34 protein-coding genes and 1 pseudogene (2 of these 35 cut by a window edge) are annotated in these 57671 nt (G+C 35.7%); 9 read left to right on the top strand and 26 right to left on the bottom strand.

What is annotated here, in order from left to right; genetic code table 11:
- From ICJ83_RS10585 to ICJ83_RS10540, 10 genes are all read right to left on the bottom strand, one after another.
- Nucleotides 1-446 carry the start of a TlpA family protein disulfide reductase gene (locus tag ICJ83_RS10585; RefSeq protein WP_188230368.1) on the bottom strand. Its footprint begins 934 nt before the window's first position, so the window shows 446 of its 1380 coding nt (coding positions 1-446); its start codon is at nucleotides 444-446; its stop codon lies off the left edge, out of view.
- A 38-nt stretch (nucleotides 447-484) separates the two neighbouring features.
- Nucleotides 485-1888 carry a TlpA family protein disulfide reductase gene (locus tag ICJ83_RS10580; RefSeq protein ID WP_188230367.1) on the bottom strand — a complete coding sequence of 468 codons (1404 nt, stop codon included), beginning with the start codon at nucleotides 1886-1888 and terminating at the stop codon, nucleotides 485-487.
- Nucleotides 1889-1896: 8 nt separating this feature from the next.
- A complete protein-coding gene (locus ICJ83_RS10575; protein WP_188230366.1) occupies nucleotides 1897-3288 on the bottom strand; it encodes a TlpA disulfide reductase family protein in 1392 nt (463 codons plus the stop codon).
- 10 nt (nucleotides 3289-3298) lie between these two features.
- A complete protein-coding gene (locus ICJ83_RS10570; protein ID WP_188230365.1) occupies nucleotides 3299-4522 on the bottom strand; it encodes a TlpA family protein disulfide reductase in 1224 nt (407 codons plus the stop codon).
- A gap of 64 nt (nucleotides 4523-4586) precedes the next feature.
- Nucleotides 4587-5549 carry a hypothetical protein gene (locus ICJ83_RS10565; protein WP_188230364.1) on the bottom strand — a complete coding sequence of 321 codons (963 nt, stop codon included), beginning with the start codon at nucleotides 5547-5549 and terminating at the stop codon, nucleotides 4587-4589.
- 59 nt (nucleotides 5550-5608) lie between these two features.
- Entirely contained in the window at nucleotides 5609-7015 is a 1407-nt protein-coding gene (locus tag ICJ83_RS10560) for a RagB/SusD family nutrient uptake outer membrane protein (RefSeq protein ID WP_188230363.1), read from the bottom strand.
- Nucleotides 7016-7023: 8 nt separating this feature from the next.
- Nucleotides 7024-10557, bottom strand: coding sequence for a SusC/RagA family TonB-linked outer membrane protein (locus ICJ83_RS10555; RefSeq protein ID WP_188230362.1), 3534 nt, complete (start codon nucleotides 10555-10557; stop codon nucleotides 7024-7026).
- A 158-nt stretch (nucleotides 10558-10715) separates the two neighbouring features.
- On the bottom strand, nucleotides 10716-11882 hold the full coding sequence (locus ICJ83_RS10550; protein WP_188230361.1) for a FecR family protein: 1167 nt from the start codon (nucleotides 11880-11882) through the stop codon (nucleotides 10716-10718).
- Between the two features lie 183 nt (nucleotides 11883-12065).
- A complete protein-coding gene (locus tag ICJ83_RS10545; RefSeq protein ID WP_188230360.1) occupies nucleotides 12066-12632 on the bottom strand; it encodes an RNA polymerase sigma factor in 567 nt (188 codons plus the stop codon).
- Nucleotides 12633-12727: 95 nt separating this feature from the next.
- Nucleotides 12728-13321 carry an RNA polymerase sigma factor gene (locus tag ICJ83_RS10540; protein ID WP_188230359.1) on the bottom strand — a complete coding sequence of 198 codons (594 nt, stop codon included), beginning with the start codon at nucleotides 13319-13321 and terminating at the stop codon, nucleotides 12728-12730.
- A gap of 147 nt (nucleotides 13322-13468) precedes the next feature.
- Here ICJ83_RS10540 and ICJ83_RS10535 point away from each other — a divergent pair, with 147 nt between their 5' ends.
- The 7 genes from ICJ83_RS10535 to ICJ83_RS10505 all read left to right on the top strand — a co-directional run bounded on the left by ICJ83_RS10535 (nucleotide 13469) and on the right by ICJ83_RS10505 (nucleotide 27378).
- Nucleotides 13469-14623: a FecR family protein gene (locus ICJ83_RS10535; RefSeq protein ID WP_188230358.1), complete on the top strand. Its 1155-nt coding sequence runs from the start codon at nucleotides 13469-13471 to the stop codon at nucleotides 14621-14623.
- A 119-nt stretch (nucleotides 14624-14742) separates the two neighbouring features.
- On the top strand, nucleotides 14743-18306 hold the full coding sequence (locus ICJ83_RS10530) for a TonB-dependent receptor (protein WP_188230357.1): 3564 nt from the start codon (nucleotides 14743-14745) through the stop codon (nucleotides 18304-18306).
- A gap of 11 nt (nucleotides 18307-18317) precedes the next feature.
- Entirely contained in the window at nucleotides 18318-19736 is a 1419-nt protein-coding gene (locus tag ICJ83_RS10525; RefSeq protein ID WP_188230356.1) for a RagB/SusD family nutrient uptake outer membrane protein, read from the top strand.
- Between the two features lie 81 nt (nucleotides 19737-19817).
- Nucleotides 19818-21188 carry a TlpA family protein disulfide reductase gene (locus ICJ83_RS10520; RefSeq protein WP_188230355.1) on the top strand — a complete coding sequence of 457 codons (1371 nt, stop codon included), beginning with the start codon at nucleotides 19818-19820 and terminating at the stop codon, nucleotides 21186-21188.
- Nucleotides 21189-21207: 19 nt separating this feature from the next.
- On the top strand, nucleotides 21208-22011 hold the full coding sequence (locus ICJ83_RS10515; protein ID WP_188230354.1) for a hypothetical protein: 804 nt from the start codon (nucleotides 21208-21210) through the stop codon (nucleotides 22009-22011).
- Nucleotides 22012-22491: 480 nt separating this feature from the next.
- On the top strand, nucleotides 22492-24174 hold the full coding sequence (locus ICJ83_RS10510) for a M1 family metallopeptidase (RefSeq protein WP_188230353.1): 1683 nt from the start codon (nucleotides 22492-22494) through the stop codon (nucleotides 24172-24174).
- Between the two features lie 3 nt (nucleotides 24175-24177).
- Nucleotides 24178-27378 carry a glycoside hydrolase family 2 TIM barrel-domain containing protein gene (locus ICJ83_RS10505; RefSeq protein WP_188230352.1) on the top strand — a complete coding sequence of 1067 codons (3201 nt, stop codon included), beginning with the start codon at nucleotides 24178-24180 and terminating at the stop codon, nucleotides 27376-27378.
- A 420-nt stretch (nucleotides 27379-27798) separates the two neighbouring features.
- Here the strand turns inward: ICJ83_RS10505 and ICJ83_RS17055 are convergent, their stop codons facing one another.
- The 9 genes from ICJ83_RS17055 to ICJ83_RS10465 form a co-directional block, all read right to left on the bottom strand.
- On the bottom strand, nucleotides 27799-27924 hold the full coding sequence (locus ICJ83_RS17055; protein WP_262891559.1) for a hypothetical protein: 126 nt from the start codon (nucleotides 27922-27924) through the stop codon (nucleotides 27799-27801).
- 199 nt (nucleotides 27925-28123) lie between these two features.
- Entirely contained in the window at nucleotides 28124-30814 is a 2691-nt protein-coding gene (locus ICJ83_RS10500) for a DUF5695 domain-containing protein (protein WP_188230351.1), read from the bottom strand.
- A gap of 19 nt (nucleotides 30815-30833) precedes the next feature.
- On the bottom strand, nucleotides 30834-32528 hold the full coding sequence (locus ICJ83_RS10495; protein WP_188230350.1) for a DUF885 family protein: 1695 nt from the start codon (nucleotides 32526-32528) through the stop codon (nucleotides 30834-30836).
- A 31-nt stretch (nucleotides 32529-32559) separates the two neighbouring features.
- On the bottom strand, nucleotides 32560-35607 hold the full coding sequence (locus ICJ83_RS10490) for a beta-L-arabinofuranosidase domain-containing protein (protein WP_188230349.1): 3048 nt from the start codon (nucleotides 35605-35607) through the stop codon (nucleotides 32560-32562).
- A 29-nt stretch (nucleotides 35608-35636) separates the two neighbouring features.
- The gene (locus ICJ83_RS10485) at nucleotides 35637-37877 is read right to left on the bottom strand and encodes a S9 family peptidase (RefSeq protein ID WP_188230348.1); all 2241 of its coding nucleotides are present in this window, start codon (nucleotides 37875-37877) and stop codon (nucleotides 35637-35639) included.
- A 233-nt stretch (nucleotides 37878-38110) separates the two neighbouring features.
- Nucleotides 38111-39328 carry a M24 family metallopeptidase gene (locus tag ICJ83_RS10480; RefSeq protein ID WP_188230347.1) on the bottom strand — a complete coding sequence of 406 codons (1218 nt, stop codon included), beginning with the start codon at nucleotides 39326-39328 and terminating at the stop codon, nucleotides 38111-38113.
- 23 nt (nucleotides 39329-39351) lie between these two features.
- The gene (locus ICJ83_RS10475) at nucleotides 39352-40596 is read right to left on the bottom strand and encodes an NAD(P)/FAD-dependent oxidoreductase (RefSeq protein WP_188230346.1); all 1245 of its coding nucleotides are present in this window, start codon (nucleotides 40594-40596) and stop codon (nucleotides 39352-39354) included.
- A gap of 91 nt (nucleotides 40597-40687) precedes the next feature.
- Nucleotides 40688-41695: a 4-hydroxyproline epimerase gene (locus tag ICJ83_RS10470; protein ID WP_188230345.1), complete on the bottom strand. Its 1008-nt coding sequence runs from the start codon at nucleotides 41693-41695 to the stop codon at nucleotides 40688-40690.
- Between the two features lie 30 nt (nucleotides 41696-41725).
- Complete coding sequence (locus ICJ83_RS10465) at nucleotides 41726-43258, bottom strand: aldehyde dehydrogenase (NADP(+)) (RefSeq protein ID WP_188230344.1); 1533 nt, start codon at nucleotides 43256-43258, stop codon at nucleotides 41726-41728.
- A 402-nt stretch (nucleotides 43259-43660) separates the two neighbouring features.
- Here ICJ83_RS10465 and ICJ83_RS10460 point away from each other — a divergent pair, with 402 nt between their 5' ends.
- Both ICJ83_RS10460 and ICJ83_RS10455 read left to right on the top strand, forming a co-directional pair.
- On the top strand, nucleotides 43661-44506 hold the full coding sequence (locus ICJ83_RS10460) for an AraC family transcriptional regulator (RefSeq protein WP_188230343.1): 846 nt from the start codon (nucleotides 43661-43663) through the stop codon (nucleotides 44504-44506).
- Between the two features lie 341 nt (nucleotides 44507-44847).
- Entirely contained in the window at nucleotides 44848-45816 is a 969-nt protein-coding gene (locus ICJ83_RS10455; protein ID WP_188230342.1) for a dihydrodipicolinate synthase family protein, read from the top strand.
- A gap of 98 nt (nucleotides 45817-45914) precedes the next feature.
- Here the strand turns inward: ICJ83_RS10455 and ICJ83_RS10450 are convergent, their stop codons facing one another.
- The 7 genes and pseudogenes from ICJ83_RS10450 to ICJ83_RS10420 all read right to left on the bottom strand — a co-directional run.
- Entirely contained in the window at nucleotides 45915-47960 is a 2046-nt protein-coding gene (locus ICJ83_RS10450) for a glycoside hydrolase family 53 protein (protein WP_188230341.1), read from the bottom strand.
- Nucleotides 47961-47968: 8 nt separating this feature from the next.
- Nucleotides 47969-50403 (bottom strand): annotated as a pseudogene (locus tag ICJ83_RS10445) (glycoside hydrolase family 2 TIM barrel-domain containing protein).
- Between the two features lie 27 nt (nucleotides 50404-50430).
- Complete coding sequence (locus tag ICJ83_RS10440) at nucleotides 50431-52230, bottom strand: CocE/NonD family hydrolase (RefSeq protein WP_188230340.1); 1800 nt, start codon at nucleotides 52228-52230, stop codon at nucleotides 50431-50433.
- Between the two features lie 2 nt (nucleotides 52231-52232).
- Nucleotides 52233-53252 (bottom strand): family 43 glycosylhydrolase, encoded by a 1020-nt coding sequence (locus ICJ83_RS10435; RefSeq protein WP_223154728.1) that lies wholly within the window; start codon nucleotides 53250-53252, stop codon nucleotides 52233-52235.
- 63 nt (nucleotides 53253-53315) lie between these two features.
- Entirely contained in the window at nucleotides 53316-55724 is a 2409-nt protein-coding gene (locus tag ICJ83_RS10430; protein WP_188230339.1) for a sugar-binding domain-containing protein, read from the bottom strand.
- A complete protein-coding gene (locus ICJ83_RS10425) occupies nucleotides 55725-56606 on the bottom strand; it encodes an alpha/beta hydrolase (RefSeq protein ID WP_188230338.1) in 882 nt (293 codons plus the stop codon).
- A 16-nt stretch (nucleotides 56607-56622) separates the two neighbouring features.
- A protein-coding gene (locus ICJ83_RS10420) for a carboxylesterase/lipase family protein (RefSeq protein ID WP_188230337.1) crosses the window boundary here: on the bottom strand, nucleotides 56623-57671 show its 3' portion. It continues 499 nt past the right edge of the window; the window shows 1049 of its 1548 coding nt (coding positions 500-1548); its start codon lies off the right edge, out of view; its stop codon occupies nucleotides 56623-56625.

Genomic DNA, 57671 nt, shown 5'->3' with positions numbered 1-57671 from the left:
TCTTTTTGTATTTGCTTATACTCTGTTTCATTTAACAAAAATGAGTTTTTAACGCCACTTAAAACCTCTTTGGTTTTTTTATTTTTTGATATTAGATAATTATTATGAGCAGCGCCTTTACCTTCAAAATGAACAGTATTATAATAGTCTTTCGTATCAAAGGTTAAATGAACGTCATCACCAGCTTCCAAATACATATAAGTTAGACTACCAGGATGGAATAACATCATATTATCGGCATCTACTCTTAAGGTATCAACAAAAGTACCATCTTCGTTGATTGCAATGTATTTGCTATCTGAATATACTAAACTTGTTAACTTTAAATCATCTGAAGTTTTGTTTAGAACCTTTCCTCTCAGAATGATGTAATCATTTTTATTTTCAACTTTACAGGAAAACAAACTAATCATAATGACTAGTGATATTAAAACTCTTTCTATCATATCAAAATAATTTTCATGAAATTAATCTTTGTATTTATTTATATTTTTATCTGTTCAAGCAAATCAAAAAATGCTCTTGTAGATGGTCTAGGCGCATCTGCATCTACGATTTTACCGTCTGGCCCTATTAAAATAAACCTTGGAATACTGTTAATGTGATATGCATTCATAAAATCATTCTCTTTCCACTCCCCATTGGCAAAAAGCTGAATTCCCTTTAAATTCAATTCGCTTACCGTCCTTTTTAACTTTTCGTAATCTTTTGCTTGGTCGACCGATATACTCACAAATTGAATATTCTTATCATGAAACAGCTCCTCAGCTTTCTTTAAAAAAGGTATTTGGTCTTTGCAAGGTGCACACCAAGTCGCCCAAACATCTATATATATGTAACTTCCCGCTAAATCCTCAAGTGAAGTTGTCCCGCCTCCTAAATTTTCAAAATTGACAAATTTGGTTGAAGGCATGCCCTTTTTCAATTGCGGGTCAATTGTCACATCTTCATTCTCCAAATATTTAAACCTTTTTGAATATGCATTTACCAAAGCATGGTATAAAGGAGTTAGTTCATCTGTAAATTCAGTATCAACAGGAACACCTACCCTATAAAACAACGGATACTTAATCTTATCATCTGAAATAGTATTTAATGCTAATAAAAGCGCTAAGTCTTTATCTAGTTCTGGTTTGCTTATCAAATAATCTAAACTTACTTCTTTATAATGTTCAAAGACTAAACCCTGATAAGCCCTTGAAAAAATAAAATCCTGAACATTATCGTACTTTAAACCCTCAAATTCTTTATAAAACGCTTCTGAAACCTTAAAATCCTTATTTTTTGTATAATATGCATGAGAAGCTTCGAATCTGGATAAATTTGCTAGATATTCATAATGTAAATTCCTTATTTCTTTAGACTTAAAGTCTTCTGAAACGCCTGTAAAATTTTGAATAAAATTTATCAAGTCGTTCTTTACCTTTAGTTGCAAATCAATAAAATCGTGTTCATTTAGCTCATACATTTTCTTATAAAACACCTTACTCTTCTTAAAATCCTTTTGAAGGCGATAGTTACTTTGTTCTGATCCTTCTCCGGTAATTTTTAAAGTACTTTTAAAATCCTGAATATTATAAGACACCGAAAGATTACTACCGTTAATTATATCAAGAGTTATAAAATTATTGCCATCTCCAACAAAATACACACCATTTTCCAGATTTAATGTATCAACTATTGGTTCATTATTATTTGCTTTATAAATTTTTCTAAATGGTTTCTCTATAGATAAATCAGCTGATGAAGAAGAAAAATATAAATCGTTATTGGTTTCTTCAAAACCAGTTATATTAAACTTTATAACAGTGTATTCATTAGTTTTATCAACGGGCTTTATACATGCCATGAACAATAATGATAAAATGGCAAAATGAAATTTATTCATAATTCTCTTTATATATCTAAATCGTTCAATAATTCAATTAATCTTGGAGAAGAAGGGCGTGGTGCACTTCGGTTAACAATATTACCATTTGGATCTATTAAAATAAATTGAGGTATACCCTTAACTTTATAAGAATCAATAAAATCTGATTTAAAACTATTATCAGCTATTAATTGATAACCACTCATTTCCTTGTCCTTTACCATAGCTTTCCATTTCTCATGATCCTTTTCTTTATCAACAGAAATACTTACAAAGGCTATCTTGTCATTATCGTGATATGTTTTTTCAACATCCTGTAAATATGGGATTTCAGCTTTGCAAGGCCCACACCATGTTGCCCATACATCTATATACACATATTTTCCTTTAAAATCATCAAGGGATGATAAACCACCGTTATAGTTTTCATAATTCACAAACTTAGGAGATAGATTACCTTTTTCTAATGATTTTACTTCGTTAAACTGCTTTAAAACTTTAGCTTTATGGTCTGGGTTTGTGGATAATTGCATGTAAGCATCAAAGCTTGATGTAAATTCATTATCGAAAGCCAGACTACCCATAATGGTTTGTAATAACAGATCATTTTTAATATAGTCGGACTGAAAACCAGCTGAAGCCTTAAGTCTGGCCAGAGTTTTATTAGATACTCCTGATTTTTCGATAGAATCGGCTCTTTTTATTTGTTCGCTCATAACCAACCTATAGTAATATTCACTAGCCTTATAATCTACTTCCCTATAAAAATCTAATGCTCTTGCTCCATCTAAAAAATCACTCGATATAGTAAACTCTGGATTCTTAGTATAATACCTGTGATACACTTGGTAATAGGTTAAACCATAAAATTTCCAATAATCTATATGGCGCTTCATGAAATCTACAAATAACGGATTTAACTCCTGTTTTCCATATAGCAAAGCTGTTAACTCCTTTTGTCTTTCTGATAGTAAATTTTTATAATCGCCTTCACCTAAACTGTATGCTTCAGATTTTTTCTGCTCCCAGTCGATTATTTTTTTATTTATGGTCTGCAACAATATATTTTCATTAGATCCCTGTCCTTCAAATTTCAAGGAATCCTTAAAATAATTCGCATCCATTATTATGGTTAAATCATCTCCTTTTGAAAAAACAATTTGCGTAGATTTTCTGGATTCGATAGACATAGAATACATCCCCGGTTCTATGGTAAGAGTATCTCGAAAACTACCATCTTCTAACAAATTGATTTCATACTTAAAATCGCGGTCATTATTAGTTAAGTATATTTTTTCAATGTCTTCGCCATTAGTAATATTACCTTTAATTATAGCATATTCTTCCTTAGGATTTGATTTACAAGACGTAAGAATAAGTAAAATAAGGATTATAGATATTTTATGCATTTTATTCATGTGAATTGTATTATCCTTTTTTGAAAATTGCATCTAACATAGCATACATATCTGTTTTTGTAGCATTGTTAGAACTGTATATTATCTTTCCAGCAGGATCAATTAAGATTTTGGTTGGAAAAGAAGTCACATTAAATGGCACTAACAAATTGTTTTCGCTAGTAGTCTGTATATGTTCCCAGTTATAACCGTTGTCTTCAACGGTTTTTTTCCATTTCGGAACTGCATCTCCAGAATTTACTCCTACAACAACAAAGTTTTTATCGGAATATTTTTGGTAGTACTCTTTTATTTTAGGAATCTCCGCCATACAAGGTCCACACCAAGTTCCCCAATAATCCAGTAACACATAATTCCCTTTAAAATTTGATAATTTAAATTCAGAACCATCTAAAGTGTTATTAGTTACAACCTCAGGAGCTTGCATACCTAATTTTGTATTCTCTACAGCTGCTATTCTTTGGTTTACTTCATCATAGAAAGGTGTACCATCTAAGGTTTCAGTATCAAAACCTTCAAGAACCGCTTTGGCTTCATCGTGCGTAAAATACTTTCTGTAATATCCATCCATAAATACGTAAGACGCTGCGATAGATTTAGGATTAGATTTAGCAAATTCTTTCTTTAAGTCTATAGCTTGTTTAAATAATGCATTTGCTGAATCTGACAACTTTTTGCTTTCTTCTTCAGTTAAATCTTCTGTGTAGGTTATAAATCTTAAGGCATGCGCTCTATCGATTAAAGGAAATGTTTTTTCTTGTATTCTGGTAAAATCTTGATTGACACCTCTGCCATCAGAAAGTGATGCATCTACCATATACTCTTCAACTTTCCCTGAACATTTTATTTCAGCGCCAGGGTATGCAATAAACCATAATCTATTCACATCGGCTTTTGTTGAAGATGTATATTTTCTGCCATTGTACTCTGTTTCCCAACTTCTTGTATTTAACACATTGAGGAAGTATAATTTATAATCATTAACCGAATCGGTAAATGTAAACTTGCCGTCTTTAACCCAAATTGTATCTCTTCTTACACCATCGGGATAGGCATTGTTTTTTTCAAAATAAACTAAAAATGCTTTGTCCAAGCCTTTCAAATCAGCTGTTAGGGTAAACGTTTTGTCGTTCACTGTTTTGCTAATTTCCTTAGCTGAATGACATTGAAACACGAAAAAAGACAACATCAACATTAAGCATAGCAAAGCCACCCTTTTTATATTTTTATTCATAATAAAAGTATTGAAATACAGGGTAATCAGAATGAATTACCCTGTTTTATTAAAATATTAATGGTTAATTATTATTGATAATTTCAGTAATATCTGGCCAAGTTAAACCATCACTTCTACGCAATTCAATAACGCCATTTTCGTTATACCACTGGTTGTAATAATTATCCCATCTAACAGTCAAAACCTCAGGAGTTACACTCACTAAAATCCATTTATTTTTATAATTGGTGAAATCATAAACATATAATGTATTAGTAGTGTTATCGAAAGTAATGTACCCTGGCTTAGGTCCACCGTAAGCACCCCCAAACGCCATATCGTCAACAGCGTATTGGCCTTCTTCGTCGCCTGGGGTAAATGTTACGGTTCTTTTTGCACCAACAACAACATCAGAATACGAATAGGTTACCGTTCCAGGTCCCACTTCTGTCCATGTCGCTTCAAATTCACCTAACCAGGTATCCACATATTTTATAGAAGTTTTGATTCCATATGTGCAGTTAAACCCATTACAATCTACTCTAGTATCTAATACAGATCCATCTTCAGCAGTTATAACCCATTTTAGTTCTACTAAATCCTCAGGTAACAACTCGCCTGAATGTTCAGCTGATAATTCGCCGCTGTACAACTGATAAACCTTATCAGAACTTACTGTTAAAGTAAAATTATTTTCCGGATTTGTAATTGTTTCTAAAAGTTTACCTATCTCTCCCCCTTTATAGGAAAAAGTTTCTCCATTATTTTCTTCTACAAACGCATAAAATTCAATTTTAGAAATTTCAATATCTGCACTAAAATTCATCTTTACATCATACTCTGCTTCTGTATCTCCCCAAAAAGATTGACCAGAATTGGAATTAATGTTATAGGTAAATCCAGGATCTCCAATTGGAGAAAACACTAAATTAGTATCGTCGAACCAATTTACTTGATAGGCTGGAGGCATTACTATATCTTCTTCTTTTTCACAAGAAGTTAAAACAGATAAGATGCCAAATAATATTAAATATATTTTTTTCATTATTTTCTATTTTTTTAGTTGGATAAAATCGTGAAATGACCTTTCCTACGCATTAAAAATTACTGTTTTAAATTTGGATTTAGCTCTTGCACTTGTAAAGGTATCTGAACGTAATAATCATCGCTTCCTGGTTCAAGTGTAGCAGTAGCTCCTGTTTCTGGGTTCGTTCTTGTAAAAGTTGGTACCGTCTCACCATACACATGATAACGGGCTAAATCGAACAAATTCAAACCAGAACCATGCAATTCCTTTCGTCTTTCATCTTTAATAATCTGAAGCGTTAAAGCGTTATCAGTGTGTGTTAAAGGCGTAAATGCATAAAGTCTTTTTGCCAGTAATTTATTTAGTGAAGCCATGGCGCCTGCACCATCTCCTGTTCTTACTTTTGCTTCTGCATTTGTTAATAATAATCGTGGCACTGTCATACCCACCTGCGTAATAGGGAAATAATACACATAATATGGGCTATAATCGTTACCGTTCCTGTCGGTTTGTGAGGCTCGTAAATACCAACGACTATCATTGTCTTTATCAAATAAAGCTTCTAGATCCGGATGATATAATTGCACAGGATTATAATAAACTTCTCTATGGAAACGATTCCATAAGGCCTCGGTGTTACCATCTCTATTTTCATAATCTTTATCTACATAACCTAAAGTAATATTATCTGGATCTTGGAATTCAAAAGTAGTCCAATCATTTAGGTAATCATATAAAGCAAGCGCCTTATCGGAATTAGTTTTAGCTTCTTGAAAATTCCCCATATACAAGTGCACTTCAGCAAGTAATGCATATATAGAAGCTTTACCTGGTCTGTAATTCCCAACTATGTTAATATTAGGATATGTTGGTGAAATTAACTCTAGCGATTTGTTTAGGTCATTAACAATTTGGTCGTATACCTCTCCTACCGATGATTTTGAATACAACGTGGTGATATCAACCTCCAAAGGCATTGGAACGCCAGGAACATCTCTGTTATTTGGATCATACATCGGAGCGTATTCAGTTACAGCCAAAAATAATTCCATAGCACGTTGCGCATGTGCCTCTGCCTGAATATTTTTACGTTCGTTTTCGTTAAAGGCACCTAATTCTGCGTCATTAATACCATCTAATACAAAATTACTGATGTATAACATTTGGTATGTTCTATTGTAATCAGCATCAGCTTGATCTATTAAAAACAAGTCATTCTCCCACATGTAAGCGTTTGCGTAACGCATGTTATTTGCTATAGTCGAATAACTAAGTTCGTTCATAAATACATCCGGGTCTTTAAATGATATGTTTTCCTGACGTCTGAAAAAATAATCCGGACTATTAAGTAAATTATTAAAATCCTCAACAGTTGATGGAATTACTCGTCCTGTTGGTATTACATCTAAAAAGTCGTCTGGGCTTTCGCAAGAGAATATTGCCATTACAAACCCCATCAATATATATATGTTTCTTTTCATCATAATTTTTATTAAAAGTTAGCTCTTAATCCAAGTGTAAATCTCGTAAGGTTACTAGTGGCTCGCGATTCACGATCATAGACAGTCGGGTCTACTCCAAAATCATTTTCAACCCACAAAAACGGATTGGTAACTTGAAACGTAAATCTTAAGCTATTGAAAAATGTACGATCAGTTAAGCTACTAGGACAGTTATATCCTAAGATAATATCCTGTACCCGAATATAATCTCCTTTTACAGTATTGAATGTAGACTGACTAAACTTACGATCTTGAGAACTTCCAGTAAATCTTGATTCTACTAATCCAGTATATGGGTTTACTCCATTCCAAAACAATCTTGGCACACCTGTAGTAGCCTCATCTCCGGGCTCTCTCCAACGATCTGCCCACATTTTATCTAATCTTAGGTTCCCAAAATTCCTTTGTGCTGTATTTAAAATACTGTTATATGTACCATAACCGCTTGAAGCATAATTAGGTCGGTAACGGAAATAAAAATCGGCACCATAATTTAAATTAGCTGTTAAATCGAATCCTTTATAACGGAAGGTTGTCGATAAACCACCATAATGCTGTGGTGTTTTTGAACCTAAATAAACTAAATCCTCTTTTACAAACTCTGTAGACCAATGCTGAGAATCGCCATTTTGATCGTAGATTAAAAGTTCTCCATTTTCATCAAGACCAGCGTAATTATAAGCATAGTAGTTATTAACGGCAGCTCCTGCAAGAATACCTACTCCTGCACTTAAATAATCTGCTGTTTGTGTTGACCCTTGAAATTCACGCACAACATTTTTGTTTTTATTGAAATTGGCACGAATGTCCCAAGAAAAATCTTCTTTATCAATAACTCTAGCATTCAATTGAAGTTCCAATCCTTCATTATCTATTTCTGCATAATTTACAGTTGCATCAGTAAAACCAACGGTAGGGTCTAAAGGCCTTCTGGAATACACATCAGAACTAGCTTTTTTATAATATTCAAAAGTACCTGAAAGTCTGTTATTAAATAAAGCAAAATCAATTGCTGCATTTGTGGTTACCGTTTCCTCCCATTTTAAGTTAGGGTTTGCAGGAATACTAAACCTTGAAAAGAAATAAGAATATTTGTAAGTATTAGTTCTTGAAAATGCAGAGGCATATGGCGAAGCTGCCCCAAGACTATTCCCTGATAACCCGTACGTTCCTCTTAAAGTTAATCTATTCAACCAATCAGTACTAGCTAAAAAATCTTCTTTTACCATATTCCAACCAAGTCCTACAGACCATAAAGGTTTATATCTAAAATCTGGATCACTACCAAAAATATTAGCCTGATCTACACGGTAACTTGCATTTAATATATACTTATCATTAAACGTATAGCCTAAATTACCAAACCAACTCACAAAACGATTATCTACATTATTAACATCCTGAAATATTCCTTGATATAAATTGTAGTCTGGCACCCCTTGAAAATCACGAAGCGAACGGTTAAATAAACCCAACTCATCATAAGCTATATATAACGTAGCTTGTTTATTATATCCAAAATGGCGATTTAAACTATTTTCTGAAAAACGTCTGTTATATTCTATACCTCCGAAAAGTGTAATATCATGTTTTCCAAAACTGTTATCGTAATTAAAGGTATTACGCATCGTCCATCCCTTGTAGTGTTCCTTTCTTTGCTCATAATCTGAACCTACAGGGATTTGATAGTTTCCATTTACGAAATAATCATTAATAAAATTACGGTGTGATGGTAAATTCATGTTTCGGAAATTATCGATATCTCCCGCCCCGCGCTCGTAACGAAAGGATGGCGATACTGTTAACCCATTAAATAACTCTACATCAACTCTAAAATCGGCACGTACATCTAAAAACTGCTGAGAGTTATCTTGGTTTCGTTGCTCTTCTACCAGGTTAAATGTGTGCGGAGATCCAACTATGGCCTCACGCTCTCTTGATAACCAAGGAGTCCAGTTCACATATTTTTGAACATATTGTCCATTTTCATCAATTAACTGATCATAGGCCTGTAATTGATCTGCTGCATCAACGGAAATACCGTTATTCTTTTCGTTTCTTTGAACTGCAGTAACCCCAGTTGTAAACTTAATTTTATCAGTAAAATCGAAGGTGTTTCTTAAATTAAAACTTAATCTATCATCTTTATCTCCTATTAAATGAGACTTATAATTTGTGTAACCTAACGATGCGTAGAAGGTATTTTTTTCTCCACCGCCCTGCAACGAGATATTGTGAGTCTCACGGAATGCATTACGTAACAAATACTTCTCAAACTGTTTGGTAACATCTTCACGGCTACTTAATTCATTAATATAATTATCGTAGGTATCTTGAGACCACGTATTGCCATCAGGTGCCAATCCATTTCTATAAATATTAGCTAAATAGAAATCGTTAATGCTCGATGTTCCATTGGCTAGACTATTTAAATCCACCCAATTCTTTTCAAGAAATTCCTCTTCAATGTCAATTTCTTCTGCAACACTCATTAAGCGCATATCTCCAAGGTCTACTTTTTCCTGAAACTCAACAAATGAAGAATAATCGACTGATAGCTTTTTATTTTTACTTCCCGTCTTTGTTGTAATAACTATTACCCCATTAGAAGCCTTTGCCCCCCAAACCGATGCTGCTGCTGCATCCTTTAGCACAGTCAAGGTTTCTATATCTTCAGGGTTTATACTATTATAATCATCCTGCTGGGTTAATGGAAAGCCATCAACAATAATTAGAACATCATCATATCCGTTAAAAACCGTAGATCGACCTCTAATTTCAATTTTACCCGACCATGGACTTACACTTACCCCTGGTACCTGACCTACAATACGCTCAACAAATGTTGCAGCCGGACGCTGCTGTAGTTGCTCTACACCTACGGTTTCAAAAGACCCTGTTGCACGTTCCTTTGACAAGGTTTGGTAACCTGTTACAACCACTTCTTGTAAAGCATTTACATTTTCCTTTAATGTAATATCTACTCCAGAGTAATATGTTAGTTCTTTTACGTCTCTAGTTTCTTTAACAAAACCAACAAAAGTATACTCTAAAATAGCATTATCGGATACCGAAATAGAATAAACACCATTAAAATCTGTTGCTACACCATTTACAGTACCTTTTTCCATAACAGTAACTCCAGGTAAAGGCATACCAGATTCATCTCTAATTGTACCTGAGACTTTTACTTTTTGTTGTCTTCTGTCATAATTATGATCTATCTTTTTAATTAAAATGGTATTGTTTTCGTCTATTTCAAACTCCAAATTACTATCCTGCAATGCTTTACCTAATAAACTTATTACCAACACTTCACCTTGCTCTAACTGGATGGTAGGTGAATTTTTAAATAATTTCTTTGGAAAAATAAAGTGGTAATTGGTTTGTTGTTGAATGATATTGAACATTTCGTCTACCGATACGGACTGACTTTGATTAATAATCACTTTCTCCTGAGAAAATGAACTATTCGGGTTTAAACCAAAAACTGTTGCACACAATAGAAATATAAATATTCTCATAATGCATAGGGGTAATCGCTTTCGAATTAAATAGCGATAATTAGTTAATTTAATTTTCATAAATTTGTTTTGTGTTAGTTAGACATTATTTTAATTAATACATACAAGAGGGAGTAAGTTGTTACACGGCCAAATGTTTGAACTTAGCTCCCTTTTTTTTATTCAATAATTATATTTTTATCATTGAACTCATATTTTTTAATGATTCCTAATTCTTTTAAATTCTGAAGTATATCTTCTATTTTCTCCTGTTTTCCTAGTGTTCCAACGAACAATTCGTTCTCAATTGCTTTATTTTTAAACTCAACATCAAAATCGTACCAACGTGACAGTACAACCATAACCTCTTTAAGAGTTATATTATTAAAACTAAAAAGACCTTCTTTCCAGGATATTACATTAAATACATTTACAGTATTGAATGTGATGGTGTTGGTACTTCGGTCTAAAACAGATTGCTGATTTGGAAGCAACATGTGGTCTTTCCCTTGATACTTGATTTTCACCTTACCTTCAACCAAAGTAGTTAAGATGTTAGGTTCGTTATTATAGGCTTTAACATTGAATTCGGTCCCTAAAACCTCGATTTCATGATTATGATTAGTAACTGTAAACCTAGAGCCTTTATGTGCTGTACTTGGAGACACATCGAAATACGCTTCACCGTAAAGTAATTCTACCATACGTTTTTCTCCGTCAACAAATACTTCTGGGTATTTCAATTTGGTTTCAGAATTTAACCAGACCTGAGTGCCGTCGGAAAGTTTAACAAAAAACTGACCACCTCTTGGTATGGTTAAATAATTATAAGCTATCTCTTTAGTATTGGTAGGTTTATCATTATAGATTAATGCCTCTCCGTTACTTTCTACATTATCAAAAGCTATTTGTTCGCCTTTTTCTAAAGTAACATTAGAACCATCTCCTCTGGTTAAAATAGCCTTATTCGTACCTACCTCAATACTTGTATTAACAATAGCTTCCTCTTGTACAACAGAATCTCTGTCTAAATTTATAAAAACAAAAGTCGCCACAAATGCCACTATTGAAGCTGCCACGGCATATTTCACATAAGCAGACCTGAATAATGTAATAACTTTAGGTTGTTTAGGTTCTTCATCATCTTTAATCGCTTCTAAGATGTTTACCAGCATACGTTCTTTAATAACGTCTTCAGGTCCTAAAGCTTCAACCCACTTGTTTTCCTTTTGAAAACTTTCGTAGTAGTTTACCAGAAGCTTGAGCTCATCAGCAGTCGTTTCTCCATCGAGATAGCGCTCTATGAGCCTTCGGAAAAACTTGTTATTCATATCGGAATTATCCATTAAAATATTTTTTAAATAGCTTGGTTTACCTCTTATGTGTCTTTTTAAGGATGCATCCCCTAGTAAAATTTAAAAAAATTTTAACTTTTTTTTTACACAAATAGATTAACCCTAGTATTTACAAAGGGTAACGCAGAAAATGATTCTAATAAAAATTACACTTTTATGATAAATGAAGATGAATTATTGTATCATGTACAGCATTTCTATACTCAACAAATACCCTAGAGAGGAACGAATTGTTTTTAATGCCAGTGTAATATGATTTTCAACTGTTTTTGTAGAAATACCAAGTTTTTCAGAAATTTCTTTGTGACTTAATTGCTGATTTCTACTTAGCAAATAAACCTCCTGACAACGTTCAGGTAAGGTTTTAACAATAGCATCTATTTGCATCACTAACTCCTCGTGCATAAGTTTGGTTTCGGGAGTGGCGTATTGAAATCGATCGTTTAAACCTTCCATTAGTTCAACACTTTGAATCTTATTTTTTCGAAATTCACTAAATACTTTATACCTCACGCAAGCATATAAATACGATTTTAGTGAAATTTTAATTTGAAGATTTTCCTTATAATTCCAAACATCAATAAAAACATCCTGAATGATTTCTTCGCAAAGTTCTTTGTTTTTAAGAAGATTATACGAACTTATATACAAGGTCTTCCAATACCTATTATATAGTTCGGTTAACGCTTGCTTATCGCCTTTTTTTAGGCGATTTAATATGTCTGAATCATCAGGGGTCATTAGTTAAAAATAATGAAAAGGTGGTTAATTTCAAATGTAAACATTTGAATTATAATCTGAAGTGTTTTTTTTAATTTCCTTTTAGAAAATCAAACTTAATTTCTAATTCCAAACAATCTGTTTTTATAAAAGAATAATATTTTAACAACATGTCGAGGATTGAACACATATTTTTTTATCAACATAAAACCTTTAGTAATATGTTTCTCGACTGTTTTTTCTGAAATATTTAAAGACTTAGCGATTTCCTTATGTCGATACCCTAAAACCTTACTCATTAAAAATACCTTTTTGCACTTTTCCGGCAATTCATCAATCGCTTGATTCAAAACAGACATACGTTGTGCCATAATATCGTCTTTTTCCTGACTCACTTCATTCACAATTTGATGTCTCAAATCTTCAAACGACGTCTCTTTTATTTTCTTTTTCCTAAGATCGGATGCAAACTTATTATAAACAGCTTTGTATAAGTAAGCTTTTAATGATATCCCCACTTTTAAATTTGCTCGCTTTTCCCATAGGTTAATTAAAACGGCCTGCACAATATCTTCGGCTATATCCTGCCTTTTACATAAATTATAACAATACACAACTAAATCCCTATAATATATGCTATATATAGAGTTAAAAGCACTTTCATGATTATGCTTTAGTGCGTTTAATAATTTATGATCTTGGTTATTCACTTGTACTTTAATGGGTTAAAAAAGATATCCAAAGATGCTCAAATTTATTATATTCTTCTTGAATTTTTAAAAAAAATAAAAAAAGTTAGAAATCGAGGTAGGGATATATTTCAAAATTGCGTCCTAGTTAATAGAGACAAACAAATAATGCAAAAAAATAGCGAATTAATAATACAAAAATATCTAAACGACGAGATTACTTACCGTGAACTATGTCGATTGACTAGTGATATTCCTATCGAACAGTTACATCATGAGATAAAAAAATCGATAGAAATAAATTATTTACTTTCCCAACAACACCTGAAAGTTGATAGCTCACAAGAAACATACCTGAATATTTTAGCACAAGCTAAATCTCAAAAAAAACAGAAGAAATCATCTAAAGTTATTAGGCTAAATTCAATTTTAAAGTACGCTGCAATATTTGTCGTTTTAATGGGGTTGACTTTTGCTCTGAAATTAAAATATTTCAACCAAAACTCCTCATTAACCATTGAAGATCAACCTATTATTTTAGAGTTAGCTAACGGTACTAAACAGAAAATAGATCAAAATAAAACTATTAAAATAACAAATGAAAAAGGCTTAATTATTGCTAATCAAGAAGAGGATAAGTTATCTTATAAAACTACAAAAAGCGAAGAAGTTCTTGTTTATAACACCTTAAAAATTCCTTATGGAAAAAAACTAAAACTAGAACTTTCAGATGGCTCTTTAATAACTTTAAATTCCGGAACAACGTTTAAATTCCCAGAACATTTTCTTTCTCATGGTCAACGTAAAGTATTTATTAATGGCGAAGCCTTTTTCGAAATTGAAAAAGATAAAAAACGCCCTTTTATTGTTCATGTAAATGATGTAAATGTTGAAGTTTTAGGAACTAAATTTAATGTTTCTTCCTACCCTGAAGATGATTTTATTAACACAGTATTAGTTTCTGGCTCAGTGAAATTATCAAATAACGCAAACTCTAGTATTTACGAAAAAATTCTAAAGCCAGGCGAAAGAGGTAGTTGGAATCACAGCTCTAAAGAATTCGTAGTTGAAACTGTAGACACCCATTTATATACCGCCTGGGTTGATGGTAAACTTCTTTTTAGAAATATGACGTTCAAAAATATTAGAAATAAACTGGAAAGACATTACAACGTTGAAATCGTAAACAACAATCAAGAACTAGACAACCTTAGCTTCTTGGCAAGTTTTGACATTGAAACCATAGAAGAAGTAATAGAAACTTTTAAACGCAATTACGGCATAAATTATCAAATAAAAGACAATAAAATAATCATTAACTAACACAACAAAAGCTTATGAAAACATAATCCTTTAAACAAAAAAATCGGAAAATGCTGGCACATCTTCCGATAGAATAATTCGATTAAAAATAAACTAACCAAATTTTACAAAACAAAAGTATGAAAAAAATCTTTTCAAAGTATTGGTACGCCCAATCGCCACCTCTCAATTTTGATTTAAAAATGAAAATAACGACCTTTTTATTATTCATTTGTATGTTTCAAATACATGCCGAAACCTACTCGCAAAAGAAAAAATTCAACTTCAATCTTAAAGAAGTTTCCGTTAAGGAAGTGCTAAACAAGATTGAATCTGTATCTGATTTCAAGTTTTTTGTTAACACTTCAGAAATTGATGTTTCGAGAAAGGTTACTACACTCGAAACTAAAAACGAAACAATAGACAAAGTTTTGTCAAAACTATTTAAAGGGACTTCGATAGGTTACGAAATCTTTAATAAACAAATTATATTAAAAACGGACAACTCCAACTTAATTAATTCTATAAAAAATAAGGGAATTGCTCAAAAAAAGATAGTCATCGGAAAAGTTTCAGATAAATCTGGAATGCCTTTAGCAGGCGTAACCGTTCTAGTTTCTGGAACAAAACTAGGAACTTACACCGATTTTGATGGTAAATTTAAATTAGAATTACCACCTAATTCAGAAAAACTTATGTTCTCTTTTGTCGGGTTTACTACCAAAGAAATTTCTTTGTCTGATTTTACAAACCTTAACAATTTAGAAATCACACTAAGTGAAGGAATGGATAGCCTTGAAGAGGTTGTAGTGGTTGGATATGGCACGCAAAAGCGAAGTGAAGTATCTTCGGCTATCTCTTCTATAGAGGGCGAACCTCTAAGAAACAATTTAGGAAATCAAACCAGTTTTGACCGTGGTTTAGGAGGTCTTGTAAAAGGTGTTTTTGTTACCCAGGGGTCTGGCGAGCCAGGAACTGGTGTAGATATAATTATTCGAGGAATTACATCACCTTTTTCAGGAGGTAATAACAACCCTTTATTTGTAATAGATGGCGTTCCTTTTTTAACCGACCCGGTTTATAATGCTGGAGGTTTTACTGGAGCTTTAAATGTGCAAAATGCTAACCCATTACAGAATATAAATCCTGAAGACATTGAAAGCATCGATGTATTAAAAGACGCTTCTGCAACTGCAATTTATGGCTCAAGAGGTACAAACGGGGTAATTATAGTAAATACTAAACGAGGTAAAAAAGGAGAGAAATCAAATGTTACCTTCTCTTCAAGAGTCATGTTCTCGACCCCTGTTAACACGCCAGATTACTTAAGCACTGAAGAATGGAAAGACAATATTGATTTAATGTTTAGAAACTCCGTTGATCAACTAAACAATGGTAGTGGGTATTCTCCTTTTTATGTACAATCTTATTTTAGAGATTGGGCTACGGTTACAAGAAATTCAGACGGTTCCTACACTTATGGAGGTTTGAATGAAGATAACTATGATGATGTAAATACCAACTGGGTAGATGAAGTTTACAGAAATACTGCCGTTTCATTACAAAATAACCTTAGTATTACTGGGGGTACTGAAAAAACTACGTTTACCTTAAGTTTAGGGTATTTAGACCAAGAAGGCTTATTAGGTAAAGATGAATACGATCAATATAACACTAGATTTAATTTAGAACACCAAATTAATAATTACTTAAAAGCAGGATTTACCGGAAGTTTTAGTTATTCCAAAAATCAATCTGGACATCAAAATATTAACGGTTGGTTAAACACTGGCATACTTAATTTTAGACCTGATGTTCCTGTTTACGATGAAAATGGATTATTAAACCGTATTGAAAACTGGTATTACGGTAGTACTCGTATAGTACCTAACCCAGTTGGATTAACTACATTACACGATAAGCAACAAAAGAATTTCACTAACTTGGGTAGTGCTTTTTTAGAAGCTGAAGTTTTAAAAGATTTAGTTGTTCGTGCTGATGTTAATGCCGCTAGATTTACTAATAGCACCAGCGAATTTACACCTGTCTCTAAAGTAGGTACAGCCTTAAGTAATGGTACTATTTTAGGTACATCTTACCTGTCAAAACTACAAACGGAGAATTCGAACGTAATTGTTAATTTATCTGCTAATTATAATACAACTATTAATGATGTACACAATATCGAAGCGTTACTAGGATCCGCATGGGACAGAAACTGGGTTTACCGTTCAACAGCTGGATATAGAGGCTTTCCTGATGATGATGTATTAATTAATGCATCTTACGCTCAAGAGGCTAGACCTGGATCTGAGGCACAGTTTGAACGAGGTATTAATTCAATTTTTTCTAGATTTAGCTATAACTTCGATCAAAAATACTTTTTAACATTAAACTTTAGAACCGACCGTTCATCCCGTTTTGGTCCAGGAAACCAAAGAGGCTATTTCCCATCCGCGGCGGCTAGTTGGAATATTACAAAAGAGTCATTTATGGAAAACATAAAACCTCTAAGTAATTTAAGATTAAGAGCTGGTTACGGTAGAACGGGATCTAATAACATTGGAGATTTTGCTTATTTACAGTTTTTCAATGTAGCCTCAAGAGATGCAGGTTTATACGCTGGTGAGCAAGCAGTTGGACTTTCAGGAACACTACCTAATAAAGAGGTTAAATGGGAAACAACAGACGAGTTAAATATTGGTTTAGACTTCTCTTTATTCAACTATAGAGTTACTGGTAGTGTTGACTGGTACGACCGAAAAACGAGAGGTGCTTTAATGAAGGGCTTTTATCCCCTAGAAAGTGGTGCCACAAATTACATTCAAAACTTTGCTGATGTTTCTAACAGCGGTTTAGAAATAGATTTAAACGTGGATATTTTTAGAGAAAAAGATTTCGGTTGGTCTGTAGGATTTAACTATGCTCACAACGATAATGTATTAGACAAATTGAATACTGATGGACTTACAACTTCTGAATCATTCTATTTTGAAGAAGGTAGACCTGTATTCCACTTTAAAGGGTATAAAACTGATGGGATTTTTCAAGAGCAATCAGAAATTGATGCTTTAAATAATGCGTCTCCAGATGGCACCTATTATTCGTCACTAACATCGCCTGGAGATCTTAAATACGTGGATATTAATGGAGACGGAGAAATTACAAGAGATGGTGACTATGTATACTTAGGAGCGTCTCAACCAGACTTTTTCGGAGGTTTTAACACTTCTATACGCTATAAGAATTTTCAAATAGGAGCTAATTTTGTTTATTCAGTAGGTGGTATGACTCAAATCACTGATGCGAGTGTAATAGGCTTCGGTCAACCTCATCAAAATATTTTAAGAGAATTTACAGATTCTTGGACTCCTGATAATAGAGACGCCAGATACCCAAGAACATTAGTTTACGGTAATTTCGACAATTCAACACCAAGTAGTGATTTTAAATTTGATGATACGTCATACCTAAGGTTTCAAGCTTTACAATTTCAATATTCGTTACCAAACTCAATATTAAATAAGCTTAGTCTAAATAAACTAGCATTTACCGTTACTGGCAACAACCTATTTACGATTACCGATTTTCGTGGTGTAGATCCATCATCTACTGGTCCTGCAGCATCTCGATTCGCTCGATTTACTTCTGGTCCATACCCTATTTCACAAACATGGTCTTTGGGTCTAAATCTTAACTTTTAATGAATTATACTATGAAAATATTTAATATAAAAACAATTATTTTATCTATTCTTTCTATTTGGCTTATAACAAGCTGTAGTATAGACAACATAAAACCAATTGCACAATTAACAGAGGACAATGTGGTTTTTGACGAAGGCTCAGCTAACCGATTATTGAACAGAGTCTACAATTCCTTCAGAGAAAGCGATATTCCATTGGTACAAGCTGGCTTATCCTATTGGGGAATAGAACAGAATATGGGAAGTGCTTTAAATGGCACCAACACCTGGCCAACTAATGAAGATACAGGTGAAGCTGTAATTGTTAGAGAGCTGTATACGGCAATGTATTTTGCAATTAATAACGCTAACTACCTCATTGAAGCTATTGAAGCTGGTAAAGCGTCCGATTTAACGGACCCGAGAAAATCTGAAATTTTAGGAGAAGCCAAATTCTTAAGAGCTATGGCTCATTTCAGATTGTTACGCACACATGGTCAATTTTTCGATAAAACTTCGCAATATGGTATTGTTGTATTAACAGAGCCCATGCGGGGGGCTGTAAGTTATGCCCGAAATACAGTTCAAGAAACTTACGATGCCATACTAACTGATTTAGAGTATGCAGCCAATAATGCAGGTAGCGGAAAGGCGCACTACTATGTATCGTCAACCACAGCTCGAGCTTTTCTTGCTAAGGTACAATTATATTATGGCGATTTTGAAAATGCGGCTACCAATGCTATGGCGGTTATAAATAATACCGACGGTTATGATCTAGCACCGGATTTTGTATCAATTTTTGAGAATCGCTGGGGAGAAGAAACACTATTTGCTCCATACGTAAATGGCCCTGAAGAATTAACATTATTTACATCTTCTGCCTTTAGAAATAGTTGTATACCTTCAGATTATTTTAGAAATATCGCAGATCTATCGGACGGCATTGCTGATGGAACCGTTGCAACAACTGGAGAGCCAACAAGTGGGTATGACTTTAGATTCCAATATAATTATGGTGCCGATACAAGAGGCCCAAATAGTATTGGAAAATATCCATTGGCCTCTCGTGCTTCAGGACAAGGAAACACCTTTTATTACGCAAGGATGGCTGAAGTATATCTCATTTATGCAGAAGCAGAAGCCAGACGAGCCGGTGGTAATTTAACCAACTCGCTTAACATGCTGAATGCCGTTAGAAATAGAGTGAATATGCCTCTTAAAACATTATCAGATAAAGCTACATTACTACAAGATATATTAGAAGAAAAAATGTTAGAGTTGTTTATAGAAGATGCAGAAAGCTGGTTTGACTTTGTAAGATATGACCAACTTGGTGATATTGATATTAGCACATACAAATCAACACTTTCAGATGAAACAAAATTCATCCTTCCTTTTCCTGATGCTGCTACTGCTGGTAATGGTAACCTTATATTAAACCCATAGTATTAATCTGAATACTGATAAATAATAAATAGGGCCATAGTTAAAAATACTATGGCCTTATAATATAAAATAACATTTAATATGAAAAATATAGCCCTCCTTTTCTTTTGCTTAGTAATATTTTCATGCACAGAAATAAAGAATGATAATAGTTTTATTTTTTCGGGAGTAATTGAAAATTTTAAAAACGCAAATATCATTATTTCCAGTACGATAGATTATTCAATTAAAGACACTCTTTTACTTGATAACTCAGGCAAATTTTCGGACACTCTAAATCTACCAAGTGGTTTTTATAATCTTTCAATTAATAATAACCGAATAAAATTATATTTTAATGAAGGAAAGAATTTAAATATTGCTTATAATGCTGACAGCAATTTAAACACTATTAAATTTACTGGATCAAATGCGCCTGAAAATATATTTTTACAACAAAAATCTGTTTTAGTAGATAGTTTCTTTAGTGACAGACAAAAACTCTACAACCTTAAACCCAGTGAGTTTAAAATCAAATTAAACAAACTTAATACGTCTATTACTTCAATTTTGGAATCCCAAAAAGGATTGCCTGATAATTTCATTAAACTAGAAAAAAATAATTTAACTTATTACGATATAATCCAATTAAACGGATACAGCAGAACTGTTAAAAACAAAGGAGATGAATATGCAATTCCACATGATTACTCTACAAGTCTTGACAGTATAGATTTTAATAATGAAAATGACTATTTCTATTCGTCTAGTTATAGAACTTTATTTAGCAACCATTACCAAAGAAAGGCATCCGAATTAAGCAAAAAAGATTCTGTTAATTTTTCAATAGCCTTATTAAAAATTATAGAATCTTACCCTAACGAAAAAATTAAAAACCATTATTTACTGCAAACCGTGTATTCTGGATATAGATATGTAAATGATTTTGAAACTTATTTTAACTTATTTAATAGGCTCTCCACAAACGATCAACATAAGAAGTTTATAAGTCAAAAGTACGAAGAGAGACGTAAAGTTGCTCCAGGTAAAGATTCTCCAGAATTTAATGATTATGAAAACTATGCTGGCGGGACTTCTTCACTAAAAGATTTTAGAGGTAAATATGTTTATATAGATGTTTGGGCCACGTGGTGCGGGCCATGCCGATATGAAATACCATACTTAAAAGAAATTGAAAAATCATATCACGATAAAAATATTGCTTTTGTAAGTATTTCGGTCGACACGCAACGTAGTCAAAAATTATGGCGAAGTACTATAAAAAAACAAGAACTTGGTGGGGTTCAACTATTAGCTCCAAACGATTGGAATTCAACTTTTGTTAAAGATTATCTAATAACTGGTATACCGCGATTTATATTAATCGATCCGTCTGGCAAAATAGTAAATTATAACGCACCAAGGCCTTCTGAACAATCATTAATAGATTTATTTGAATCCGAAGGTATTTAAACTTCCATTAATATAAACGATGAAAAATAACCTATTTTATTTTATAATTCTTTTATGCACAGTGTATTTGGTTTTTGGTTGTCAAAACAAACTTTGTAACTCTACTGTTACTAATAAAAATAATTTCACGGTACACGCTAAGCTAAAAAATTTAAAAAAAGGTTACGTTATTATAGAAAGTAAAGACGAATCATTACCTAACACGTTCAATAGAGATACTGTTTCAGTAGACAACGGAGGATTTACATATACCAATTGCATTGACAACTATAAAATATTCTCTGTTTATTTACCGCAGCTTTTAAATGGGAAAGAATACAAAAACACAAAACATTCAATCTCATGTAACACATCGAAAAAAATTTGGTTCATTGGCTACCCTGGCGCACGAATTTCTATTTATGGTAAAGTTTCTAATTTTGTTGATGGTTACCCTGTTGATGATAAAGGAGTAAACAATGATTTAAAATCGGTATTCTCACAAACTATACCCATCGAAAATATTATTGAGAATTTAATTTCTAAATCTAACGAAGGTGAGCTCGTGCAGTTGTCAAAAAAAGAGATTAACGACTCTTTAAGCTATTACGATAATTTAGTAAAAAATATAAAGATAGAATTTATAAAATCTCATCCAAATTCTGTTGCTGCTGCTTACTTGATTAACAGCTCATATGCCAATCAAGAATTCGATAATATTTTAACAGCTAAGCTTATTGAAAATATGAATCATGAAAAATTAAGGGAGGTTTCGTTTTATCGGGAAGTTTTACAACGACTATCTGCTAATTTCAAATTAAATCCTCGATTTTATAAGCACTAAAGTTAGTTCAATTATTTATTTTTATTAGTCACTTTTGTTTGAGCTGGTTTTATAAAATCAGCTCCTTTTTTTTGAAAAAACATTAATATTATGAACATAATATTAATGTTCTTGTTTAGGTTTTAATTATGGGTTAAATAAAAGAGCCTGATAAAATTGTCAAGCTTTCTTGTCGGGATGCAGACCCAACTTGCGACTCTCTTATCAACTATTAAAACTACAATTAGATCTAAACACTAAAAAAACTAGTGAATGAAAAAAAGACCTTATTCAATTTGACACTGAATTAGCAAACACATAAAACAAATAAACCAAATCATTCTATTACCCATCTACCTATTAAAAGGTTAATTTTTAACATCATAATTACCCAACTATGATATTATATTACCCTCATTACCTCATAACCTTTGTAAATTGAATTAATTTCTACAAATTTGATAAATACATTAATTTAAATTATTTAATGCCAATTCTGATATGAAAAAACATATTTTAGTGGCCATTGGCTTTATACTATTTTCATTTCAAATACAATCTCAAGAGAGTGATTTAAAATTTACCCATGCCGATACCTTAAGAGGAAGTATTACTCCCGAGCGCGCCTGGTGGAATGTCCTTCGTTATGATATTTTAGTGAAACCTGACTTTTACAATAAGTACACCTCTGGTTACAATATAATCACCTATAAAGTTATTCAAGACACACATGTTAATAGCATGCAAATCGATCTTCAAGAGCCCTTAAAAATAGATAGTATAATTCTCGATAATTCGGAAACTCTAAAATTTAATCGTGAAGGGTTTGTGTACCACGTTGAAACACCAAAACAAGGCTTAAATTCCGAACACGAAGTTAAAATCTATTTCAGCGGGAAACCTCATGAAGCTATTAGGGCACCTTGGGATGGCGGCTGGACGTTTACTAAAGATGATAAAGGACGTCCGTGGATGACGGTTACCTGTCAGGGTCTGGGAGCTTCCATATGGTTTCCTAATAAAGATCATCAAAGTGACGAACCTGATTTAGGAGCTTCTTTAACCATGCGTGTTCCCAAAGACCTTATGGCCATAGCAAACGGAAGATTGACGGAGGAAACAAAACATAACGACGGAACCATGTCCTATAAATGGAATGTCGATAACCCGATTAGTAATTATTGTATTATTCCATATATAGGTCATTATAAAAAGTTTTCTGAACAATATACAGGCATTAAAGGCTTTCTCGATTTAGATTATTGGGTTTTAGACTATAATGTTGAAAAGGCCAAAAACTACATGCCAACTGAAGTTCATAATATGCTGGATGCTTTCGAATACTGGTTTGGCCCCTATCCGTTTTATGAAGATGGTTATAAACTTGTAGAAACAGAACATACAGGCATGGAACACCAATCTAACGTATCATACGGAAACCATTATGCTGGAGGTTATCGTGGTCGAGATGGTTCTGGAACTGGTTTAGGACTTACCTGGGATTTTATTGTTATTCATGAAAGTGGTCATGAGTGGTTTGGTAACAATATTACCAGCAAAGATCTGGCCGATATGTATATTCATGAAAGTTTTACCAATTACAGTGAAACCCTGTTTTTAGATTATAATTATGGAACAGAGGCTGCCAACGATTACAATTTTGGGTTAAGAAATGGTATTCAGAATGATAAGCCTATTATTCCTCCGTATGGCGTAAACGCTCAAGGCAGTGGCGATATGTATGTAAAAGGAGGTAATATGCTGCACACCATTCGCCATAGTATCGATAACGATAAGCTTTTTAAAAACATCCTCACAGGCCTAAATATGACATTTCACAACAAAACGGTTGATGGCTCAGAAATTCAAAAATACATTTCAGACAAAGCTGGTTACGACTATTCTTACGTCTTTAAACAATACCTAACAACCACTCAAATTCCTAAATTGCAGTTATATGTCGATGGAAAAAACAATAAAATTCACTACCGATATACCAACTGTATAGAAGGATTTAACCTCCCATTAGTACTTAAAGAACAAAACCAATATATTAAAATTGTACCGACATTAGATTGGCAAAGTGTAGATATTAAACATACCAATCAGTTTTTATTCACTCCTTGGAGAATTGAATACATGTACTTTTTAAATGTTGAACTGGTAAAAACCATGGAACAATAACATATGAAAAATTTTATAAAAACATCTCTAGTTGTAAGTTTAATTTCAACCTTTACTTTTGCTCAAATTAACGGTATAATTAAACCTTGGGAAGACCCTCAGGTATCTGGTATAAACCGCATGCCATCAAGGGCGACTTCATTTTCATTTCCTGATGAAGGTTCTGCACTTCAAAATAAAAAAGAAAACTCAGGACGCTATAAACTACTCAACGGCGATTGGAAATTCCATTGGAGCCCTACCCCGGAAGGCGCACCCGAAGGTTTTGAAACTGTAAATTATAACGATACTAACTGGAATACTATTCCTGTGCCAGCCAACTGGGAACTTGAGGGTTATGGTACAGCACTTTACACAAGTGCTGGTTATACCTTTGCTCCTATCAACCCGCCTTTTACTCCAAAAAAAGATAACCCTACTGGTATCTACAGAACGGCGTTTGAGATTCCTAAAACATGGGATAATATGCAAATCACCCTAACATTTGCCGGCGTTAGTTCAGCTTATTATTTATACTTAAACGGAAAATTAGTAGGATATAGCGAAGACAGTATGTTACCAACACATTTCGATATTACGCCTTTTCTTAAAGAAGGTGAAAACCAAATGACTCTTAAAGTTTTTAGATGGAGTGACGGTGCTTATCTGGAAGATCAGGATCATTGGCGATTAAGTGGTATTCACCGTGATGTTTACCTTTCGGCAGCGCCAAAAGTGCAGCTATACGACTTTTTTGTTCAAACCGATTTGGATTCAATATACACCAATGCGGTTTTAAAAGTCAGACCAAAACTTAAGGTCTTTAATGACGAATCTATAAAAGGATATACATTGGAATACAAACTTTTTGATGAAAACAACATTAATATCATTAAAGACACAACTTCTATTAAGGCTGAAAAAATCGTATTTGAAAGTTATCCGCAGCGTGGAGAAAATGATTTTGCGCTTATGGAATCATACATTGAAAATCCTAAAAAGTGGACTGCCGAAACGCCTAATTTATACACGCTTGTTTTCTACTTAAAAGATGAAAATCAACAAATTATTGAAACCCGATCTGCTCAAATTGGTTTCCGAGAAATCGAATTTAATAAAGATGGCGAACTATTAATAAATGGAAAATCAACCTTACTTTACGGTGTTAACAGACATGACCACGACCCTATAAATGGAAAAGTAGTTAGTGACTCAACAATGCTTAAAGATATTCTAACCATGAAACGTTTTAATTTTAATGCCGTTAGAACATCGCATTACCCAAACAACGAAAAATGGTACGAACTATGCGACCAATATGGAATTTATCTAATTGATGAAGCTAATCTGGAAACTCATGGTATTGGTGGAAGGCTGAGTAATGATACCGATTGGGCAAATGCCTTTTTGCAACGCGCCGTTAGAATGGTAGAACGCGACAAAAATCATCCTTCCATTATTTTCTGGTCTTTGGGTAACGAGTCTGGCTCTGGCTTTAATCACGCTACCATGGCACAATGGATTAAAAATTACGACGAAACAAGATTCATTCATTACGAAGGTGCTCAAACTAACGGACAAACAATAAGCGGTGATATTTTAAAAGATCCCGATTATGTAGATATGGTAAGCCGAATGTATAATTCCATAGATTATATGGAAAAAGTGGCTAATTACACCGAAGAAACCAGACCTATTTTATGGTGTGAATATGCCCATTCTATGGGGAATTCAACAGGTAATTTGTTTGAATTTTGGGACGCTATACGAGCGCATAAAAACATGATTGGAGGTTTTATCTGGGACTGGGTAGATCAAGGGCTTTTGCAAAAAAACAAAGATGGTGTTGAATATTATGCTTATGGAGGCGATATGGGAGATGCCAACCTTCCAAACTCTTCAAACTTTTGTATTAACGGCATTGTGAACCCCAATATTAACCCAAAACCAGCACTTTGGGAATGTAAAAAGGTATTTCAACCTATCGTTATTTCAGATTACAATAAAAGGGATAAATCGGTTGAAATTCTTAATCGTCACAGTTTTATAAATCTGTCGGAATATAATATCGTATGGAAGCTTCAGGAAGATGGAAAAATCATTCAAAACGGCACTGTAAAATCAATTGCTTTAAAACCGGAAGCCAAGACACGCCTTCAAATTCCATATAAAAAGTTTAAACCAAAAGCAGGTGCTGAATATTTTCTGAGAATAGCCTTTGTTTTAAACGAAACCAAAAACTGGGCTGAAAATGGTCATGAAGTGGCATGGGAACAAATCAAACTGGATGATTATAAGCCATTTCAATCGGTAAAATCTAAATCTAAAAGCATTACTGTAGCAAATCATCTTATAAAAGGAGAGCATTTTGAAATCGGATTTGATGCAACAACAGGATTTGTAAATCGTTATAATTTAAAAGGTAAGGATCTTATTATATCGGGATTAAAACCAAATTTCTGGCGCCCCATCACCGACAACGATCGTCTTGGAGGGGATACACCAAAAACCTTAGCAGAATGGAAAGAGGCTTCAAATAACAGAACTCTAAAATCCTTCGCAATTAACAAAGAAAACAATACGGTATTAATTTCCAGTCAATTCGATTTCATCCAGTCTAAAGCAAAAATGAATATTGTCTACACCATTTTTGACAATGGAAAAATGCTTGTTAATGTTGATTTTGATGCTGATGAAAATCTTCCAATGTTACCTAAAATTGGGTTGCAACTACAAATGAATACGGAATTTGATAATTTAACCTGGCTAGGGAAAGGTCCTTACGAAAACTATTGGGATAGAAAATTAGCCGCAGATATAAATTTATACCGCGAATCTGTTTTAAATGATTATTACGCATATATACGACCGCAAGAAAGTGGTAATAAAAGTGAAGTGAGATGGTTTTCTTTAACCAATGATAATGTTAAAGGTTTAAAAGTTACTGCTATTTCCGATAATCTCAATATAAGTGCATGGCCATACACTACTGAAGACATAGACCAAGCCTTACATCCTTACGATTTAAAACCTCAAGATTTTATTACGGTAAATATAGATCATAAGCAAATGGGACTTGGTGGAGATGACAGTTGGTCGAGAAAAGCTTTACCTCATGAACAATTTAGGCTGCCCGCAGCACATTACACCTTTAGCTTTTTAATTGAACCTGTAGAAAAAAGCAAAGACCTTGAAAGAACAAATATTTTAAAATACGCGAAATAAATTATAAAAAATGCATCTGAAAAATGGCTGCATTTTTTTATTTTAGAAAGTATAACATAATTAAATTATATGAATTTGTTCATCTTTTAAAGATTTGAAATTCTTCTATTTATTTAATCGGTATGCATGATAAACCTTCCTTTTTTCAGGTTTTGCCAATAATTTTTTCCTTTTCAAAATCACCTCCCTTACTATAAACTTGCCTAATAGGTCAAACAACGATATTTGCTTTAATTAAATTAACCGATAACGCTCCTATCCTTATCATTAGCATTTGGTCTGGACAAAAAGTTACTAGCAAGCCGAAGCTGCTGCTGTGCGTTTGGCTATTAGGGATTTTACTTCTATAATAGCCTTTAAAGCGTCTTATGCCTTCTAAAAACAAATGCACGTCTTATATGGCGAGCATATTATATTATATTATCCATTATTAGGGCTTACCGTGGCTATTTTCACTCCAAGTTTCTTACCCTGATTAAAGGCCCGCATCAATAGTAAGATAGAATCGGTTTGTTCCTGCGGATTAGAAAAAACATGCTGCTGCATTGGCTCTTTGATTTCGTAATGGAAAAACCCTTTCTCAAGCGCTGTAATCAATTGTTTAAAATCGTAATTTTCCTCAATAAACAGATCTGATATAAGGTATTGTTGTATTCATGATAATAATTTAAAAAAATATCCCAAAGACACCATAAGGATTACTTGGCTATAAAGGACTATGCTTTTGAAACAAACCACTAGATCTTTACAATTTAACTTCTAATATCTTCTTTTTTAAAGGAATCTGATAGGCTCCTCTTACTTTGGTGTAAGGCAGTTTAATTTCATCATTATTAACTCTTAAAAAGGCATTTGGAGTGAATTCCGTTTTTGGATTTAAAACCAGGGTAACCCCCTCTGTTTTTGTATTATAAATAACTTTATTAAATGTTCCTGCATCAAGGGTTAACCACATTTTCTTTGGAGCAATATACACTTTAGATTTTGCAGCTGTTGTTAACGAAACACTAACAACATCTCCTTTTTTTTCTAAATTACCCCCAAAAGCTAACCAGCCCAGATTTTCATCTTTTGTTAAATACGTTGAGGTATTAACGGCATATCCATAAAGCCCTGAGCCATAATCTCCGGAAAGATAATCGATGCGGAGTGTTGATGGGTAGGAATGAAACGCCGCAGGCCCAAATCCATCTTGGGTGATATTAGAAATCCCCCCTAATAATCCACCATAACCAACTTTTAAAAGATACAAATCTTCTGGGCGTTTCCTATATTGTTCTAAAACTGGAATCGCATTTAAAGACGAACCGTAATGATGAATTTGACGTTCTACTCTCGATAATTTTCCTCCGTAAAGGAAATCCCAGTAACGACGTGCATTACCGTTATAAGCCCAGTGTGGCATGGTAGGCATATAGGCTAAAATAGCTCTTAAAGTTACCCAGGCTTTTCGGCGGTATCCAAAATAATCAGACCACATATACACTTCTTCCTGCCCTGTAGAATCCCAAGGCATTTCACTTCCAAAAGGGTATTCTAAAGCCTCCCAATGATCTGCTCTTTTTTTCATTCTTACCTCTAAATTGGTAGCCATTTCGGTATAATCCTCCCTTTGTAAATCTTTAAGAATATATAAAAAAACAGAGCCTTCCATTTGCCCAAACTGCACATAATAAGGTGCCTGTTCTACCATAGCAATTGCCGTATTATAGGCTTGTTTTAAATACCAGTCCCAGGTTTGATTGTCTACTAATCCTTCGTTATATCTCGCCAATCGGTACATCACCCAGTAGGCCGCTGCAACATGCGGATAATTGTAAGACCTACCTTGGTCGTTGGCATGTTCATGATTCCAGGCAGCCCATGTATTATAATTTATAGAGTCGCTGTAGGTTCCTTTTGGTAGTGAATCTGGTTCGTAATAAAACACACTTTTCTTTACTCCATATTTCTTTTTGCCTTCATTGTACTGAATGTTCCCCCAAAGCGTACTATCAATAAACATTTGCAGTTTATTAATTTCTTCTTTATTAGGCTGAATAAGTTGTTTCATAAAAGCAGCTAACCAACCACCAGCACCACCTTCATCACTTAATCCGGCAACCCAAGCTCTACTATCTTGTGTTAACTGTTTTTTAGTTTCGTAGTCATAACTGATTACCGAAGGGTTTCGTTTAAATATCGGATCGGGTTCATCAAACCACTGTTCGGTGGTTAAAAAATGTCCGAAATCCTTAATAACATCACTTTCCGATTTGATAACCTTGTAATTAATGGTTTGTTTTTTTCCATCGGCAAAAGTTATAGTTACCACCGAGCGTCCCCAGATTTTACCTTCAAGGGTATATTTTTTTACACCCTTTTCTGTAACACCATCGCCCTTTATTTTAATGGCGCCTTTAGGGGCTACAGCGATAGATGAAATATCACTGCTGTAATCAATAAACAACTGGGCCTTAATATCCAGAGGAATAACGTATCCAGGTACCCCTGTAGCAACAGGTTGTTGCTCCTCTTTAAGTGTTGTTTGAATATTTTCAATACTTTCTGAAAGTACCAATTTTAATGAAAAACTTTTGCTTTTTCCAGGCTCTAAAATTAAGGCTGTAGGCGTATTCCATTGCTCCACACCTTTCCATTCGTTTTCGGCATAAGCTTTACTATATACCATCCACTCATGAAAACCTTCAAAAACAATACTTCTAGGAGTTGGATCGTCGTTTAAAGGTCTATACGCTTCAAAAGGCAAATGCTCTTGTGGTAACACTAAAAGCACTGGCCCCTGACCACTTAAACGTTTTACTTCTAAATAACCTGCATCTAATCCAATATACGGATCGAAAAAAACATTTTGCGCATGAGTTTCGTTAAGTGATTTTCCTTCTAAAATATTATTAAATATCATAGGAATACCTAATGCCCCTATTTCTATAGAACTGTTGGTTTTATTGGTAATTTCAAAACGCATTACCAGATGCTCGTCAACCAATTCATAATACCGTTTTATGGTTACCGGTATATCCGATGGTAATGTATTGGCTAAATCGGCTGCTGCAAGAACATTTCCTGAAACCTCAAGAGGCGTAACCGTTCTGCGTTTAGCTGCCGTAGAATAGCTTATCCAATCGGCGTCTCCTTGCTTTATTCTTAAATTAATATCACCTAAGTGATATAATCCGTCTTTATCCCTAATCTCTAAACGGTCGCTTGGCGTAAAGTCAAAGTTTAAATTTTTTACAGGTCTTAACTCAGCAATAGTTTGTGAAGATTTTACTAATTTTAGTTCAAAATCGGGTGTTATAAATTTTTGATAAATATCAGCTACACCCAACGTAGGCTCTTTGTCTTTTAAACGATCCCAATACCCCTGAGCCTGGACATAAAACCCTGAAAACAATGCGGTGGCAAGAACCATTTTATACTTTAAAGTTCTCATGATGATATTCTTGATTGATTTAGTTAAAATCAGTTGAAAATTTCCAGGTCGATTTAAAATCTTTTTTCAATGGCTTTTCCTGTAAACAGCTCCGTAACAGTTCAACTGGCATAAAGTTTTCTTTTAAAACACGATCATGAAATTGTTTCTCAGTCCAACCTTTATCAAGCATCTCCTTTTTTAAAGCATAAAATTGTAATCCGCCTGTCATATAAGCCATTTGATATAAAGGCGGTGTATAACTCGTAGCAAAAGAACGGCGCACTTCGGCTTTGGCATTAGCGTATTCATGGCCTACTTGGTTGACCAGCATATCGATACATTGTTGTGGTGTCCACTCGCCTAATTGATATTTTAATGAAAATACAATTCTGGCACAACGGTGAATTCTCCAGAATAACATACCCATTTTTTGTTCTGGTGTTTGCGGAAATCCTTTATTCCATAGAGCAATTTCCCAGTATAATGCCCAGCCTTCCATCCAGAATGGCGTATCGAAAGCTCTGCGATAACTTTTATGACGTGCATTCATGTAAAACTGAAGGTTGTGTCCCGGATGTAGCTCATGTTGTACCGTAGGAAATGAAAAATTAGGATTATTTCCACGCATGCTCATCATTTTATCTTCGTAACCCATGTTCACCGTTGGATAAGAAATACTTATCTCCCATCCTCCCGTAAAAAACGGATTTACCTTTTGGCGTTCTGGAGTCATCATAATCATACCCCAGGTTTCTTTGGCTAGTTCCGGGATGGTAATTAAATCCCGTTCTTCAATAAAATTAACGCTATAATCATATAAATCTTTAATGGCCTGAGGTTGCTTACCTGGTTCAACATAAGTGTTTTTTACATGCTCTAATGCGGCTTTCCAATCGTTTCCAAAGCCCATTTCTTTTGAAGCTTTTATCATTTCGTCTTTACACCAGTTAAATTGCTTTTCTGCCATGCTAATAAGCTCTTCTGGTGCATATGGTATGAACTCAAACTCTAAATCTTTAATTAAAGCTTCACGACCAACGGGTTGACCAATAATTCCAGAACCATCATCTTTAATGCTTTCTTTCTTATAGTTTTCCATTAAAAACTCACGGTATGTTTTTAAAGCATCATTTAATTCGGCATATGCATCCTTCACCCACCAAGTGAATTCTGGATCGTAACTAAAATAGAATTCATAAGCATCTTGAAGACCATATTGTAAAGACGATATGATTCCTGCGGCTTTTTCAGCTTGCATCCAGTTTTCAAAAGGCGCTTTTTTTAAAGCCTCGGTTTTTAGTTTTAATATGTGTTTTACCGCATTGAAATCGCCCGCCAGTTTTTTAGAATCCGGCTCTTTACCACGCTTTCTTTCTTTTATAAAAGTGTAAAGCGGTTCAGCAAAATCAGATACATGTACCACCTTTTTAAATGCTTTATATTTATTTGATAGCTGATACGCTTCCTTCTTCAAAAGATTATTAAGCAAAATATAATCAACCTTACCATCTGTACTTAAATCGTTAAAATTGATCGCTTTTAACTGTGTATTCCAGCCTTTGTGAAATTGAAATAGGCGGTTGTAATAAGTTTCAGATTCTCTAACCAAATACGCCTTTTCAAGGGCTTTTTTATCGGCGGTGTAGGAATTAATTAAATCGATAAGTTCGCTTGCATTAATCATAGATATTGAAAAGAATATTAAAAAGAAGATACTTAATTTTATTTTCATGTTTTAGGGTTTTTCTTTGAATTAAAATCCATTACTCAAGGGTAACATCCAGATACACGGAATGTCTTCCGTAGGTGTCATAAAACGGTTTGTAGGTAACACTATCGATGGTAAACTCCAAAGTTTTAGGATTTCCCTGAATGGTTTTACTAATATCGTTTGCATCAAGGGTTACTTTACGCCACTCGGTTCTTGGTTTGTCTTCCTGAGCTGCTAATAACACAGGGCCGTAGAATAAACTCGCAATATTTTGTTGATCCATTACAGATTCCAGATGAAACTGGAATGGCATTTTCAAATCAATCGTATCGCCGTTCTTCCATTTGCGGCATAGTGTTACATACGTTCCTGGGACGGCATTAACATTTTCTATTTTCCCATTAATTTTAACCATAAATCCTTTTGTTGCCCATTGTGGCACACGAACTTTAACATCAAATTTTCCTTTGCCTTTAATGGTTAATCGTGAATAGTCTTGCTTAGGAAAAGCGGTGGTTTGTTCAATAACCACGTTGCGTTCCGTCCAGTTTAAGGTTGAAGGTATATATAGATTTACATACAATGTCTTGTTATCTAAACTTTTAAGATAAATGGTGTTTTGTAATTTGGTGCTACTTTCCATAGCCGTTCCGTTACAACAGGAAAACCCTTTCATATTAGGGTTTCCAAAATGCTTAAAGGATCCTGGTAATAACGGAACATGATAGGTGTTTGCTGGGCTATTTTCGGCAACAGAAGCTAGAATATGATTGTATAAACTGCGTTCGTAATAATCCATTAATTCAGCTCGTTGTTCAAACAAAAATAAATTACGACTTAATTTAAGCATGTTGTATGTAGCACAAGTTTCGTTTTGGCCGCCCGCCGATAATCCATTTTCATAAATTGTTGCCGGCTGACTGGTAAAACACTCTGAGTTGGCTGGATTGCGTGCCCCGGCAACACCTCCAATGCTATACATATAGTCGTTGGTAGTTTTAAACCAGAAGTTATCTGCGACATGGAAATATTCCGGTATTCCAGAATGGCGATACATTTCTATAGCTCCTATAATTTGCGGGATATGCTGATTAGCATGTAAACCGCGATAGGTATCTACATTTTTTGCTAGTCCGTGGCTATGTCCGGCATCACCAAAAAAGACCTTAATATTATCAAATAATTTAGCGGTTTCTAAAAATTCAGCATTACCGGTAATACGGTATAAGCGTGCCATAGATTCGTTCATACCGCCAAATTCACCTGCAATATATCTATTCCACATGCTGATTAACGTTTCGGTTGGTAATTGGCTCAGACGTGCATAAACCCAGCTTCCCATACCTTCTGCAACCGTTAAGGCTTTTTCATTACCGCTCACTTCATAAATATCAATTAACCCAGCCAGGATTTTATGTAAGGTATAATATGGCGCCCATATTTGTGTGATCTGCCCGCCGTAAGTTGCCCCACGCTCAAGCATAATAAATTGGTCTGGCGGATATGCGCTAATAAACCCTTCGCCCCAATTCCAGTAATCATTACGAATACCTTCTGTACTTAAGTCTGAATCAAAAACTGATTTTCCGGGTCCGAAAGGCACTGCCGTTGGGTCTGACACATGATCTCCACTAGCTCTAACCGGCTGACCTGATTTTTTAGACAAATCAAATAAAGTATTCACCATATACTCCATCTTTTCCTGAAAATTAGCTTGTAATTCTTGGCTGTAGGATGTACTTGCATAAGCTTGAGCAATAGCTGTTAAATAGTGCCCTGTTGCATGACCACGTAATTTCGTTTCCTGCCTATCCCATCCCCCTAAAGCTTCAGCACCTTCAGGTTGTTGTTCCCCAAAGGCGTTTCTAAACATATAAAGAAAATCGTCAGGATTGGTTTTGACCAGAGTTTTAATAAATTTATCACGGTTTTCAATAAACTTAGTTTCAGAACCAAAAGCGTCAGCATTCAATGATACCTGATCCAAAGCAAAACCATCCAGCTTAATTTCCGGAGTAGTTGCTGTTTTATCATCAATTACTTTTACCGTAGCCGTTGGTTGTAAATGTGATCCGGCGACACGACCTGTAATCTTATATTCTCCGGCTTGTAAAACTGAACTATTATCATTTGGCGCCGGCCAGATAACGCGTACTTTAGGCCCTTTTACTCCCTTTTTATAAGTTCCCTTCACAAACCGAGGTAATCTTGGTAAAACACCTAAATGAGTTTCAACAGGTACCTCAGCGAGACCTAACAAATATTTCATATACAACTGAGGTGTATCGGCAGCAAACTGCTGAAGATCGTTTTCTTTATCATGACTCTCATTTACCAGACTGCCAGTAGGTTTTCTTAAAGCCGCATTGTAAACACGTGTTATTTGAGATTTACTTAAAGCCACGCGATAAACTCTGAAATCGTATAGCTTCGCCTCTAAAAAAGTATTATCATCGCTTAAGGATTTTCCTAAGAACAGTTTATTTTTTAATTTCGAACCACCAAAAAGACGGTCTAATTCGACATTTAAATTCTTCACTTCATCTGAAAGTTCTGCATTAACATAAGACATTAATGTTTTTGAAGCGGCATCAAATACCACGGTAATATGTGACCACGAATTAGCTGCCAATTCGGATAAATCGGCCTCATAGACCGTTCCGTTTTGGGTTACAATTTCAGCCTTAAACACAGGTTTCCCCTTGATTGATATCGACTTAACCAAAATATGCCCGCCATTAACTTTACCAAAATCAAAAATAAACTGATTTAGACTTAGTGAAGGCATAAACACCCAACCACTAATACTCAATGATTCTAATCCGTTAAGTGCCGCCCCAGGAATTGAAACGTAAGCAGAATTCTTTCCTTGAATTGATAAAACCTTTTTAAACTGCTTATCATCAACGAATGCAGCTTCTCCGCCTTGCTTATTGGCATGTAAATTATTTCTTGACCAATCTTTTAGATTTCCATTAAAAACATAACGCAATACCATTGCTGTTTCTCCTATACCATCTAATATCTGGTCGCCTTCTTGTGCCTGAGTAAAATAACTTAAAATTAAAACAAAATAAACACATAATTTTTTCAATTTCATTTTTTAGTTCTTTTAATCTTAAACACTTCTTAATTATAAATTTCTTTCCAGGATGGAGGATTTACACCTAGTAAATACTTTACAAAAAAATCTTTACGTTTGCGTTCTCCAAAGGCTCCTCCCGATGAATGCGCCATTCCAGGAATAGTGACTAACTCAAAATTTTTATTTGCCTTAATTAAAGCATCCACAAACTGCATGGTTGTTGCGGGATCCACATTATCGTCTACTTCACCTAAAATCAACATTAAATTACCTTCTAACTGATGGGCATTTACAATATTTGAGCAAGCTTCATAATGCGGACCAATAGGATACCCCATAAACTGCTCATTCCACCATATTTTATCCATACGATTATCGTGGCACCCACATGATGCTACAGCAACATCATAAAAATCGGAATTAAAAACCAGTGCCGCTCCTGCGTTTTGTCCGCCAGCAGATGTTCCGTGAATACCGACTTTGTCGATATTCATATAAGGGTATTTTTTAGCTGCCGCTTTCATCCATAATTTTCTATCTGGAAACCCACCATCTTTTAAATTTTGCCAACAGATATCATGAAATGCTTTTGAACGATTTGAGGTTCCCATACCATCAATTTGCACCACAATAAACCCTAGTTCGGCCAATGCCGACATGGACCAGTAATACGCATGGAAATCCTTTGGCACGAAAGAATCGTGTGGCCCTGCATAAATATATTCTATAATTGGATAATTTCTTTCAGGATTAAAAGTAGTTGGCCTTATTATTATTCCCCAAATATCTGTTTTTCCATCTCTTCCTTTTGCAGAAAACACTTCGGGAGCTTTCCAGCCTTGTGCTAACAATTCGGTATAATCACCTTTTTGAAGTTCTTTTATTACTTTTTGTTTTTCGGTAGATTTTAATACCGTTATGGCTGGCATATCCACTCGCGAATACTGATCGACGTAATATTTGTAATCTTTAGAGAATGTTACTTTATGGTGGCCTTTTTCTGAAGTAAATCTGGTAATATGTTTGCCTTCGAAATCTACTTTACAATAATGAATAAAGTAAGGATCCTGATCTTTGTCAAGACCACTTGCGGTAAAATAAATTTCCTTATTTTCTTCATCCACACGAATCACCTTTCTAACCACCCAGTCGCCTTTTGTTAGTTGTTTTTTTAAGGTTCCGTCTCCATTATATAGGTAAATATGATTCCAACCGTCACGCTCTGATGTCCAAACAATAGACTTTCCGTCGGCCACATCGTATCTGTATTTTTTACTACTATAATCAATAAAAGTGTTACTAGTTTCATTAATTAAAACGTTTACACTACCTGTGTCGGCATTAACCTCAATAACCTTATACACCTGATGCCCTCTCTGGTTGTACTCAAAAGTAAATGCACGACTATCTTCTCGCCAATCTATATTTGAAAGACTGTATTGACTGTTAAAGGCTTCAGTTGGAATTTTAATATGTTTATTCGATTCTACATGAAATAACTGCGGACTTTTAAATGGTAATTCATCACCGGGCTTTAAATATTGCCTAGATTGTAATTTTGGCTGTAACTGATCTTCTGGACTGGATTCTATAAAATAAATTTTATGCTCCTCTCCAGGTTTCACTTTGTATGCCATTATTTTTTTTCCATCGGGGGACCATTTTATATAAGATGAATAATAATTTCCTGCAGTTCCATCATAACTTAATTGTGATTCCTTTCCACTTGCTTGCTCCTTAACATAGAGATTGGAATTTTTAATAAATGCCGATTTACTTTTATCCGGAGACACAACCGGATCACTATTTTTTTCATTAAATTGATTTCCCCAATACCCTCTGTTTCTTTTGTTTCTCTTGTTTACAGTATCTAAAATATGAATGGAATAATTATCCAGATTACAGGTTAACATTAATTTATCTAATCTGAATTTTAAGCTATTGTCATTTTTATTAAAATCTAAATCTATAAGATGTAAATTACTCGAATCAACCTTATTACTTGTAATTTTACTAATTGCTGAAGCCATTTTTTTATGATCGAAAAACAACTGCTGATCCTGCTTATCTGGATTCACAATGTAATATTGTTTGCCTGTTTTGGCATTATTTACATACCACATATTGTTGTTAGACATCCAATTGAATTCTGAAGGCGTATTGTATACTTTATCTTTGAAAAGTGAATCGACAGCTAATGCTTTTTTGTATTCTTCTAAAGTTCCTTGTCCGTATAGCGAATAACAACAAAGAACACCTATTATTTTTATGAATTTACTAAACATTTAGGAGTTTGTTTGAGTTTGTATAAAAGTATATATTATAAATGAAGCTTGACTCCCTAATGTTATCTGAATTGCATACTATATTAACCTTACCACATTATAACATAAGCTGAAATTGTAATTTTAGTATTGAAAACAGAAATTTTCACATCTACAATTCAACGGCATACAAACACAAATAAAGTCCATTTTTAGTTAGCTAAAACGGTCTTTCTGTAATTACTAAAATTATGCTACACACCAAAAGGATTTTCAATACTGTAGGCCGGTTTCGTAAACCATTTAGGGCCATCATTTGTAATATAAACATGGTCTTCTAATCGAATACCAAACGCATCAGGAACACAAATCATAGGTTCGATACTATAACAGTAGCCAGGTCGTAAAAGCGTTTCATTTCCCTTAAGTATATAGGGATACTCATGAATATCTAATCCAATACCATGCCCTGTCCTGTGTGGTACTCCCGGTAAATCATAATCGGGGCCTAAACCATAAGACTCTATTTTGGATCGCACCGAAACATCAATAAAACTACAAGTATTTCCCGCTTGCGACGTCTTGAAAGCCACTTGCTGAGCTGCTTTTTCAATATTCCATATTTTTCTCTGATATTCGGTGGCTTCACCAAAAACATAAGTTCTGGTGATGTCTGAAATGTAATCGTGAAGAGAACACCCTGTATCAACCAAAACTATATCATTTTCATCTAAAGGCTTCGGGTTTTTAACGCCATGTGGAAACGACGTGTCTCTACCAAAAAGCACGATACAAAAATAAGACCCCGATGGCACTCCATAACGTTTATGCGCTTCATGAATAAAATCGGTGACTTCTTTTGCCGTGATACCAACTTTTAAAATTCGGGCCGCAGCTTTTTGCACTTCTAGAGTAATATTCATTAAAGCCTGAATGATACTAATTTCAGATTCAGATTTTACCATACGACATGCTGAAATTACCGGTTTTGCATTTTTTAGGTGGTAGGATTCAGATACCTGATTTATGCCTTCAAAAATAAAAAACGGTGTCCCTTCATCAATTAACACAGTTCCTTTTTTTACCCCGTTTGATTGTAAAATGGATTTAAAAAGCGCAAACGGACTTTCGTGTTCTTCCCAACAATGAATTTCGCCTTCAATAACCATGAAATCATTTATGGTTCCGCGTTCAAAATTGGGAGCTATATAATGTAAATCTCCATTCTTTAATAAAATTGCGCCTACCATACGCTCACTAGGATGCCAATGGGTGCCCGTAAAATACACCAAACTAGATCCTGCATTTAAGTATAATGCCGACGCATTTTCCGCTTGCATTAAAAGGCACGCTTTTTTAATTCTTTCGTTGTACTCTTCTTCCAAAATTGGCTGAATTAAATGCGCCATGGGTTTTATGGCTTCTAATTCTTTTTCTGCTGAAGATCCTCCTATTCCATATTTACTTTTCATTTTTCTTCCTTTTTATAAATCATTTAACTGAAACGCTCTGGGCTTAATGGATTTGTATTAACCGAGGTATCTTTATTGTCTACCAGTTCTGCAACCAATTTCCCTGTAATCGGACCTAAACTCCACCCCATCATAGCATGACCTGCGGCAACGGTTAAATTTTTATATTTTTTGGTTTTTCCAATAAATGGAACACCATCTGGAGAAACTGGCCGTAAACCAGCAGTTGCCTGAGCGCGTTCCTCTTCGTTTATTTCAATATCCTGGTAATATGTTTTCACAGCATTAGCCAAAGCTTGGACACGTTTTGTCCTTACCAAATTATTATTTCCTGAAAACTCCATGGTTCCGGCAAATCTTGTAAAACCATCCATAGGTGTTATCGCCGAGCGGGCTTCAACCAAAATGGTTGGAATAGTAATGCCAGTTGGTCTATGAACATCCATGCTGTACCCTTTTCCGCCCTGAATGGGAATACTTAAATTTAATTTTTTAGCTAACTGTGTTGTCCAGGAACCACTTGCCAAAACAAACGCATCAGCTTCGTAAGTTTCATTTTGCGTAATAACAGAATAAATTTCATTTCCTTTAATACTAAAATCCTTAACCTCTTCATTAACTTTAAAAACAACGCCTTTTTTAGACAACCAGTATTTTAAATCATTCATAAAATGGTTAGGTGTCATGTGAGAATCACATTTAAAATGTACTCCACCTATTACGTTATCAGACAAAACAGGCTCTAATTGATGTACTTCTTCTGTGCTTAGACAAGTTACATCTAAACCCTCCTGAATAGCTCGGTGGGCAACCTTATGCTCTTCTTCTTCACTTTTGGCATTTGTGTAAGCCATAAGAACACCTTTCTTTTCGTAGTGGAATTCGAAGTCAAGATCGTATATCATCTTCTCGAATAACGACTGACTTTTTAAATTCAACTCCTTTAAAACAGGTATAGATTGTTCGACATTTTTTTTAGTCGCTGATTTTTTAAAATGTAATCCCCACTTAAAAAAGTCTACATCTATACGTGGTTTTATATAAAAAGGACTCGCACTGTTTAGCATCCATTTTAACCCCTGGGTAATGATTCCTGGCGCTGCTAATGGAATAAAATGACTTGGGGTTAAATATCCTGCGTTAATAAAAGAAGCTCCGGTGGTTATAAAACTTTTATCTAAAACGGTAACCTGATGTCCTTCCTTTAATAAATAATAAGCACTACACAACCCAGATATTCCTCCTCCTATTACAACAATTTTTTTCATATAAATTTCTTATTGTAAAAATAAAATGCGCCAGAAAAATTCATATAAAGTTTTACTGTGTGCATATTCAGTTAAGTTAATTAGTTCATTTTTATATTACCTGAAATCCATGAGCATACGGGTCGTCGTCGTCAATAATAATATTGTTATATCCGATAACCTGCGCCCAGCCTTGTATGCTAGGTATTATGGCTTTTTTACCCTTTAATGTTGTTTCCTTTTCTACACGTCCTATAAATTTACTACCTATAAAACTTTCGTGAATAAAATCTTCCCCAAATTTAAGCTGCCCTTTGGAGTAAAGCTGGGCAAGGCGTGCCGATGTTCCTGTCCCACAAGGAGAACGATCTATAGCTCTATCGCCGTAGAAAACCGCATTTCTTCCTGAAGACGTTGGATCTATAGGATTACCAGTCCATAGCATATGACTAACATCTCTAATGGTATCGTTTTCCGGATGAATAAACATATCAGGATACTTTTCATTGATACGCTTTCTAATTTCTTGAGAATATTGAATAATTTGACCTGCAGTAAAATTATGCACCCCACTAAAGTTTTTTTGAGGATCTACAATAGCGTAATAATTTCCGCCATAAGATACATCGAAAATTAATTCTCCTAATTCAGGGCAATCTATAGTTAAGCCTTCAGCTGCCAAATATGATTTAACATTAACAAGTTTTACCCAATCTACTTTTTTTCCGGATTGTTGGTATTCTATTTCAACCAGTCCGGCAGGCGCTTCCATTTTAATTTTCCCCGGTATTTTGGGCGTAATTAAACCTTCTTCTATGGCAATAGTAATAGTACCTATGGTACCGTGACCACACATAGGCAAACATCCTGATGTTTCAATAAAAAGAATTCCAAAATCGTTTTCAGGGTTTGCAGGGGGGTATAAAATACTACCGCTCATCATATCATGTCCTCTTGGCTCGAACATTAAGCCTTTACGAATCCAATCGTATTCCTTAAGAAAATGCTGACGCTTATCGCTCATGGTATTTCCTATAAGGTTTGGACCTCCACCAGCAACCACTCGAACAGGGTTTCCGCAGGTATGAGCATCTACACAGAAAAACGTTTTTCTCGCCATGTATTATTTGAGTATTCTAAAAAATGAATATTATTTATTTTTTTGTAAGCTTTTTGGAAGTAATTCCTTTGGAAAAGATTGATAACTAATAGGTCTTACCCACCGTTTAATCGCATCGGTTCCTACCGAGGTATATTTAGCATCGGATGATGCTGGATACGGTCCGCCGTGTTGCATTGAAGGACAAACCTCCACACCTGTAGGCACGCCATTAAAAATAATGCGGCCAACACGATTCACCATAGCATCAACTATATTTTCTAAATTTGAGATTTCATCTTCTTCAGCAATTATCGTTCCCGTTAACTGTCCTTCTAAAGCTTCAATAATTTCTATGAGTTCTGCTTCATCTTTACTTTTAACCACCAAAGAAAACGGGCCAAACACTTCCTGATGAATTTTTGGATTAGCTAAAAAATCGGCTCCTGAAACCGTTGCTACCTGCGATGCTGCATAATTTTCGGCGATAGCTGTTTCAAGCTTGCTTACGGTAGCAACTCCTGGCTGCGAAGTCACAATGGTTCCATTCTTATCGTAACCGGCTTTTATATTTGGATGAAGCATACACTGTGCATCTATAGCGGTAGTTTTTTCAGCTAAATCTTTAATAAAAGTATGTGTATTCTCGTCTTCAACGGTTAAAATAAGACCTGGATTTGTACAAAACTGTCCTGTTCCTAAGGTAATGGAATTAGCATACGTGCTTGCAATAGACTCTCCTCTTGTGGCGATGGCTTTAGGAGTAATAACCACAGGGTTAATACTTCCCATTTCGGCATAAACAGGAATGGGCTCTTCACGTCCTGAAGCCATATCAAATATAGCCCGACCAGCACCAATACTACCAGTAAAACCCACTCCTTTAATTTTAGCATGTTTTACTAAAGCGGCACCTACAACAGGCCCTCTCCCCGATAAATGTGAGAATACTCCATTAGGCATTCCTGTTTTTTCAGCAGCCTTAATAATTGCCGAAGCCACAAGTTCTGAAGTCCCTGAATGCATTTCATGAGCTTTAACTATTACGGGACACCCAGCTGCCAGAGCACTGGCTGTATCGCCTCCTGCTGCTGAGAAAGCAAAAGGGAAATTACTTGCTCCAAAAACCACAACAGGACCGATAGGAATTACTGTTTTTCTTAGGTCTTCTTTAGGAAGTGGTTGTCTGTCGGGAATGGCTAGATCAATCTTGTTACCTTTCCAATCTTCGTTAGACACTAATTCGGCAAACGACCTTAACTGCATAATAGTTCTGCCTCGCTCGCCAATGGCTCTTCCCTCAGGTAATCCAGATTCCGTAATGTAGGCATCGATTAAGTGCTGATCTAAAGCTAAAATTTCGTCTGCAATAGCATTTAAAAATCTGGCTTTATCTGTTCCTGGCACTTTTCTATACGACTTAAATGCCTGAGAAGCTAATTCCACTGCGTCTTCAATTTCCTCTGAAATCGCTTCTGTAAAAGCAATTTCATTTTGAAGGTTTAGCTTAGGATTAATCGTTTTATGACTAATTGTTCCTTTAGCACTAAGTTTATTTCCAATATAATTTTTGCCTGTAATCATGTATTTATGCGTAAATATTTTTATTATCTGGTAATGTAGATCTGGATTTCATTGTTGATTAAATGTCATTTAAAATGTGTACTATTACCACTCCTTGCAATGGTAAAATTGGCAACCTTAAATATCCTGTTCCAACACCAGTAGCACTCCTAAAACTATTATATTATGTGCCAATTGCGCACTAAATTCAAGTTCTTAAAAGTATATTTTGAATTGTTTACTTGTTAGCTACTACTAGTATTTTGCCCTACCATTTAATCATATTATATGATTAAACAAAAACAAAAATAGACTTTGTTCACATGACCACAGTAGTGATTATTAACTCATAATAATACTATATTACCCTATATATAGGTTTATGTTTTATTTTTTAGTAATATTAGCAAAATTAATGATGATATGAAAGTGCTTCCTTTTAAAATTCCGAAACCAGAAAACGAAGCTTTGGTATACCAAGAGGACAGATTAAGAGTACTCTACGACCAATTACATCAACATAGCGAGATACAAATTAGCTATGTAGAAAAGGGTGCTGGAACACTTATAGTAGGAGATACAATTAATGAGTTTTCTCCAAATGACATTCTGGTATTAGGCAGTGATGTTCCGCATGTATTTAGAACAGATTTGAATTTTTCAGAACAGACAGTAGTTTACACGTTATTTTTTGATAGAAACTGTTTTGGAAAACATTTCTTCGATTTGCCCGATATGGAAATTATCAATGATTTTTTTAAGGATGCTGAATACGGAATGAAAATATTAACCAGAAAGAATAAACTCATTAAGCTCTTTTTAAAATTAAAAAATCAAAATAAAGTTCAGCGTATTAGCAGTCTTTTAAGAATTATAGACCATATTACGAAGGCCGAAAAAACTCCTATATCATCATTTGTATATAAAAAGAAGTATACCGACGACGAAGGCAAGCGTATGAATGATGTTTTTAATTATGCCATGGAAAATTATATGGAACCTATCACATTGGAAAAAATATCGGAAGTGGCCAATATGAGTAAAAACGCATTTTGCAGGTATTTTAAAAAACGAACCAATAAAACATTCTTTCAGTTTTTAATTGAAATTAGAATTGAAAATGCCTGTAAACTTATTCACAACAATCCCGATTATTCTATTTCTTCAATATCGGAACTTTGTGGTTTTCAGAATACAGCTAATTTTAATAGAAAGTTTAAAGAAATTAAAGGTGTAACACCATCGCATTTTAGATTACAAAGGTTTTAATAGATTAGTCACCCAACTTTATGTCAAAATTAAAATTAGGCAAACAAAAACTAATAAGTTTTACATAAATATATTATGCATAAATTATTATAAGTAAAAAGTACTTGCCCTCTGAAGTGCTCTGTTTAATTAATTCCTATAACCTAAATTAACTCCCATTTGTTTTAACACACTTATAGACTTAAAACTACCTTGTTCTTTTAATAAAACACATAAAATAGGGTAATATAATATCTCTTTGTGGTAACAATAGTTCATTTGATGAGGTTTTACTTTATACTTTTGCCTAAGACATCAATTGAAAACTGCTAACTGTAGGTTAATTTAAGATAATAAGAAATATGAAAGAAATAAATAGTTCAGATTGGAGGCATAGTGTTATGCCAGCTGTATTTACATGGTTGAAAGAGTCGAAATCAGGCGCCCTTGAAATTGACCTAGATACAACACAAAAATACGCCGCAGATGTTTTAAAAATTCACGGAAAGGGAGGAAGCAGAATGGGTGGACTTGTCGGCTCCGGAACTTTGGGAGAGAATAGCTACCTAAGTACTGAGGAGCGCCTTAATTTACTTAAAGCCCTTTCTAACGTTGCTAAACAATACCATGTACCGTTGATTAGTGGAGCAGCAGCAGAAACTAAGGAAGAGCTGGCTAAAATCGTTGAAGGTCTTGCAACCGTTGGAGTGGATACAGTTATGGTTATGCCACCAAAAACTAAGGCGTTTCCATCGGATGATGAAATGTATGATTACTATGAACTTGCGGAATTAACTGCAAGAAATGCAGGTATAACAATTATGCCTTATAACAATCCTGATGCCGCTGGATATCATGCAATATCAACTAATCTTCTTCAAAGAATTTCTGTCCTACCTCATGTAACTGCTCTTAAAATATCGACCATAGATGTTTCAATTATTGAAACTTTGATGTTAGAGAACAAAGATTTAAAAGTTTTGGCAGGGGTTGACTCAGTAACTGTACACGCAGGACTTGCTGGAGCAAGTGGCGGAATTACAGGTGTGGGTGTTATCTTCCCAAAAGCGAGTATTACTATGCAAGAGCATGTTTTAAAAGGAGAATGGGCTGAGGCAAACAAAATTTCTCAGGCTTTAAATTCCTTATCGTATCTGGATGCTCAGCCGCTACTTATGGAATATCTTAAACTTGCTATGGGTATACATCATAATGATATAGCCGGAGGACTTCGTACCTATGGCATAAAATTAACTCAGCAGCAAATTGATAATGTGCAAGCAAGATATAATCTAGCAAAAGAAAGACTTGAAATTTTAGACTTATTGTAGCCTTATACTTTTAAATCTTCATTTTTCAAGTCTTTTTTTCCAATATTTTGCATCTTATAAAGGATGGAATTGCATTGTAATTTGCAACTTAACTGGATTTATTTAGTGTACGCTGAATACAACTCCGGATAAATGTCAATGTTTTCATTGGTAGCTCCGTTCTCGTCGAAGAGGCCTCCCCACCGCGTAGAGGTAGGCTCCCATATAAATGTTCCAAGCCCCATACCGTTAGGGATGCTGTGGACAATATCGTTAACTTCTTTTCTATTATGGTGATACTCCACAACGAAAATGGGTTTCTGGTATCGCGTTACCAGATCATTAAGGTTAAATTCGAGATCTTTCAATGTTCCGTGATATTCAGGATAGTAAGATTGTCCAATTACATCAAATTTCACATCTCGACTTATAATCTTATCGAAAAAAGCCACTGACTCAGCATTCTGTCCCCCACAAGCGATGTGTACCATAATGGTGATATCTGGATCTGCTGCCCTTACTGCCGCACTCGCGCAGCGCAAGAGCACGCTAAAGCTTTCCATTTCTTCATCTGAATCTACTTTCTTCCTGCCTTCAGGAAGTATACCTTGAGGCCAAATCATGCCATTGTTAATTTCATTCCCTACCTGAACCATATTTGGACGCACCCCTTCGTTGATAAAACGCTTGATGGTTTCATTGGTATAGCTATATACTCTACCCTCCATGGCAGAGCCATGCAAATCCTTCCAGACCGATGGCGTGAATTGCTTACCTGGATCAGCCCAAGTATCAGAATAGTGGAAATCAAGCAGAAAATTCATCCCTGCTGCTTTTACTCGTTTGGCCATTTCCAGGGTCTTTTCTAATCCGCAATAACCTTTCCCTCCTCTGGAATACCCATTTTCTGCATCCGGATCCACGAATAGCCTGAGTCTAATCCAGTTGAACTGATGATCTTTCAATATTTCCAGAATATCTTTTTCCTTTCCCTGATCCGAATATTTTGCTCCACGATCTTCTGATTGAGGTACAAAGGAAATATCAGCACCTATTACAGGTCTATTAATATTCACCTTTCTTTCAAAAGGAGGCGCCACCTTAGACTGTTGGCCTGGTTTTAGATTCTGCTCGTAGACCTCATCGTAGAGCGCAAATATAGCTTTCTTAGGTTTTCCTTCTCTGTCAAACATGGCACGGGTAGGCTCCCAAGCCATAGAACCGTACCCTAATCCATTAGGAACGGATCGCACAATATCATTGATAATTTTTATATTTTCTTCCCCTGCACCATACTCATTGACACATACGGGCTTATTATAACGGTTACTCAGGTCGTACAAATTGGCTTTCAAATCGTTATAGGTTTCGTGCCAACGCTCATAGTAGGACAAGCCGATGATATCGAACTCGGCACCATATTTATTCATTTTATCTAAAAACTCACGACACAAAGTATTTTGTCCTCCTAACGCCAAGTGAACCATCAGCTTGCTATCAGGCAACACTTGTCTCACCGCTTTTTGACCGGCTTTGTACAAGCCCATCAAAGCGACCCAATTCTCCTCTTTCGCATTGTCTAACACCCTACCATCCGGCCAAACCATTCCATGACTGATTTCATTGCCTACCTGTACAATTTCCGGAGCCACGCCTTCTTTCTTCATTGTGGTAAGTACTTCCTTGGTGTATTCGTACAACTTATTCTCTAAATCCTTTCCTTTCAACCCTTTCCATGCAGTTGGCTTGAATTGCTTGTCTGGATCTGCCCAGGTATCGCTGTAATGAAAGTCTAACGTAAATTTCATACCTGCAGATTTGATACGCTTAGCCATAGTCAAGGTATTGTCTAAATCACAAAAACCGTCCTTAGAATACCCGTTTTCGGCAGTAGGATCAACAAATATTCTTAAACGAATGTTGTCAAAATGGTGGTCTTTAAGAATGTCAAAAATATCCGCTTCTTCACCTTTAACATTATAAAAGGTAGTGCCACGTGATTCCATCTGCGGTATAAAAGAAATATCGGCCCCAATACTTTGTGAAGGCTCTTTAGGCTTACAACTTGTGGTTATAAGCGTGGCTACCCCTAATAATGAGCATAAAAATCCTTTTAAGCCATTTGTGAGGATTAAATTTTTAAATAGTTTCAAGAATACATTCATAATAATTATTATTTAACTTTTAATTCCAACTGACCTTTTATGAGTCCTTTTCCAGATACTGATAACTTGACTGCTCCTGATTCGGTGCCTGATTGAACCAGAATTACCAATTTTCCGTTAAAAGCCTTCATTGTTGGCTTATGGAATATCTCCAAAGAAGTCGGGTCTCCATTACAAACTGCTCTAAAACTACCCTTTCCACTCACTTTGAATTTCAATTGATTATTAGCTGTGGGACATGGATAACCATCCTTATCTACGATAGTGGCAGTTACAAAACTTAGGTCTTCGCCATTCGCACTTAGGATTGTTCTATCAGCACTTAATTCAATATGATGCGGTGCACTTGCGGTGTGTATTTCCTTATCACTAACAGCTTTGCCTTCATCATCATAAGCCACTACTCGAACAGTTCCAGGTTCATATTTTACATCCATCCAGCGTAGGCGATAGCGGTCAAGCTTAGTACTGTTATTCTTTATACGTAATCCCTGGCTTTTACCATTAATAAATAGCTCTGCACTGTTATAGCTAGTATAGACAAAGACAGGAGTAGTCTCACCTTCTCTGCCCTTCCAGTTCCAATGTGGAAGGATATGCAAAGTTTCATCTTTAGTATTCCATCTGCTCCGATATAGATAATATCGGTCTTTTGGCAAACCCGCCAAGTCATTAATTCCAAAATAAGAACTACGGGATGGCCAAAACCCATCATATGGTGTAGGTTCTCCAAGATAATCAAATCCTGTCCAGACAAACTCACCCAATACCCAAGGCTTATCATCCTGCATCGCAAAATCATCTTCAGGTAAGTTGGACCAGCTACAATATTCTAAATCATACGATGAGCTATGTCCATCGTCATATTTCTTGTTTACCCCTGGTTCTACTGGAAATTTATATATGCCCCTCGAACTTACTGTTGAAGCTGTTTCCGAACCTAAAATAAAACCCTGAGGGAACTTCTCAAAAGCTTCCTCATAAAGATGAACTCGATAATTTAAACCTGGTACATCTAGTAATACTCCAAAGCCAGATGCCATTACAGCCTTGACTTGATCCATTCCGACTGTAACAGGTCTAGTTGGGTCTTCTCTATGAAATATATCCTGAATCCATTTCGCTCGTTTCACTCCTTCCGAACCATGTTGATCAGGTACTTCATTACCGGCACTCCACATAACAATACTGGGATGATTTCTTGTAGCATGAACTAGATTAACGATATCTTTTTCAGCCCATTCATCAAAATACAGGTTATACCCATTTTTAACTTTAGGTTTTTTCCATTCGTCAAAGCTTTCTGCCAAAAACAAAAAGCCCATTTCATCGCATAGTTCGAGTTGTTCCAAAGATGGCATATTATGAGCTGACCGAATGGCATTACACCCCATATCCTTCAGAATAGTAAGTTGGCGCTTAAGTGCCGCTTTATTAACAGCCGTACCTATTGGTCCCAGATCATGATGCAAGCACACACCTTTAAACTTGGTCGGCTGGCCATTGAGAACGAAACCATGGTCTCGGTTATACTCAATTTTTCGGATGCCGAAACGAACATTCTCGACCTGCTTTAAAACACCCCCTTGAAATAGTTTTATCTCTGCTGTGTATAAATAGGGATTATCGATCCCCCAGAGATTAGGGTTAACTACTACCAGATTCTGAACAAATTCGTCGCCAAACTGGCTGGAAGTAGCATGAGTGGCTATCACCTTACCATCGACATTTTTAATCTCGGTTTCAACCCGTAGGTTCTTACCTTTTACTTTCGACTTGATATTGACCCTAGCCAAAGTATCGGTAACATAAGGGGTAGTGACGAAGTGCCCCCATTGCTCAAAACTTACCTCATCCTTGATTAACACTTGCACTTTGCGATAGAGACCTGCCCCGGGATACCAACGAGATGAGAAAGGCTGGTTTTCCAACCGAACCGCAATCACATTTTTTCCCTTCTTAAGTCTGTCGGTAATATCGAAGTAAAAATAGCTGTAGCCATAAGCATGTGTACCTACCAACTGGCCATTAACATAGACTCTGGCATTACTCATGGCTCCATCGAATGTTAATAAGACTTGCTTAGCATCATCAAGTTCTTTTAGGTTGATTGAATTCTGTACCACGCGACACCCAAGAAAGGTAATGCCCCGGTCCTTCCCGTTTTCTCAGAGGCGATCTTTTCATTATTTTGAACAATCCTGATGACTTGCTTATCTACTTCCTTGTCAAAAGGCCCGTATATCGCCCAATCGTGGGGTACAACTACCGATTGCCATTTGGCATCATTGAAACCGGGTTGATAGGCAGCTTCGACTTCTCCTTTATGGAATTTCCAGCCATCCTTCAAATTAATGATTTCGGTTTCCTGCGCCACAACTGGATTAAAAAAAAGCACTGATGTGAATAAGGCTGCTGCTAGGGTTATTTTTATTCTATTCATATTTTTTAATATTCAATTTCTATAATTTCATTCGATAATTGGAAGGACCAAGTAAGATGGTTTATCGGAATCACGATAAATACTCACTTCTGGAGCTGGTTCTACTTTCGGTGTTCCACGACCTGCAAAACTGATGACCAACTGAATCTTATGACGAACCTTAAATATCATGGAAATAGACAGTATAGGAAACTCTAACAAAGTAGGTTTTCCATGCACTAAATGCTCTACATCTGATTCTAACCCACTATGCCATGGCAAATCAAGATTGTTATAAGGTAGCTCTGATTGCTTTCGTATAGAGGCTCGAAGCTGCCCCTGAGTATAATAGGATGATACCCTACAATCAGGTGCCACATCTTGAATTGTAGCTACAAAATCTCCATCCGTCGCAGAAAAAGAAACCCAGAGCTTGATCTCCGGGTGACCAGTTAATTGAATATCCTTCTCCGAAGGAGCAGTTTCATAAATCAGCTCCCCTGCACCATCAGCACCTGTACTAAAATCGTAGGATACTTTCTTCACATTCAACCCTTCGTCAACTGGATGCGTTTTGCATAAAGCTCCCTTTCCAAGATAATATTTTACTCGCAGCATTTCAACTAATGGCCATGTCTTTGATAACTGCCATTCTTTCTTCCGAGGTGCGTTGTATGTATAGTAATATACTGGGTTTTCTTCCATGATGCCATTATCAATACCTTTGAGCCAATAGTCAAAAAAGCGTAGCTCTTCTGTAACGATATCAAATCCGGTTAACTCTTCTGCCACCAACCAATCACAATGCCCACCAAGGCCCATAATGATTTTAGATGGAGTAGTAATATTATTGAAAGCAAAATAAGCGCCGTGTTTGGTATATCCTTCGTCCCAGTTGACCGCCATATACATCCCTACGCCTGATTGATTGATTTCATCAAGATAAGTGGAAGGACTACTTTTAACCCACCATTGCTTGAACACATCATTTGTTAACTCATTAGAGTAGCCATCACAAAATGGAATGTAACCTGCACTTTCGGCCGTTCCTTTATGCTCCTTAATGGCTTCCTTTAAAAGGGTGCTATCCTCATCGCCATCTACGGTGGCTGCCCAATTATCCCTTCTTTGCTGATGGGTTAATCCATCGTCAGGATTCGGCCAGCGACTCAGGTTACCGATCCCTCTTGGTACTCGAAATGCATAAGTGTCGAAATCAAAACTCATTGGAAACATGGCTTTGAGATGTGGCGGAGCGGTAGTAGGCACTTGCATCTGACTATCTCCTGTAGCCGAGCATCCCCACATACCAATATTGCCATAGCTCCAAGGCTGTAAGGCCAACCACTCCGTAACATCATAAGCATCATAAGCAGCAGGCTCGCCCCATTCGCCACGGTTAAATGCTTCATTGTGCCCATAAGAAGCATCTAAACCCCGAAAATCCACCGTAGCTACTACATAACCATATTTAATCAATTCACTTACCGTTCCTGCATAACAATTGACCGTCAACTTCTCTGAGTTGTACCCATTGTAGAGGCGGTTGTAGGGTGTATGCATCCATAGAACCAGTAGTGGTTTTTCGGTGACCGCTCCCGTACTTTTGTCCTTGTGACGGTAAATATCTACTGCCAGCTTTACGCCATCTCGCATTTCGATATACTGCGAACTGATGTGGTAATCAGCGGCATAAACTACCTCACTATAACCCGCATATGCGCCAGGCTTAGAAATACGACTCTGTGATTCTTCACTCTTCTTTTCACTTCCACATGAGCTACCAAACAAACCCACTACCAAATTGAAATCGATTAAATATTTAGTTGAGATACTAAACTTCTTCATGATTATAATTGAACTTTTGGCCAATCTGTCCTGTCCCATTCAATGGTCTTGATTACCAGTTTAGAATGTCCTTTATCATCTTTGTCATAGCCGTGAGCTACGAAATAAGTTTGTCCATCAAAATCATAAACTGCACAATGTCCTATTCCGGCAAATTCTTCTGTTTCCCCAACTACAAAGGTTCCTCCTCCTGCATATAAGGGCTTACCTTCTTTGTCAAAATAAGGGCCTCTTATATCACGAGAACGTCCTACTAAAACTTTGTAAGTACTATCTAAACCACGACAGCAGTAATCTGTTGATACAAACAGATAATAATACTGGTGTCTTTTGTAAATAAATGGAGCTTCTATGGTACCATCTCCCGGGTCAGTATCAGGCATTCCAAAAGTGCGTTCTTGTTTAGCGATGGTGTACCATTCTTGTGGCTCAGCCAGTGCCTTCATGCTTGAGTCCAGCTTTACCAGTTTAAGGCCACCCCAAAAAGAGCCAAAGGACAACCAACCTGTCGCTTCACCACCCCATTTTCTATCGAAATAAACATTAGCATCTATGGCGTTCCAAAAATCACGACCAGGTATAGACTGGAGGATCATGCCATGATCTATCCATTCATAATCCGGACTTTTTTGATCCAATGTCTTGTTGGTCATGACGCCTATCGCCGAAGTGTTTTTAGCAAACGCTGAAGGTGAATAATAGAGATAATAGGTCCCATCTAAATATTGAATATCAGGTGCCCAATATCCATCTCTATAACCAGGGATAATATCCTCGGTAACCCATTCTAGTTTACTAGGAACAGGCTTTAATCTATCCCAAGTCTTAAGGTCGCTACTTTTAGCCATTCCTCCACCAGTAGTAAATAGGAAATAGATGCTATCTTGCTTTATCATCACAGGGTCATGAGCCACATAACCCTTTGAGTCATCAGGCTTCCAAGAACTTTGAGCCCCAATTGTACTTACCATACATAGTCCTAAAATTATATAAATCAATTTTTTAATTGTACAATTTTTCATTAGTTCCTCATTTTTTTTATTTCACATTAAATTTAAGAATCCATCGTTTTTATTAAACCACTACTAATCGATCTCTAATACCACAGTTTCCATAAGTGGCGCCGATAATTGAACGGTTGTAAGGGTGTCTTCAGCATCTTTTTTCACGTAGATTAATAGGCGTCCATCAATACAACGATGCTTATTATCAAGATAATTTTCAGCAACGTTTCCTGAAGCGTTTTCCATCCCTAATAACGATCCACCAGATACTTTGCAGCTTATTTCTGTATCTGCCATAACAGAATAATTTCCATTGGTATCTAGTACTTTAATATTAATTTGACGCAATAACTCACCATCTTTAGACTCGAGAACATCTGCTTCAAGACTTGCCGACATGGTATTCGTAATTACTGTATTGGTAACAACTTCTTTTCCTTTTTTATAGGCTATTACTTTTAATTGTCCTGGCTGATAATTAACATCCCAGTCAATAATTCCAGTCTTCGAATCATAAGGCTTACGCTCCCCAATTATTTTTCCATTAAGAGAAAGCTCCGCTTCTTCGCAATTGGTATAACAAACTACCTTCACAGTTGTATTATTTTCATAATTCCAAACAGGTGGTGCATCTGTTGACAATCTATTTCCCCAACGCGATCTATTATCTTCAACTTTTTCATACGTCCCTAAATAGGCCATGGGTTCATCACTCCATAAAGATTGGCGAAAATAACCGCGAGGTTTTATATTCCCCGCAAGATCCAATAATCCCGAATTAAATCCTCGCGAAGGCCAGACATGTGCTTCTCCCAAATAATCCACGCCTGTCCAGAGAAATTGTGCAAAAATAAAATCACTATTCTTCACTGCATACCAGGCATCAATATCATGTCTGTTTTCACTTCCATAGAGTATCCGTTCTGGATATATTTTATGATCAGTATCATATTTATTTTCGGTATAATTATACCCCACTATATCCAACACAAAAGGGTACTCTGTATAGTTAGACATTACAGCTCCTGCTAAAGCTGCAGTAACTGGTCTGGATGTATCTGCTTCTTTAACAGCTGCAACCAATTCTTTAGCGACATCGCCCAACCGCTCTGCTCGTGGATGATTTTCAAGGTATTTCCTAATATACTGTTGTCCAATACCTTCATCTGCAAGAATGGGATGGGTATAGGGGTCATTAGGATAATCCACTTCATTTCCAATACTCCACATGATAATAGAGGGATGTTTCCGGTCCCGCCTCACAATATCCATAACATCCTTTTGACTCCACTCCCTAAAATATTGTGAAGTTCCCTGATGTCCGGGAGTTCCCTTATTCCAACCTTCAATCCATTTGTTTTTAGGGTATTCCCATTCGTCGAACGCTTCGTCCATTACCACAAAGCCCATTTCATCACATAATTCATATAAATAAGTCGCCTGTGGGTTATGGCTCATTCTAATGCCATTTACCCCTAATCTCTTTAGTTTTTCCAATCGAGTGCGCCAAACTGATTTAGTTGCCGCAGCACCTAAAACCCCTGCATCATGATGTAAACAAACCCCTTTAATTTTAGTGTTAACTCCATTCAGTGAAAATCCTGAATTTGGATTAAAAGAAATACTTCTGATACCTGCTTTATAACTACTCTCATCAATAAGATTACCACTTTTAAAGACTTTAGTTTTCAGCGTATACAAATAGGGAGATTCAATACCCCAAAGGTTGGGTGATTTCAATTTGAGCTCTTGACTAAAATCTGTTGTACTATTAGTATGAGCAATATCTGATTTTGAAGAGGAGGCTACCATTTCTCCCTGAACATCTAATAGTTCATTAACAACTCTAATATTTGATGATTCTTCTGTGTTTTTAATGGTTGTAGTTACTGTTACAATAGCGGTATTATCTTGTACTTTTGATTGATAGGCGACTCCCCATAAATTAATGTGTATAGGGTTAGCATACACCATGTATACATCGCGGTATATCCCAGATCCTGTATACCAACGTGAATCGGCGTCATCACTATGGTCTACTCGAACAGCAATTGAGTTTTTTTCACCCCATTTAATATACGGCGTTAAATCGTACATAAAAGAAATATAACCGTTGGGACGTTTACCAACCCATTTTCCGTTTATAAAAACTTCACTATTGTTATACACTCCTTCAAAATAAATAAATACTTTATTACCCTTCTCAACGGCAGGAATGGTAAGATCTTTTCTATACCATGCTATACCTCCAGGTAAATAACCTGTACAACTTGCCAGCTCTGTGCTTGCATTTTGTTTTACAGTCCAGTCATGTGGAACATCTACAACGTCCCATTTACTACAATCCATCAACTCTCTTCCTCCATATTGTAAATCTCCCAAATTGAAATACCAGTCGTTGTTAATTTTTTCCTTTCGTCCGAAATCCTGCGAAAATGCAATCATGCCAACAGATAGAAACAAAACAGTAAGTGTATAAAAACCTTTCATTTATTTATTATTTTTAGAATTTTGTTGAGGGTGTAAGTATTTGTCAAAGAATTTTTCCAACGCAGGGTCAGTATCTTTCAGCTGTCCATTGTAAGCTATACCATGGTCTCCTTCCATTTCCAGATATTCTAAATTTGGATTGCCTGCCGCCTTCATTTTATCTACAAAATCCTGGGTACGTGTGGGAAGGACGATTTTATCTTCTGAACCCTGAATGAGAAACATCGGAACATGATCTGCTGCAATGTATCCTATGGACCACCACTTTTTTATAGCCATCGGCATGTCACGCCCCAGCTCTGTAGGTGGTGAACCCGCTCCTGCAACTTGCACCCTACTGGAATATTCATCCCAGCCGCCATCGCCTTCCAAATTGGCTGTATCTGGTACCATGGCTAGCATTATAGACAAATGCGCTCCTGCAGAATGGCTATAGCTTCCTATTCTATTCGGATCGACATTTAACTCTTCAGCATGAGTACGCAACCAACGCACGGCGCATTTCACGTCTTTTATACAAGCTGGAAACTCTGCTTCACTTGTTAATCTATAGTCCACATTGATTGTGACGTAACCTTTCTGCGCATAGGTAACCATCATCTTTTGATAAACATCATCTGACTTAGATCCGAAACGCCAGCCGCCACCATGTATAATCACTAAAGCTGGTCGTAATTCACTGTCAAAATTGGCTGGCATAGCTAAATCGAGCTTCCAAGCATCACTATCCCCCACTCTGTAGGGGATGTTCTTTGTAACCCTGATAGTTTTGTATGCCGAGGTAAAGCTTTCATCCTTAGTTGTCCCCTCCTCTTTGTCGACCTGCTTATTACAGGTTATTAGTGAAGCTACCAAGAGCAGAAGCAATCCTATTGAATTCATATTATCATACATTTAATTAATTCATCTTTTGTCCCTCTGATATCATACGCCATTTGAAATAACTGTTTAACACTTTTATCGCCTTTTCGTCTGGCACAGCACCCATATTAGGGTCTGAATCCAGATACATCACTTTTGGATTTGAATTGGTGTATGGCAACCACTGAGGCAAACCTTCTCCATTGGGATTGCCATACTTGCTAAAATTGGTCCAATAGCGGATCATCTTTTCTGATAGTGAACTATCCAGGTGGGTAAAATCATTTAGTTCTTTTATCTTATTCAATGTGCCGAAAACATAGGCAACTTCCTGACCATGTGGTGATCCATAACCATATTTTGGAGAATCTTCAGGGTAATCAGGATGCTGGTCGAAATAATAATAGTAGACAGGCGACTTGCCAGTTTGAGACTGCAGCTCTGCCCAAACCCAGGTTTGCCAACCAAAGGCTGCATCGCGATTCAAATCCCGGGCAGTCCTTGTAATTTTATTCACTCCAATGGGGTATACCCCTAATAAGGTATCGGCAAATTGTCCATAACGTCGATGAACCCTATTGACAAAATCTTCTGGAGTTGGACTCCAAGTAAAACTGGCGCCTTCATCCGAATTGTATCCGATGATCACAGGCACATCGTTGTATTGACCTTTTTCATATAGTGTATGCTGAATGTCTGGAATGACATAGCCATCCACAATAGGCCAGCCTCTACCAACAGGTAAACTATCAACAGGCATTTGACGCAGCGCAGCTATAGTATGCCGCCCAGATCGCTCTGCATAGGTGATTCCGTCTGAATGAGCCATTGCAAGCGTTTTCATGTTTTCTCCTGGATAGGTCGTAGCTCGAGTCGGGCCAAAAGAGCCTCCACTCTGCGAAATAGCTCCATGAAACAATCCCTTTGCCAAAGGAGATGCACAAAGCATGCTTACAGAAATACCGCCTGCAGATTCACCAAAAATGGTAACCTTATTAGGATCACCACCAAACGCCTCAATATTTTTTTGCACCCATTGGAGCCCTGCTATTTGATCTAGTAGCCCATAGTTTCCGGACACGCTAT

The sequence above is a fragment of the Aestuariibaculum sediminum genome (assembly GCF_014596945.1).
GTDB classification, from domain to species: Bacteria; Bacteroidota; Bacteroidia; order Flavobacteriales; family Flavobacteriaceae; genus Aestuariibaculum; species Aestuariibaculum sediminum.
This window is presented reverse-complemented; position numbering and strand designations above follow the sequence as displayed.

Coding starts and splice junctions, on each gene's coding strand:
- ICJ83_RS10440 (WP_188230340.1), bottom strand. CDS start 52,230: ATGAAGAAGTTTAGTATCTCAACTAAATATTTAATCGATTTCAATTTG.
- ICJ83_RS10500 (WP_188230351.1), bottom strand. CDS start 30,814: ATGAGAACTTTAAAGTATAAAATGGTTCTTGCCACCGCATTGTTTTCA.
- ICJ83_RS10565 (WP_188230364.1), bottom strand. CDS start 5,549: ATGAAAAAAATATATTTAATATTATTTGGCATCTTATCTGTTTTAACT.
- ICJ83_RS10430 (WP_188230339.1), bottom strand. CDS start 55,724: ATGAAAGGTTTTTATACACTTACTGTTTTGTTTCTATCTGTTGGCATG.
- ICJ83_RS10505 (WP_188230352.1), top strand. CDS start 24,178: ATGAAAAATTTTATAAAAACATCTCTAGTTGTAAGTTTAATTTCAACC.
- ICJ83_RS10515 (WP_188230354.1), top strand. CDS start 21,208: ATGAAAAATAACCTATTTTATTTTATAATTCTTTTATGCACAGTGTAT.
- ICJ83_RS10550 (WP_188230361.1), bottom strand. CDS start 11,882: ATGGATAATTCCGATATGAATAACAAGTTTTTCCGAAGGCTCATAGAG.
- ICJ83_RS10520 (WP_188230355.1), top strand. CDS start 19,818: ATGAAAAATATAGCCCTCCTTTTCTTTTGCTTAGTAATATTTTCATGC.
- ICJ83_RS10495 (WP_188230350.1), bottom strand. CDS start 32,528: ATGAAAATAAAATTAAGTATCTTCTTTTTAATATTCTTTTCAATATCT.
- ICJ83_RS10475 (WP_188230346.1), bottom strand. CDS start 40,596: ATGAAAAAAATTGTTGTAATAGGAGGAGGAATATCTGGGTTGTGTAGT.
- ICJ83_RS10570 (WP_188230365.1), bottom strand. CDS start 4,522: ATGAATAAAAATATAAAAAGGGTGGCTTTGCTATGCTTAATGTTGATG.
- ICJ83_RS10545 (WP_188230360.1), bottom strand. CDS start 12,632: ATGACCCCTGATGATTCAGACATATTAAATCGCCTAAAAAAAGGCGAT.
- ICJ83_RS10435 (WP_223154728.1), bottom strand. CDS start 53,252: ATGAAAAATTGTACAATTAAAAAATTGATTTATATAATTTTAGGACTA.
- ICJ83_RS10470 (WP_188230345.1), bottom strand. CDS start 41,695: ATGGCGAGAAAAACGTTTTTCTGTGTAGATGCTCATACCTGCGGAAAC.
- ICJ83_RS10560 (WP_188230363.1), bottom strand. CDS start 7,015: ATGATGAAAAGAAACATATATATATTGATGGGGTTTGTAATGGCAATA.
- ICJ83_RS10580 (WP_188230367.1), bottom strand. CDS start 1,888: ATGAATAAATTTCATTTTGCCATTTTATCATTATTGTTCATGGCATGT.
- ICJ83_RS10510 (WP_188230353.1), top strand. CDS start 22,492: ATGAAAAAACATATTTTAGTGGCCATTGGCTTTATACTATTTTCATTT.
- ICJ83_RS10425 (WP_188230338.1), bottom strand. CDS start 56,606: ATGAATTCAATAGGATTGCTTCTGCTCTTGGTAGCTTCACTAATAACC.
- ICJ83_RS10465 (WP_188230344.1), bottom strand. CDS start 43,258: ATGATTACAGGCAAAAATTATATTGGAAATAAACTTAGTGCTAAAGGA.
- ICJ83_RS10525 (WP_188230356.1), top strand. CDS start 18,318: ATGAAAATATTTAATATAAAAACAATTATTTTATCTATTCTTTCTATT.
- ICJ83_RS10455 (WP_188230342.1), top strand. CDS start 44,848: ATGAAAGAAATAAATAGTTCAGATTGGAGGCATAGTGTTATGCCAGCT.
- ICJ83_RS10480 (WP_188230347.1), bottom strand. CDS start 39,328: ATGAAAAGTAAATATGGAATAGGAGGATCTTCAGCAGAAAAAGAATTA.
- ICJ83_RS10535 (WP_188230358.1), top strand. CDS start 13,469: ATGCAAAAAAATAGCGAATTAATAATACAAAAATATCTAAACGACGAG.
- ICJ83_RS10490 (WP_188230349.1), bottom strand. CDS start 35,607: ATGAAATTGAAAAAATTATGTGTTTATTTTGTTTTAATTTTAAGTTAT.
- ICJ83_RS10460 (WP_188230343.1), top strand. CDS start 43,661: ATGAAAGTGCTTCCTTTTAAAATTCCGAAACCAGAAAACGAAGCTTTG.
- ICJ83_RS10575 (WP_188230366.1), bottom strand. CDS start 3,288: ATGAATAAAATGCATAAAATATCTATAATCCTTATTTTACTTATTCTT.
- ICJ83_RS10485 (WP_188230348.1), bottom strand. CDS start 37,877: ATGTTTAGTAAATTCATAAAAATAATAGGTGTTCTTTGTTGTTATTCG.
- ICJ83_RS10555 (WP_188230362.1), bottom strand. CDS start 10,557: ATGAGAATATTTATATTTCTATTGTGTGCAACAGTTTTTGGTTTAAAC.
- ICJ83_RS10450 (WP_188230341.1), bottom strand. CDS start 47,960: ATGAATGTATTCTTGAAACTATTTAAAAATTTAATCCTCACAAATGGC.
- ICJ83_RS10530 (WP_188230357.1), top strand. CDS start 14,743: ATGAAAAAAATCTTTTCAAAGTATTGGTACGCCCAATCGCCACCTCTC.
- ICJ83_RS17055 (WP_262891559.1), bottom strand. CDS start 27,924: ATGCAGCAGCATGTTTTTTCTAATCCGCAGGAACAAACCGATTCTATC.